Genomic DNA, 57,033 nt, shown 5'->3' with positions numbered 1-57,033 from the left:
CAGGTCGTAGCTGATCGACCGCAGCAGGTCGGCCAGACAGCCCTGCAGCGCCTGCTTCATGTTCCGCCCGTCTTCTTTCAGCACGGCCGGGTTGAACGCGGCGTTGAACAGCTCGTTGAACCGGAAGAAGAGGCGCTGTTTCACATAGTACAGCAGTTCCTCCCGCTCCTTGGCCAGATCCCGTTCCGCCGATGCGGTCGACAGCTCGGCCACCGCCGCCAGCGCCGCACGTTTCGCCTCTTCGGCGGCCTGGCGCCGCGCGAGCCGCTCGCTTTCGTCCGCCTGCGCCATCCGGATGAACTCGGCCAGCGTGTCGTGTGCCCGGCGGATTTCCCCCATCGCCGCATTGACGGCAATGGTCGTCAGCTCTTCCAGGGTAAAGCGGAGGAAATCCCGCTCAAACCCGGCCATGCCGGACAGTTGAAATGCCTGTTCCGCCGAAGGCAGCGGTTCGCCCTCCGCCGTGCCGGTGCGCTGGCGGTACACTTTTTCCGCCGAGGCGGTCAGCTTGCCCGCCTCGTGCATCCGGGCCAGCAGCGCCGTCTGGCTGGAGACGGGATAGATCCGCGGATGGCGGATGCCGCAGGCGAGCAGGTTTTTCTCCACGTGCGCCACCACGCCGTCCAGTTCTTCCCGGGAGGAGGCGAGGTCGGCGGCGTTGACGATGAAGAACATTTTGTCCATCTCGAAGGTGTCCTTCACGCGGCCCATCTGCAGCAAAAACTCCCGGTCCGCCTGGGAAAAGGCGTGGTTGTAGTAGGTGACGAACAGCACCGCGTCGGCGTTTTTCATGTACTCAAAGGCGACGCCGGTATGGCGGGCGTTGATCGAGTCCGCTCCGGGCGTATCGACCAGCACGATGCCCTGCTCGGTCAAGGGACACGCGTAAAAGAGCTCGATGTACTCGGCAAAGCAGGCTTTCTCCTCTTTGGCCACAAAGCCTTTGAACGCCTGCATGTCGACGATCAGCTCGCCCCCCAAATGGGGAGCCATGTCGCCCAGCCCCTTGGTCACCGCTTTCAAAAAGGTGAAATGCGGTTTGGCTGTCGGCGGAATGTGCGCCACGTCGATCTTGTCCAGTTCGGCCAAGGCCTGCTCCAGCCCGTCGGCCGACAGGCCAAAGACGGCCAGCGAGCGCAGCACGTCCTGCTCCACCGCTTCCCGGCTCTTCAGGACCACCCGCACCGTCCCGTGCGGATGGCGGTCGGTCGGCGGCATGATTTTGTTGATCGCCGCCGTCGTCGGATTGGGGGACACCGGCAGAACCAGATCCCCCATCAGCGCGTTGGCAAACGACGACTTGCCGGCGCTGAACGCCCCGAACAAGGCGACCGTAAAGCGGTTGGCGGTCAGCCGGTCGGCACGCTCCCGCATCGCCTCGGCCTGCGCCTGCATCCCCGGCACCGCCGCAATTTCATGGCTTGCCCGCCGCAAGCGCTCCGCCGCGGCGAACAGTTTCTCCCTCAGTTGGTTCATTGTCTCCGTTACGCTCCTTCACGCAAAATCGCTCGCAGCCGCTCTTTGGCCGTCCGCTCGCTCTCTGCCAGCGCGGCCAGCCCGGCGTGGATCTCCACCAGGTCGCGCAGTACGCCCAGCCGCGCTTGCAGCGCTTCGGCCTCCGCCTCCGCCTGCTGCCGCAGCCGCGCCGTCACCTGCTCGATGAACGCCAGTCCTGCGCGGTGGTACTCCGCCTTGATCGCGTTGGAAATGTCGGAACAGTAGTTCATCACGTATTCGCGCGTGCCCGCTCCGTCCTTCACAAGGGCGGCGAGGAACTCGGCCGTCACCTCGATCCGCGTGGCGTGCACGGCGGCGTGGTAGTCTTCGTCGCGGATGCCGTACGACTCCGGCAGCTTGCTCATCAGGTCCTTGAAGTGGAAGTCGAGATTGCCGGCCACCTTTTCGCGGACATCAGCCAAGAGGGCGTCCAGCCGCTTGGCCCGCTCCTCCTCCGTTTTTCTGGCGGCAAAGAACAGGCCCACCTTGAATCCCGGCTTGCGGCTTTCCAGATAGCGCTCCGCCGCTTCGTTGGTGCTGTAGTACGTCAGCCGCGCGTTGTCGAGCAGGGCGGTCAGCTCTTTTTCCATCTGCTTGCGCGCCTCCTCCGCCCGGCTGGCCAGCGCGGACTGTGCCGCTTCCGCCTCCCGGAGCGCCGCTTCCGCCTGGGCGGCGTCGCTCTTGTCCACGCCGTCCACCGCCAGTGCCTCCAGCCTATTTTCCAGCGCTTCGCGAGCCGCCGCGCTGCGCTGCGCGATCCCTTTCATGTGCTCTTCGATCAGGTGCTCCGCCGAGTGGACGACGCTCTCCCCGATCAGCCTCTCCCGCTCGCCGATCAGCGCCAGCAGCTTCTCCCGAAACGCCTCGTACTGGTTTTCCGGGTGGTCCGGCTCCGCCAGCGACGTGTAGAAAATGCCGTCCGGCCGGATGTTCCACGTGGCGAACGCCTCTTCCACGCTCTCCTTGTAGCTGTCGAAATCAAGCTCGAAGTCGATGTGCTTGTCGATCATGTTGACGACCAGGTAGACCGGTTTTCCGCGGTCTTTCAGCGCTTTGGTAAAATTGAAGTTTTCCTCCGCCTGCACGTGGTTGTAGTCCATCATGTAGACGACCACGTCCGCCAGGTGCAGCGCCGATTCGGTCGCGATCTTGTGGGCGGCGTCGGTGGAATCGATCCCCGGCGTATCCAGAAGACTGGAGCGCTCGTCCAGGAACGTCCCCGGATAGGAGACTTCCACCCATTCCACGGTGTCCCCGTCCACGGCAAACTGCTTCAGCTTTTCCATTTCGGTGTCAGGGTCAAAGATCAGAACGCCGCTGCTGCGCGTATAGACGCGGGCCGCCTTTTCCCCGCCGCGGATTTTGACCACGTTGGCGCTGGTGGGAATCGGGTTGGACGGCAGCAGATTGACGCCCAATAGCGTGTTGATCATTGTCGATTTGCCGGCGGAAAAGTGGCCGCAAAACGCGATGTTCAGCTCTGCCCGCCGCGTCTTCTCGGCAAGCTGCGCCATTTTCCCCGGCGTCGTGCCGTCTCCCGTCTCTTCCATCATCGATCCGATCCGTTCCAATGTATCTGCAAGGCGGGCAAAATCCGTATCCCGCTCCATTACCTGTGTGTCAGGCACCCCTACCATCCTCTCGTCTTTCTTCCTCTCCATTCTCCTATTCTACCATGCCGAATGTACCACACCTCCTCCGGTTGTTCAATTCTTTTGCGCGAAAGCGGACATGGAACTTCCATGCAGGGGCGGACAGGCACCGCCGAATCCGCCGGGTTCGCATAATTCCGCTCGTTTCTGGAAAAAATCGCACTAACAGGCTTGCGTTTCCATGACAGGAGGGACCTCCAGGTGTTTCGCAAATACATGAGGCCGACGAAAACGATGGCTTCGCAGTTGAAGCGACGCCCGCAGCAGACGCCCGCCCTGTCCACCCCGCTCTTCGCCCGTCTTGAGGAAAACCTGTCGGCCATCAAGCAGACGTTGGGCAACCCGCAGGATCTGATCGTCAGGCCATTCACGATCGACAATGCCTCGCAGGCGTGCGCCGTGGTCTGCATCGACGGACTGGTGGACTCTGATCTCATCAATGACAAGGTCGTCAAGCACATCCAGTTGATGCTGCCGGCATCGGGAAAGACGCTCCCTCCCCCGGGGGAGGAGATGCTGACGTTCCTCTTGAACGAAGTGCTGTCCACCATCGAGGTAAAACTGGAAACGACGTTTGAAGCCATGTATGACCGGGTTCTCGCGGGAGACACCGCCCTGTTTGTCGACGGCGCGTCCCAAACCATCCTGATCGACAGCCGGGGCTGGGAGACCCGCAGCATCGACGAGCCGGTGTCGGAAGGACTGGTGCGGGGACCGCGGGAAGGGTTTACCGAGAACATCCGCGACAATACGATGCTCGTCCGGCGGCGGGTCAGGGACTGCCAGCTCCGCTTTGACACCATGAACGTGGGACGGCGCAGCAAGACCGATTTGATCATCGCCTACATGCAGGACATCGCCCATCCCGCGATCGTGCAGGAGGTGAAGCGGAGACTGGCCACCATCGACGTCGATGAAGTGGAAGAATCGGGCTTTATCGAGCAGTGGATCGAAGACGACTTTCTTTCGCCGTTTCCGCAGTGCCAGGTGACGGAGCGGCCGGACAAGGTGGCCTCCGCCCTGTTTCAGGGCAGGGTGGCCATTTTGCTGGACGGCACCCCGATGGGCCTGATCGTGCCGGTTACCCTAAGCGTGATGCTTCATTCGCCGGAAGACTTTTACGAGCGCTGGATCGTCGGAACGCTGGCCCGGATGCTTCGCTACATCGCCGCGTTTCTGGCGGTCTTTTCTCCGGCGTTGTACGTCGCGCTCGTCACCTATCATCCCGGACTGATTCCGTCCGATCTGGCCTTTTCCATCGCGGCGACGAGAGAAGGCGTTCCGTTTCCGGCGTTTGTCGAAGCGCTGCTGATGGTGGCGACGATGGAGCTGCTCCAGGAGGCGGGTCTGCGCCTGCCCAAACCGATCGGTCAGACGGTAGGGATCGTCGGCGGGTTGGTGATCGGCGAATCTGCCGTATCAGCCGGCCTCGTCAGCCCGGTCATGGTCATCGTCGTCGCCCTGACGGCGATCGCCTCGTTTGCCATCCCTGCGTACAACCTGGCGCTGACGTTTCGCATGATCCGCTTCGGCGTGATGTTCGCCGCCGCTGTCTTTGGCCTTTACGGGGTGGTGCTCACGTTTATCGCCATCTTTATTCACCTGGCCAATCTGACGAGCCTGGGTGTTCCGTACCTGACGCCGTTTGCGCCCCAACTGCTGCACGACTGGAAGGACCTGGTCCTGCGCGCTCCCGTGACGTTTATGCGAAAACGGCCGGAGACCGCGCAGCCAACGGACGACACTCGCATGAAGACAGGGGATGCGCCATGAACAACGTTTCCTATGCGGATCATAAAATCGGCAGCAGGGAGATGGTGATCATCATCGCCAACGCCGTGATCGGTGTAGGCATCCTCACCTTTCCCCGCTCGATTGCAGATGAGACCGACGCGTTTGACGGATGGATTTCCGTCCTCATCGCCGGCGCCGCCGCCTGTCTCATCGGCTGGCTGTTGGGCAGGCTGGCCAGCCGGTTTCCCAACCACACCTTTTTCGAGTACGTGGCGCTGATCGCCGGACGGCCGTTCGCGTATCTGCTCACCCTGCTTTTCGGCGTGTACAGCACATTGCTGGCCTCCTTTGAAATCCGGGCGGTCGGCAATATCGCCAAGCAGTATCTGTTCACGACCACGCCGGTGGAGATGATCACGCTGGCCTTTTTGCTGATCGTCCAGTACGCCGCGGCAGGATCGCGCATTGCGCTTTTGCGCCTCAACCTGCTGTTTCTGCCGATCGTGCTGCTGGTCATTTTCATGGTCCAGGTGTACACGCTGCGCTTTTTGGAATGGGAAAACGTCCGGCCGTTCTTCTCTTCCGACTGGATGAGCCTGCTCAAAGGCGCGAAAGGAGTGGGCCTGTCCTTGTCCGGCTCGGAAATCGTGCTCTTTTACACGGTCCTGATGAGACGTCCGCAGGATGCCCCCAAATCGGTCATCGCGGGGCTGGCGATTCCCATCCTGCTGTACATGACGATTTACATGCTGGTCATCGGCGTCTTTTCACCGGCGGTTGCCAAAGACCTGACCTATCCCACCATCGAGCTGGCCAAAGGCGTTGAGGTGCCGGGTGGGTTTATCGAGCGGGTCGAATCCCTCTTTTTCACCATCTGGATCATGACCATCTTTAACACCTGCACCATCTGGTTTGATCTGGCCCTTTCCACGCTGCGGTCCATGTTTACCCGGCTTTCGAAATTTGCGTGGCTCCTGATTCTCTCGCCGATCGTCTACCTGATTGCGATGACGCCGCAAAACCTGATCCAGTTTTTTGCCTTTGGCGACCGGCTCAGCTACTTCGGAGCGGTGATCGCCTATGTCATCCCGGTCCTGCTGCTCGCCATCGCCAAACTGCGGGGGGTGAAGGACAGTGGCTGACCGCCGCTTCGTTCGCGCCGCTCTGATCGGGCTGTGCGCCTTCCTGACAGCCGGCTGCTGGGACCAGGTGCAGATCGAGGAACGCGGTTTTGTCATCGGCGTGGCCATCGACTTCCCCCGATCCACGGCGGCGGAGGAAAAGGCGGACAGGGAAGCGCCCGACAAGCCGGAAGGACGGCGCCGGTTTTTGGTCACCCACCAGTTCGTGGTACCCGGCGGGCTGGTTTCCGGCGCGCAGGAAAGAGGCATCCAGAACAGCGCCAACCAGGCGTTTTTGAACCTCGCGTCGGAGGGGGATTCCCTGCTGGAGATCTCCAGTGAGCTGGCGACCCGGAGCAGCCGGATTCCGTTTTACCAGCACCTGAAAGTGGTGATCATCTCCGAAGCGGTGGCCAGGTCCAATTACGCCTTTGCCGACGCGCTCGACTTTTTCCTGCGCGATCCGGAACTGCGCCGGAGCAGCAAGGTGATGATCGCCAAGGGGGACGCCCGGCCTGTCCTGGAAATTTCCCCCCGCAACGAGAAACTGCCGGCCATGTACATCAACTCCGTGGCCGAAAACATCCGCAAAACCGCGCGGATGGTGCCGGAAGTACGGCTCGGCGAAGTCCACGAGAATCTGGTGAACGAGCTCAGCTTTGCGCTCCCCCGCATTACGTCGAACGAAAATGAAGTGAAAGTGGCCGGTGCGGCCGTGTTCCATGGACAATCCAACCGCTTGGTCGGTTTTTTGGGCGAAGAAGAAACGGAAGGCTTGAATTTCCTCACCGACCGCGTGAAGGGGGGCATGCTGAAAACAGCGGTCGGCCGCGACCTGGTGACGTTTAACGTCCAGACGGCCAGTCGGGACATCTGGGCGGATATCCGTCACAAGGAGCGGATGCGATTCGTCTACACCATCACGTGCGAAGGCGTGATCGACGAGTCGTTCAAGCGGTTGAATTACCTGAACGAGAACGCGACAAAAACGCTGCAGGACAACGTGGCCAAAGAAATCGAGCGGCTGGCCCGCGACACGATCAGGAAGGTGCACAAACAGATGAAAACGGACGTTCTCGGGTTGGGCAGCCACTTGAAACAGAAGCATCCCCACCTGTGGAAGCAGATCAAATACGACTGGGACCACGGCAGAAATTACTTTGCGTCGAGCGACATCGACGTCAAGGCAAACGTGTTCATTCGCAACGTGGGCGAAGTAAACATGACTGAAACCCGCGACAGGCTCGAGGTACGTTAGGACGGTGTCGCCATGTGGCAGAAGCTTTTCGGAATGCTCCCCCCGTTCATGACATTCACCGGGGCGGTCCTGTCCGTACTGATTCCGTGGACCGTCCGCAGCATGTTTCGCAAGCTGCGCGCATACGGCGATCCGCCGTGGAAAAACGAAAAGCGGGAATGACCGCAAAAAAATAGACCATCCTCTGCAGCATCTGCAGCAGAGGACAGTCTCTGACGCCACTCTCTCCTCGGTGTCAGCGATTGGCCAACAGATCGGCAAACGCCTTGGCATAGGCGGGCAGATCGGGCGGACGGCGGGAACCGACGATGTGCCCGTCCACGACCACCTCTTCATCCACCCAGATCGCGCCGGCGTTCTCCAGGTCGTCCTTGATGCCGGGCGTGGACGTGGTGGTGACGCCCTGCAAGATTTTCGCCGACGCCAGCACCCAGCCCGCGTGGCAGATGTGGCCGATCGGCTTTTTCGCCTCGTGCATCGCCCGGACAAAGGAGAGCACTTCCGGATAGCGGCGCAGCTTGTCGGGGGCCCAGCCTCCCGGCACCAGTACGCCGTCGTACTCGGCCGGATTCAGCTCGGACAGGGATTTGTCCGTCTGGCAGGGCACGCCGTATTTGCCCAGGTACGTCTGGTTCGCCTGCGGGCCGGCCAGGTGCACCACGGCCCCTTCCTCCCGCAAGCGCATCACCGGGTACCACAGTTCCAAATCCTCGAATTCCTGTTCCACAAAACACACGACCCGTTTTCCTCTCAGTCGCACGGCGATCAGCCTCCTTTTGCTCGTCTCCCCTTCATTCTACCAAGTTCGCGCGGAAAAAGGCAGCAGCGGGCTGCCGCCTAGCCCGCCGCCTGCCCGGCGCGGACCGGGAGCGGACGGGAGCGGTCGGCGGACCGCAGCAGCCGCATGCCGTTGGCGATCACGATCAGGGAGCTTCCCGTGTCGGCCAGCACGGCCATCCACAGCGTGGACCAGCCGAACACGATCATCAGCAGGAAGACCGCCTTCACCAGCAGCGAAAACGCGATGTTCTGCTTGATAATGCGCAGCGTCCGCCGGCTGAGGCTGACGGCGTAGGGCAGTTTGGACAGATCGTCCGCCATCAGGGTGATGTCGGCCGTTTCCAGCGCCGTATCCGATCCGGCACCGCCCATGGCGATGCCCACGGTCGCCGCAGCCAGCGCCGGCGCGTCATTGACGCCGTCTCCCACCATGGCCACGCCGGCGCCAGCAGACTGCCACTCCCGGATGAGGGTGAGCTTGTCTTCCGGGAGCAGTTCGGCATGGCAGTCGATGCCCCCCAACTCGCTGGAGACGGCGCGGGCCGTGCCCCGGTGATCCCCGGTCAGCATGACCACCCGCTCGATCCCCAGGGAGCGCAGTTCCCGAATCGCCGTCCTGCTGGACGGACGGACCGCGTCGGCCAGCGTGATCAGCGCCACCACCTGCTGTTCCGTGCCCAGCACCATCAAGGTGTGGCCGGTCTCGCGAAGCTGCTCGATCCGCTGCTCGACGCGCTCCAGCGAGAGCCCCACGTCGCCGGAGATCCACCGCGGGTTTCCGAGCACGTACGTGATACCGTCCACCCGGGCTTTCACCCCGCCGCCGGGGACGGAGACAAACTGATCGCTTTCGGGGATGGCCACGCCCTCCTGCTTCGCCTTGCGGACGATGGCTGCCGCCAAGGGGTGTTCCGACCGGGCTTCCACGGCGGCGGCGATGGCGAGAACCTCCGCCTCCGTCAGAGCGGACACGGGAATGATCCCGGTCACTTCGGGATGCCCCTGGGTGAGCGTCCCCGTCTTGTCAAAGGCCATCACCGAAACGGCACCGAGCCGTTCCAGATGGACGCCCCCTTTGATCAAAATCCCGCTGCGGGCGGCATTGCCGATGGCGGAGACGATGGAGACGGGGGTGGAAATGACCAGCGCGCAGGGGCACGAGACGACAAGCATCATCAGCGCGCGGTAAAACCAGTCCGCAAACGGCTGCTGGAACAGAAGCGGCGGAACGACGGCAATCGCGACCGCCACGGCGATCACCGCCGGCGTGTAATAGTTGGCGAAGGCGTCGACAAAGCGCTGCGACGGCGCTTTTTGCGCCTGCGCTTCTTCCACGAGATGAACGATCCGGGACAAGGTGTTGTCCTCGGCCCGTCTGGTCACCCTGACCGTCAGCGCCCCCTGCTGGTTGATCGTGCCGGCGAACACCTCGTCTCCGGCCCCCTTTTCCACCGGAACGGACTCGCCGGTGATGGGCGCCTGGTTGACGGACGACCGCCCGTCGGTCACGACGCCGTCCATCGCGATCTTTTCCCCCGGTTTGACCAGAATCGTATCGCCGACGCGGATCTGTTCCACCGGAAGCGTCATCTCCCGACCGTCGCGCAGGACGAGCGCTTCAGCCGGCGCCAGTTCCATCAGGCTGCGCAGCGATCGTCTCGTCCGGTCCATGGTATAGGCTTCCAGCGTTTCCCCCAGCGAAAACAGGCAGACCACCGCCGCTCCCTCCGCCCACTCGCCGATCGCCACCGCCCCGATGACGGCGATCGTCATCAGGAAGTCGATGCCGACCGTGCGCGACTTGAGGCCGTACAGGCCGCTTTTGGCGATGCGAACGCCGCCGGCCAGGATGGACAGCGCGTAGAGCAGCGTGATGAGCGGCTCCGGTGCCGCCGGCGCGAATCCCAGGCTCCAGGCGGCGAGAAACAAGAGGGAGGCGGTCACGGTCGACCAGGCTTTTTTGTTCTGCCGCCAAAAGCCCCGCTCCTCCTCCCGCCTGTTCGCTTCCTGCTCCCGGACGGCTTCGTAGCCCGCCTGGCGGACGGTGTCGATCACGCGGTCAACCGCCGTCCCGTCGTGCTCGACGGTCATGATCGCCGCACCGAAATTGACCTGGACGCGATGCACGGCGGGCAGGGCTCCCACCTTTTTCTCCAGCTTTTGCGCGCAATCGGCGCAGTCCATCCCGCGGATGCGGAAGCGAGCCGTGGCCGTCCCCCGCTGCTGCGGGACGACGTCGTAGCCCAGTTTCCGGATCGTGCCGACAATCTCCTCATGCGTCGTCCGATGCGGATCGTAGCTGACGCTTGCCTTGGCGACGGCGGCGTTCACTTCCGCCCGCGCCATCCCGGGCAGCCGGGCCAGGCTTTTCTCCAGACTTGCCGCGCAGTCGGCACAGTGCAGACCGGTCAGGGACAGCGTTTCGCTGACGGTCTCAACGGCTGTACCGTTCCCGCAGCATCCCGTTTCCGCGTGGGAGGCCGCTTTGCAGCACTCGTCCGTTTTGGCCATTCGTTCCACCCCACTCAAACATATGATTAATTGTTCATGTATTTCATCCTCAAGATCATCATATTTTTTCCGGCTGCAAAACGTCAACACCATTTTCCCCGGGAGGCCAGCCGCGCATGCAGGCCGCAGCGCAAACAAAAAACCCGCCTGCCAAGCAAGCGGGCCTCGGACGATCAGCCGTGTTTCATGTGCTGAAGCGTCTGCACGAATATCTGTTCAATATGATCGTCGTCCAGCGAGTAGAAGACGGTTTTTCCCGCCTTTCGCCGTTTGACGATGCGCAGATTTCGCAGATAACGGAGCTGGTGCGACACCGCCGACTGCCCCATGTCCAGGGCCGTGGAGATGTCGTGGACGCACAGCTCCCTGTGCAGCAGGGCGTAAATGATCTTGACCCGGGTAGGATCGCTCAGCGCGCGAAACAGATCGGCGAGCGCCCCGGCCGTGTCGTCGTCCATCATGGCTTCCTTTATTTCAGCGGCCGTCGGTTCCGACCCCTGACACGTCTCGTCACAGGCATCCTGCATCTCGTTTGATACCATCCAGTCACCACCCCAAAAGAGAACCGTTACGATTTCCATTATAGCAGACAAATGAGCCAAAGTCGTGCCGAATGCCTGCCGCTCTCCATCGGCAGCCAGGAGTGTTGCCCAAAGGACGAAATGTTGCACCGGAGAAACTTTTTGTTTCTAAGAAAAAATAATTGTACTATACTAACAGTAAGAACCTGATCCAACATTGGCACATATTTTGTAAGCAAAAATTTGCCCTCGGCAAACATTTTGTCCCATGCGAAAAGCACAGGGGGTGGCATCACATGGCTTCGACCACAATCCCGCTTTCCGAGGCAAAAACCGGAATGCGGCTTGTTTTAACCGGAATCAACGTGCAGGGGGTCCTGCGGCGAAGACTGCTCGACCTCGGATTCGTCCCGGGAAACGTCATCGAGGTCCTGCAGAAAAGTCCGCTCGGCGATCCGGTCGCGTTTCGCGTGAACAATACGACGATCGCCCTGCGCAGGGAAGAGAGTTCGCAGATATTCGGAAACATCTTGGGAGGTGAATGAACATGCGCATGTACACAATCGCCCTGGCCGGCAACCCCAACACCGGAAAGAGCACGCTGTTCAACACGCTGACCGGCCTCCGCCAGCACACCGGAAACTGGGCGGGAAAAACGGTGCTGACGGCCGCCGGCGAGTTTGTCCACCACGACGTCACCTACCGGGTGATCGACCTGCCCGGCACCTACTCGCTGTATTCCAACTCCGCCGACGAGGAAGTGGCGCGCGATTACATCATTTTTGAACAGCCCGACGTGACCGTCGTCGTCGTGGACGCCACGTCGCTGGAGCGCAACCTGAACCTGGCGCTGCAGGTGCTGGAGATGACCAACCGCGTCGTCCTCTGCGTCAACCTGATGGATGAGGCGAAGCGGTTGGGCGTTCATGTCGACGTAACCAGGATCAGACAAAAGCTGGGCGTGCCGACGGTCGCCATCTCGGCCCGCAACCGGACGGGGATCGACGAGCTTTTGGAACAGGTGGAAAAAGTGGCGTCCGGCAAAATCATCCCGCAGCCCGTGACGATTTCCTACAGCGCGGAAATCGAGCGGAAAATCAAGGAGCTGGAACCGCATATCCTGCGCCTGTTGGGCACGCGTTTTCCGCCCAGATGGATTGCGCTCCGGCTGCTGGACGGCGACGAGAAGCTGCTCGCCTCCCTCAAGGCGCACCTCGACACCGTCGCAGCACCCGGCTTGAAGGAGGTTGTCCCCCATGAACAGATCTCTTGCCACTGAGAGGCCGGACTCGCTCGATTCGCTGTTTGCCCTGGCCCAGAGCATGGCCGGCGGAGACGCGATCCGCGACGGAATCGTCCGCGACATCTACCAGACGTCCCGGAACATCTGCCGGGAGGCCGTCCGCTACGAAGACCCCAAGAAGCTGGAAAGCACGTATCGGCTGGATAAAATCGTCACCTCGCCCATCTGGGGCTTCCCGATCATGCTGGCGATTCTCGGCGTCGTGTTCTGGATCACCATCGCCGGCGCCAACGTCCCGTCCGGGATGCTGGCCGACATGTTCGGCGTTATCGAAGGGTATCTGACGGCCGCGTTTCAGGCCGTTCACGCGCCTGACTGGCTGCACGGCCTGCTCGTGCTCGGGCTGTTCCGCGGGACGGCCTGGGTCGTCAGCGTCATGCTGCCGCCGATGGCGATCTTCTTCCCGATCTTTGCGCTGCTGGAAAACTTCGGCTATCTGCCGCGGGTCGCGTTCAACATGGACCGGTTGTTTAAAAAGGCGGGCGGGCACGGCAAGCAGGCGTTGACCATGTCGATGGGCTTCGGCTGCAACGCGGCGGCGATCATCTCCACCCGGATCATTGAATCGCCGCGGGAGCGGATGATTGCGATCCTGACCAACAACTTCGTCCCCTGTAACGGACGCTGGCCGACGCTGATCCTGCTGGCCTCGCTGTTCGTGGCCGCCGGTGTCGCCAGCCAGTACCACACGCTCGTCACGGCGCTCATCGTCATGGGCATGGTGCTGATCGGCATCGTCGTCACGCTGTCCGTCTCCTGGATTCTGTCCAAAACGGCGCTGCGCGGCGTCCCCACCCACTACACGCTGGAGCTGCCGCCGTACCGGAAGCCGCAGATGCTCAAAACCGTGCTGCTCGCTTCCAAGGACAAATCCCTGAGCGTGTTGACCCGGGCAGTCGTCGTCGCCGCTCCGGCCGGCGTGATTACCTGGATCTTGGGCAACGTGACCGTGGGCGGCAACAGCATTTTGAATCATCTGGCTTCCTTTTTCCAGCCGTTCGCCCACGCGCTCGGACTTGACGGGTACATCCTCATGGCCTTTCTGCTCGGGCTGCCGGCAAATGAAATCGTCCTGCCGATTCTCCTGATGGGGTATCTGTCCTCCGGCGCGATGGTGGACACGGACGGCATGGACAATATCAAGGACATCTTTTTGGCGCACGGCTGGACGTGGCTGACCGCGCTGAACATGATGCTGTTCTCGCTCCTGCACTATCCCTGCGGCACGACCCTGATCAACATTTACAAAGAGACCAAAAGCGTCAAATGGACCGTGCTGTCCGCCCTGATCCCGCTGTCCATCGCGGTTGCCGTGACGTTTGTCATCGCGCAGACAGCGCGGGCATTGGGCTGGGTGGCTTGATTACAGACAGACCGCCGGAGATCACATCCTGGCGGTCTGTTTTGCTGCCTGAAAGCCACTTTCCCTTCACCATACCGGCGTTACGCTTGAATGCCGCATGGATATTCAGCTCAGCGTCTCGCTGCGACGACCGCAGCACAAACGTTTCCGTTTCAAAATGAAGCGTCTGTCCAGATAAAAGGCGACCAGAACCGATACGGCTAAGGTTAGCAGCAGTTCTCCATACGTTTCAAGAGGAAACGGTTTTCCTACAAGCTGGAAATCGTTAGCCCGAAATTCGAGTCGTTTCACCGCATGTTTCGCTGTAAGAAGGTCCTCTTGCTTGGCTAAATCTTCAAGCTGAACTTCGAATATAAACCGATCCGGGGAATCGGCATGAACGAACTGAAGCTCGATGGTATTCCCCTTTTCGTTCCAGCTTTTCAATTCCTCCGTTGCCAATGATCTTGCCTCGATGCCGGGAACGATCATTTTATCCAGTTTTGGGAGATTGGACATCGAATGTCTGGCAATCACATTCAGTCCGTGTTTTGTCACGATGGGCTGCTCCGAACTTGAGACGGATAGGACCCTTGTTGTTCCGGTGTCGGCATAGATATCAAATACGGAAGCCAGTGCCATTTCCTCCACACCGTCATACAGCAGTACACCCGCCTTATTTTTGCTCCACTGAAAAGCGTTGTTCAATACATAGGTTGCATAGCGCAGATCGACGTAAAATGGTTCTACCTTCGGATTTTGAACGAAGTGATAGGAAGGATACTTCAATTCATTCGCTATTTTTGCTGCCATCGGTTCGCCAAGTTGTTGCGAGATAACATAGAGGACGGCATCGATTCCTGACGATATACCTGCTGAGGATATGAGGTTCGGGCCATTAGACACAAAACGTTGATCATTTATCCAGTTCACTTCAGGATATTTCTTGGTAAGGACCGGCATCGTTTGCCAGTGCGTTGCTGCTGATTTGCCATCCAATAACCCGGTAGCGGCAAGATTGTCCGCGCCGGCGCAAATGCTTATTAAAGTGGTTTCCTTGTGCTGCAGTATCCATTTACGGACAGGTTCATAGCTCTTCGGGTCCCTCATCGTCATGTAGGGGATCGCGATAATGTCGGCACTTTTTCCCAACAGTTCATCCATTTCTTTAAAAGAGTAGTGCGGCACCACATCCAAACCGCCTGTCAGTGACCTCACCTGATTGTCCTCGGCAACGGCATATACATTGTATGCGCCGGTCATCGAAAACAATTGGTACGGAATCATGAAATCTAATCCTTCCGTATTTTCATTTCCCAACAAAACAACAACCGTAGGTTTATTGGGATCATGCTGGGGTTTCTGCACTCCTTGCAAAGAAGGAACGGGTTCTTGGCGAACCGAGCCCCAAAACGCTTTCTGAGAACTCAGATATCCGCTGGCTATAACTCCTCCCATCAACACAACGACAACACTTAGATAAACGGCGATTCGTAACAAAAACCTCAACATCCGGATCAATCTCCTTCATATCCAATATTAATTGGATGATTGACTCTTCGATGACTTCTCGTTCCCCCGCCTGGATCCGCTTCACTGCACAGTCGCTTCCGCCCGCCTTAGGGGACATTCACGACGTATGCGACTGTAAACACATGATTGTCTTTTTGAAACTGTCCCCAAATCTTATAGATACCGCTCTTCGGAAACTGCGTCATGAACACGGCATCCGGTCCCGTTCCCTGCCCTTTTACGGCGTGAACGTGCACATACTGTTCTCCATCCTCCGATAGAATGACCACATGGCCGATCGCTCCCAAATAAGGCTGGAGGTCCGTAGCGGGTTGGCCGGTTTTCTCATCCGTGACGGAAAAGGTAAGAGTCGTTTCTTCATTTGCCCCCATCCGGTCGATCGAAAGTCGTACCCGGTTGCCTTCAACGGTTTTGACCCAATTCGCATCGGGTACAATCGGGACCGGAGTTGCAGGTTCACCTCCGAGTTTCACCCATGCCATCTTCGTCATGAAGTCTCCGCCGGTCGGCTTGAAATCGGCAATGAGTCGATATTCACCGCCTGCGGGGAAGACGTTCACTGTCTCAAATACGCCGTTTCCTTTGTATTCGGGATGAATGTGGTTGAAATAGGATAAATCTTTGCTTATCACGATCAAGTGCAGCAGCTTTTCATGGATGGTATCGAACTCCTCGATCGGTTTTCCTTCGTCCCTTTGAATGTCCAGCCGGATGAGTGTCCCCCGCCCGGTTTCGGACGTCTGTCCGTCTTTAATCGTCCATCGCATTTCCACGTTGTCCGCCACAAGCCAATCGCTTGCCACTGCCACCTCCACGTTCTCCCTGGATGGCTGCGAACTGCATGCCGTCAGCAATAAGGACATGAACAGCATGAAGATCATCCGTTTATTCACAACGAAGCGCCTCCCTTTATTCATGATTGGTCTTGCCTCATAAAAGCTCATTCGTTTGTGGCCCTCCTCCTGTTTTGTTAGCGAAATCCTTGTTTGGTACGGAATCATCATAATTCAGGAAGAGACAGGTGAACGCGCAAACAATGCATATCCCCCCGCAAATATTTGCGTCCGCCGCGCAATTTATCATCACGTATTCGTTTCACAAAACGAAAGAGCCGGTATGTCCCGGCTCTTGTAAACAATCCCTAATATAAATCCTCTGTGGGGAGAATCCCCAAACGCTTGGCTTTTTTGATGGCCTCGACCCTCGAACTGACATGAAGCTTTTGGAAGAGCTCCGTCAGGCTATATTCCAGGGAACGTTGGCTAATCATTAACGTTTTTGATATGTCTTTATTGCTTTTTCCTTTCGCCAATTCACGTAGCAGCCTGTCTTCTTCTTGGGTGATCGTTGTTTCTTCGCGCCCCGGTTCCCCTTGCACAACAATTTCCTGACGCCTTAGCTGCTTGAGCAGATGCATGGGAACAATCGCCTCTTTCCTCGAAGCACAGCGTATGGCTTGAATGAGCTGCTCACGGGTGGAGGTTTTGGCAATAAAGCCGGAAACGCCCGATTCCATTAACAAATTGAAATGAGGCGCGATCTCGAACCCTGAATAGATCAGAATTACGGCATCGGGGACAACCTCGAGCACTTTGCGCGCCAAATCGGCGCCGTTTATTTTCGGCATGTATAAATCAAATAAAATGACGTCAAATTTTTTGAGGCGTACCAAGTCGCTGACACAATAAACATCCGTCTCAATCGTAACATTCATGTCCGGCTCGGATTCAATCAGCATTTTCGTTCCCTCAACGACCGAGCGATGATCGTCAACCAATAAGATTTCCATACCGTTCACCTTGCCATCATAGTTTTGGGAAATTGAATCATGACGTGAAACCCTTGCCCGGGAGCGGAATGGAATTGCACGTTACCTTCGAGGCTGAGCACTCTTTTTTCGATTCCTGCAATCCCCATATGCTGAAATGAGCCTTCCAGTGCGGCTATATCCATTCCAATCCCGTCGTCAGAATAAGAAAAAGTAATGTGATCTTCCGTGCCGGTTAGTGCTATCGTCACTTTCGAGGCCTTGGAGTGTTTGGTCGCATTGTGTAACAGCTCCTGAACAATCCGATACACGCCCAGAATCTGCTCTTCGTTTAAAGAAGCGCCCAACTGTTCGGCGAAAAATTCAATTTCATAATTGGAGAACATTCGCGTGTACGAAAAGAGACTTTTCAACGATTCCACCAAACCCATCTTGAGAAGAAACGGCGGACGCAGCTCGTTGCATGTGATTCGGATCTGATGAATGGCATCCAGCAGTCCTTCTTCGATCTGGAGTAATTCCCGCGCCGTATTGTCCTCGAAGACTTTCGAAGATCGTAGCGATTCCAACTTGCGATACCAGATAATCAGATCCTGCAGCACCGAATCGTGCAAGTCACTGGACAGCGCGGCCCTCTCTTTCTCGGACAGTCTAAACAGCAGCCTCAGCATCCATTTGGGCGTTTCATTGTTCGACACCAATTCTTCAAGCCGCTTCATCAGATCTTCGAGAAGGTGAAGGTTATCGTACAGAATCGTAACGTAATGAACAGCCGTTTCAAGCCACTCTTTCTCGATTTTAAGAAATGATTGATCCGTTTCGATCCGGAGGTAGACCGGCTGCCGCTTTTCGCCGATTTTGACCCAGATATCCTGCTCGTTTCTCAGGGCATGCTCCTGCCCCCTCGGCACTTCCTCAATCGATACGTTTGTGACATGAAGTACGGACTTCACTTCGTCGATCAGCCGGTTCTCCAAATCCGATACCTTCATAACGTTTGCAAGGTCTGTAGAGAAACGATTTAAACTCTGCTGGAGCGCTTTGTACCTTTCTTCGCTTTTGATGAGCTCTCTTTCATCATGTTTCCTTTTCGTAATGTCTTTTACAATTCCATGGATGCCGTTTAACTTCCCCGAGAGGAAGATCGGCACGAACGTGATGCTTACAATTTTCTCACCCTGCCTCATGTTTGCAAGGCGGCATTCAATATCCCTCGGTTCACCCTGTTGCATCACTTGGAGAAGCGTTTCATATACGGAAGCATGGTCCTCATCGTAAATTAACCCCAGAAAGCAGCGATCCGATAGTTGATGTAATTGAATCCCGGTGATCGTTTCAAAGGAACGATTGGCATTTACGAAATAGAAACCGTTTAATTCGATCGAAAATACCCCGTCCAAGTTATTTTCAAATAAAGACTTATACCTTTGTTCGCTTTCTTCCAATGCCAGCTCTGAACGTTTTTTTTCCGTGATATCCAAAATAATGCCGTCAAGTCGTTCGATTACGCCGGCATGATCTACATACGGATGGACAATGAGTCTGCCCCACCTGGTTTCTCCCTCGACGTGGATAAAACGAAATTCCTGGCTGACCGGGATTCCCAAATCAAGCTTCGCCTTTACTTCTCCCATGAGAATCGCGTTGTCTTCAGGGTGAATATGATCGTGTAATCGAATCGGATTAAACAGGATTTCCTCCCTCGGTATTCCCGAAATCTTTTCCATACTCTCCGAACAAAACGTGTATTGGTTAAAATCTTTGTCCGTCGACCAAACCGCCGCGTTGACATTATCCAATATATTTTCCAACAGTTCCTCCGTCTTTTTCCGTTTCGTCACGTCTCTCGCTACCGCCACGACATACTTTACATTCCCATCGCAGTCCAGCACAGGTTTTACACGGGCTTCTATGTGAATCACATGGCCTTGGGCGTGATAGACACGATACTCGATGTCCACAGACTCCTTTGTTTGGACAGCCTGATCATGTGCGAAACGGACTCGTTCCCTGTCATCAGGATGGATGATGTCAAAGGCATCCATTCCTTCATACTCTTCGGTACGATAACCCGTGATGAGCTGCAGGGAGGGTGACACATAGCGAACAATTGCTTGATGATCAACCAAAACAATCGTATCAGAAGTATTTTCGGCGATTATTTTGTACCTTTCGTCATGCGCAACCGTAATGTTTTCCTCCGTCGTCTGTGACAAGCGATCTTTCACAATAACCGTGAAGGCAATGGTTTGGCCGTCATCGTTGCGGATGGGAATGGCATGATGATGCGAGCGACGGGCCTCTCTTTCGCGATTTCTGTGATCCACCGCTTGAAATCGCTTTCGAAACGCTTCATTCTCCCAAAGAATTCGTCCATGAAGGTCAATGATACACATGGGGTCCGGCATGTCTTGCAATAACTGCCTAGCGCTTCTGATCAAATCGCGACATGTTTGCATTCTTGTGTTCTCCTTGTTTACGTTCTATCTGGACTAGGTATCATACCAATCTCATGTAAGGTAATTATAGATGTATCTTCTGCCTTTCGCCGCGCAAAAATATAGGGGATGCCCGCAATTTATGTGAAGCTGCCAAACCAGGCTGCATGATTCAAGAGAATAAACAGTGAACCTGCTGTCATTCAGTTTGATAATTCAGTCAATTTTTGCGTTGCCACATCAGCTTCCCCTTTGTTCACACCTTGCGACCATTGCCTGAAGACAGCTTATAGGCCGAGTGTGCTGATTCTGTACCTTTTACCAGCCCCATGTGGGTTGGAAAAAATAAAAAAGCCCATTTGGGCTGGGGTATGCAAGAGATGTATTGGTGCCGGCAGAGGGACTTGAACCCCCACGGTTTCCCTCACGATTTTGAGTCGCGCGCGTCTGCCAATTCCGCCATACCGGCATCCGTCACGTCCGGAAAAATAAAAATGGTCGGGAAGACAGGATTTGAACCTGCGACCTCTTGGTCCCGAACCAAGCGCTCTACCAAGCTGAGCCACTTCCCGACTGGAGGCGAGATGGGCTCTCGCCTTTACCATATGGCGTGCCCTGAGAGATTCGAACTCCCGACCTTTTGATTCGTAGTCAAACGCTCTATCCGGCTGAGCTAAGGGCACGTATCTTTTATTTGTTTCGCACCGTGGCGACAATTCAATACTATACAGGGGAGACAAGAAAAAATCAACCAGAATTTTTTTCCATTCGCTAGTTTTTTTTCGCAAGCTCCCGGGAAAGGTACACGAGCAGCATCCCCGCCAGGTTGACGTACGTGCTGGGGACATCCGCTTCGTCTGCCAATCCGCCGTTTGGCTGCTGCACGGAAAACAAGTAACGCTCCCCGTCCCGCATTCGCTCGGGCCGAACCGGCACGGCCTGGCTGCCCAAGAGAAACGCGAGCGTGGACAGGGTAAACGTCCCTTCCCACTGGCGATACGCGCCGCTGTCATCCATGTGGTCAGCCATCACGGAGAGCGGTTGGGCAAACAGCCAGCGTTCCCGCAGAAGCCAGGCGGACCAGCCGGTGGCAAACCAGCGGGCGTAGGCGGGGCGCATGGCCGTCTCTCCGCGCTCGTCCAGCATGACGGCGATCACGCCTTTTTTCCGGTCGACAAAGCGGGAAAACTGCCGCTTCAGCCGCTCCGCGATCGCATCCGCATGCGGGTCCGCCAGCAGATCGGCGGCCGCCCGCAGCCCGAGATAGGTTTCGGCGTTGTCGGCGGCGTATTTCACCTTGTACAGCCGGTAGCCGGACAAGGGCGTGTCCGCGTTCCCCTCGCGAAGCTGATACGAGCTCCAAAACAGGCCGTCCGTTTCATCCAGATTGTGCCGGACGAGGAAACGGTACGCCCGCTCCGCCGACTGCCGCAGTTTTGCCTTCAGCTCGCGGTTCTTCGTCCGCTTGTCCGCTTCGCCGGCCACGTACAGAAACAGCGCCATGGTGGTGTCGACGCCCCGGATGGCCGCAAACCGGCGGTAGCTGCCCGGCAGCGCAGGCACATAGGCGTCCCCTTCGCGACGGTACGAGAGGTGCCAGTCCCCTTCGGACGTCTGTACGCTCATCAGCCACCACAGACCGCGTTCCACCGCCCGCCAGTAGGCGGACTCCCGGGTCAGGTCGTAGGCCTGGATCAGGCCCATCAAGGCGTAGAGCATGTTGGAATCCGTATTGATGTAGCCCGATTCGTTCATCGCCCCGTGCTCGTCCTGCCGCTCCAGGATAAAGCGGGCGGCCCGCTCCAGGCGCTGAAGCCGCTCGGAGCGGATCGCCCGGCGGTTCGCCTCCTCTGCGGCATCGGCTTTCCGTACCAACGCTTCCCCCGCCCTGCTCCATTCCCCGGCCAGCGCGGCCGTCCCTTGTCCTGACAGCAGCATTCCGCACAGCACCAGCGAAATCAGCCTGCGTGTCTTCACGCCCGTCCCTCCTTCGCACGCCTTAGCGTCCCCCAAAAGGCGCCGATCCAGCCGGAACGTGGGAAAGAAGGGGGAAGAATCCGAGACAGCCGATGTTTGCAAAAAACAACGCCCCGGCGCAACGCCGGAGCGGTCACCAGTTCCATGTCTCGATCCTGCCGAATTGAAAGGAGTGGAACATCTTCTCCTGCCGCAGCCGCTCCAACTCGCGGATTGGTCCGGTCACCACGGCCCCGTACACCGTGATCCCGTTCTTTTTCACGTACGCCAGCCGCTTTTCGTCGTAGTCCCTGCCGTCGTAGCTGCCGTTGGCCAGCAGCCACTCCAGGTCGGCAGGAAGCTGCGCCTTGGCTGCCTCCACCGAATGATTCAGGTCATCCTGGATGGACATTCCCCGTCCCCGATACTGCACAGCCGGCCGCAGCACCAGATGAGGGACAAACGCATACCCGCCCGCGCTCGCGTGGGAAATGGAAAATTCCTGCAGTTCCCCGGCGTACACCGGCATCTGCAGCACCTTCAGGTTGTACGGGCGGAGCAGTTCCAGCAGCTTTTCCGGAGTCATCGGCTCTCGGGTGGAAAACGCCAGTTCCGCGACATGCCCGTCATCAACGTGCTTCCACTGTTCCCACATGTCAGCCGTCTCCTTGCGTTCCGGCAGCGGCTGCCCCAAGAGCTGCGGCGGAACGGCAAATGAGAATCCCCCGTCTTCCTCCAGGTATTTTCGCTGAAAATTCACTTCGTAGCGGACATCGCCAAACAGCCGCTTTGTGGCGTGAACGCTGCCGACGACCACTCCCCACTCCCCGATTTGTTTGTACAGCGTCAGCCTCGTTTCCTGCGTCAACAAGGGGGAGAGCGTCGTGTCGTCATCATCCAGCTTGTCAATCCGGTACCCGGCGTGGTGCGTTTCCACCAGCGTCGTCACGTAGCGGACAAACTGGGTGTCCATACCCATTGTCCCGTACACAACTTGGGTCACCATGGCATACACCGCGTACAGAAAGAACACCACCAGCACCATTTGCAACACGCTGAACCACAACGCGATCCGCGTCTTCCAGACCAGCCGGCGGGCCCGCTTTTCGTCCCAACCGCCGTCCGGTTCCGGCCAATCCCGCAGCACCGGCTTATTGCCCGTTTCGCCCATCCTCTTCGCTCCTTTCCATCCGCGCTTCCACCTCGCGAAATTTCTCCCGCGCCCGATGCAGCGTCACTTTCACCTGATTCATGTTCAGTTCCATGGCGGCAGCCAGCTCGTCATAGGAGAACCCCTCAATCTCCCGCAAATACAGGATCGTCCTCATCCGCTCGGGCAGCTGCCGCATGATCCTCTCCACGGTTTGCGCTGCTTCCTTTTGTTCGTACGCCGTTTCCGGATCGCCCCCGGCATACCCTCGCGCAACGAGTCGACAGATGCTGTCTACCATTTTCCTTTCCGCCGTCTGTCGGCGCAGCCAGTCAATGTAGAGGTGGCGCGCCACCTTGTACAGCAGGCCCGGACTGCCTTGGCATCGCGCAGCGTGAAAGAGAGCATGGCCCGGTAGAACGTCTCCTGCAGCAGTTCTTCCGCCACCTCCCGCGAGCCGCACATGCGGTACAGGTACCGGTACAGGGGATTTTGGTACGCGGCGAACAGATCCGCCCATGTCTCCCGTTTCATCATCCACCTCCGCTCCATTCAAACGAAACAGACGGGAAAATGTTACAACAACCAGAAAAAAAGCCATTCTTTTCCCGCCGCATCCGCGGAAAAAGAACGGCTTCCCTGACAGCAGCGGCCCGCCAGCCGCCCGCCTATTTTTTCAGCCTGGGCAGATAGGTAAGCGTCAGCGCTCCCGCCAGCACCAGGCCCTTGACGATGTCCTGGGCGTAATACGGCACGTTCATCATCGTCAGCCCGTTCATCAATACCCCCATCAGGATGGCGCCGCAAAAGGTGCCGAACGCGTTGGGCTTGCCCTGCCCGAAGATGGAAAACCCGATAAACGCAGCGGCCACGGCGTCCATTAACAGCGGCGATCCCGCCATCACCTGGCCGGTGCCGATCCGCGCCGTCAGCACGATTCCCCCGATGGAGGCGAACAGCGCCGACAGCATGTAGGCCAGCGTGCGGTACTTGTTGACCGGGACGCCGGAGAGGCGGGCCGCTTCCAGATTGCCGCCGGTGACGTACAGCATCCGTCCGAAACGGGTGTAGTTGAGAAACACGTGCACGCCGGCGACGGCCAGCGCCATCAGGATGACAGGGACGGGGATGCCCCACATTTCCCCCTGGCCGATGAAGAGAAACGACGGAATGATGATGCCGGGAGCGGACGTGCCGTCGGCCATCGGCATGTTGTTGTAGATGGAAAAGCCCTGCGTGTAGCTGAGGTGAATGCCTTGAAAGACGTACAGCGACACGAGCGTCGCCAGAATGTCCGGAATCCGCACCTTGACCACCAAAAGCGCGTTGATCAGCCCGATCACCAGACCGGCCAGGAGCGGAACGGCCACCGCCACCAGCAGTTCCTGCCGGTACCACACCATGAGCGAGGCGGAGAGCACCGTCGCCACGCTGACCGTCGAACCGACGGACAGGTCAAAGCCGCCCACGATCAGGGAAAAGGTGACCCCGATCGCCACCAGCGTCACGATGGAAATGGAGCGCAGGATGTCCACCAGATTGGCGTAGCTGAGAAAGTTTTCGTTGACGATGCTGAAAAACGCGATCACGGCCAGAATGGCCAGGAGCGCACCGTACCGCTGCGCCAGCGAACCCCGCGTCTGTTTTGTTTTTTCACCCTGCAGCACTGCTTCCATGATGATTCCCTCCACTCATGTAAAACATCACCGTCTCGGCCGTGATCCGTCCTTCCGTCCATTCGCTCCGGCTCCATTCCGCGGCGGTCCGGCCGTTTTCCAGCACGATCAGGCGATCGGCCAGCGCCAGCGCTTCGTCAATCTCGCTGGAAAAGTACAAGATGCCCCTGCCCTCGTCCGCGAGTTCCCTGATCAAGCGGAAAATCTCCTGCTTGGCGCCGATGTCCACGCCCTTGGTCGGCTCGTCGAAGAGGAAAACGCTGGCCGTGGTCAACAGCCACTTGCCGATCGCCACTTTCTGCTGGTTGCCGCCGGACAGGCTGCCCGTCCGCTGGTCCAGCCCGGCCGTCTTGATGCCCAGCCGCTCCACGAGGGACTGGGCCGCCTCGCGCTCCGCCCTGTCCGAAAGAAAGCCTCCCCGCGCAAACGCCCGCAGGTGGGCCAGCGTCAGGTTGTGCTTCACCGGCTCCTCCACCAGAATGCCCTGCAGCCGCCGCTCTTCGGGAATCAGCGCGATGCCGTTCTGGATCGCCTCACCGGGATGGCGGAGGCGCAGGGTCCGTCCTCGCAGCCGGATCTCGCCGCCGTCCAGCCGGTCAGCGCCGAACAGGGCGCGGGACACCTCCGTCTTGCCGGCGCCCACCAGTCCCACCACGGCGACGATCTCCCCCTGCCGCACCTGGACGTCAAACCGCTTCACCTTGTGGCCGATCCGCAGCTCTCTCGCTTCCAGCAGCACTTCGCCTGCTCGCCCCGTCCGGTCGTCCGCCCGATTGGCTTCGCTTCGGCCCAGCATCGCCGACACCGCTTCTTCCGGACTGGTCTGGTCCGTCCGCTTTTCCCACACCCGACTGCCGTCCCGCAGCACGGTGATGCGGTCGGCGATGGCGAACACCTCCGGCAGCCGGTGGGAGATGTAGACGATCCCCAACCCGGCCGCCTTCAGGCTGGCGATCAGCTCGAACAGCGCCGCCGCTTCCGTCAGGCTGAGCGGCGCGGTCGGCTCGTCAAAGATGACGAAGCGGACGTCCTGGGACACGGCGCGGGCCAGCAGCACCAACTGCTTTTCCGCCAGCGTCAGCTCCTCCGCCTTTGCCTTAAGCGGCAGGGAAAAACCGCACCGGCTGAGAATCTGTCGGGCCCGCTCCACCGTCCGCTTCGGCGAATGCCACCAGCCGCCGGCGGAGACGGATTGGTCCAGGAGAATGTTTTCCGCGACGCTCAGGGAGGGAATCAGCCCCGTGTCCACTTCCTGCTGCACGAGGTGGATGCCGGCCCGCTTGGCATCCCGCGGTTCGGCGACCGCAAGCTCGCGGCCGTCGATCAGAATGCTGCCGGCAGTCGCCTGCTCCGCGCCGGAGAGAATTTTCACCAGCGTGCTTTTGCCCGCCCCGTTGGCCCCGAGGATGGCGTGCACCTCCCCGCCGCGCACGGTGAAATCCACCCCGCGCAGGGCGTACACCCCGCCGTACTGCTTGACGATCCCCTTCATTTCCAAAATGGAGGCCGTCATCTCGCATCCCTCCCTGATCTGTCCGTTCCTGTCACTTGTGCTTAGCCTCCAGCGCGGCCATCCACGGCGAGACGGCGGCGTCGCTACGTCCCCATCCGCTCACGTATTGAGCCAGTTCGGACATGTTGACCGGTTTGTCCGGCAGTTTGTCCTGGCTGACCAGATGCGGATCGAGCGAGAAGTACTTGGGCGTGTGTTCGCCGGCGATCTTTTGGTAGAGGAAGCGGCTCTGCACCCGTCCGATGTCGGCCGGATCGGTCGCCGCCGACGCTTTCCACGGGCTGTCCTTCTCCTGGATGAGCTGCAGGTCTTCGTCGGACAAGTCGATGCCGAACACCTTGATCTCCGTCCGTCCCGCCGCCTTGATCGCCCGCGTAGCCCCTTTGGCGAATTCGTCCCACGGCGCCCACACGGCAGCGATGTCGCCTTTGTTCGGGTACTTTTTCAGGATCGCATCCATCTGCGCCTGGGTGTCCAGCGCCGTGTTCGGGGTGGCCGAACCGAAGCGGGCGATCTCCTTGATGTTGGGGTAGCGCTTGAGAAAAATCTCGTAGACGCGGTTGCGCTTTTCCATCGGCGCAAAACCGCCCACCCAGATGTAGACGATGTTGCCTTTCCCGTCGATGGATTGGGCCAGGTTTTTCAGCCCCTGCCAGGCCAGGCTGTAGTCGTCCTGGTCAATCACGGTGACGCCGTCCACCTGGTCCAGGTCGTTGTCGAACGCGACGACGGGAATCCCCGCCTTGACCGCCCGCTCCACGCCCGGCTGCAGCGCTTCCGCACGGCCGTGGTTGATCAGGATCCCGTCCACTTTTTGGTTGACCGCGGTGTCGAGGTGGGCCGCCATTTTGCCCAGGTCGCCGTCCGCGTTGTAGACGACCAGCTCGCCGCCGAATTTGCTCACCTGCTCTTTGACTCCCTGCAGGTACTGGGCGGAAAACGTCCCGATGGAGAACTCGCTGACCAGAGCGATTTTCAACGGTTTGTCCACTGCCGCCGGAATGGCCGCCGAGGTAGACGCCGCCGGTGATGCGGCTGCCGGCTGCTGCGGCGCGGCCGCCGGCTGGGACGACTGTGACGTGGCGGACTGGGCAGACGGCGCCGGCGGCTGTTCACTGGTGCAGCCCGTCAGCAAAAGGGCCGCGACGAGACTGGCTGTCATCCATTTTTTCATCGTTTTCATCTGGTACATCCCCCCGTATGAGTGCGTGAAAAATGATGGCATGGACGGAAAAACCGGAAAAAACAAACGCCTCTTTCCCTGAGGAAAGAGGCGCGGTTCGCTCGCTCACCTCTCATCTCTCAGGAAACATTCCTGCAGGAGTTAGCACCGTGCCGCAAGAGCCGCATGCTCTTGACAGTCGGTTGCCGGGCGTCATCGGGCCAGTCCCTCAGCCTGCTCTGGATAAGAAGGCATGTGTAATTCCAAGTTTTCCACTATGCTTTTGATGATGAGGACATCATACATCGAAGCCGGCGGCTCCGTCAATCCCGTTTTTGGGAGTTTTTCAGAAATATTCGCGACTGTAAGCAACTTCCAAAAACGGATGGAACGGCATGTGCTCCTTTCATCGAGAATGAAAATCTTTATTGACGCGTACGGGATGCCCCTTTATTATCAGGAGAGGAGATCGTTTTGATAATGATTATCATTATATTAATGATAGAAAGGAGGAGGCTCCGTGCCGCTGCGCCTCTTGCTCGCCCTGTTTCTGGCGCTGCTTCTGCCCGCATCCGCCTTCGCCTATTCCTACGGCGACCCGAACAAGGAAGACCTCGCGGAGAGCTTCAAGGAGATCGCGGCCAAGCTGGAACAGACTCCGGAAGACTGGAACGGCGCCCACCAGGCGTTTCTCAGCCGCAAAAACGAGATCGCCCTGGAGTTTGGCCAACAGACCGCCCAGACGCTGGAAGCGAACTTTTCTCAACAAAACAAGGATCTCGTCCTGCACAACTACAAAGCGCTGCTGGTGAAGAACATCGACCGCCGGTTGACAAACGCCGAGCAGCAGTTTGACGACTACGCCAAGGCAAAGCTGCTTTTGGCAAAAGGCAGAGGGACCCTCAACGTGCTCGCCCCGTACATCAGTGACAGCGCTTCTAAAACGGCGTTCGCCGCTTTCGACAAAGCGCTGGCCGCGCTGGGCAATCCCGGCCTGTTCGGCGTGGGGACCGTGCCTTCCGACAAGAACGAGTTCCTGAAGCAGACCAAACTGATTCGCTCCACGCTCCAGCCGCTGTTTCCGTGGAAAGGGGGAACGGCCTCTCCGGCCGGCACGAAAACGACGGCAGGCGGTTCGTCCCCTGCCGGCCAACAAACGCCGACGTCCGGCAGCCTTCCTGGGCAGTCGGCCGTTTCCCCCGCCGCACAGGCCCCGGAACAATCTCCCGGACAGGGAGAACCGGCCGCACAGTCGTCTGCCCATTCCGCCGGCGGACAGACAGACGGCCCGACCGCGAACCCGGCGCCCGCCGGAGAAGGCGCCAAACCGGCTCCGTCCAAGGTAAATCCGGTGGTCACCGCTTCTCTCATGGGCGGCCTGATCATCGTTTTCGGCAGCTTGTTCTGGCTCGCCAAACGAAAGAAATGGATCTAACCGTCCATATCGAAAAAACGGGAGCGACCTCTTCCGCGCGGGGAGGTCTCTCTCCGTCGTAGAAGGGGGAGGTACCCATGGACATACAGGCGTTTCTCATCACCCTGCGGGAAGCTTTCGAAGCCCTGCTGATCATCGGCATTATCGTCACCTATCTCACCCGCGTCGGCGCCCGCCAGTGGAACAAATGGGTGTGGGCCGGCGCCGGTTTGGCTCTTTTCGCCAGTTTTCTCGTCGCTCTCCTGTTTCAAATCGTGCTTACCGACTTCCGCATGATGGCGAGCGAAAACTACATGCGGATCGGCATGCTGTTCGCTTCCTCCCTGCTGTTGACGCACATGGCGGTGTGGATGTCCGGCCAGCAAAAAGACATGCGAAGCGACATGCACAGCAGGCTGGACAAGATCCTGACGGCGGGCAGCGCAGCCAACCTGATCGTCCACTCCTTTCTCGTGACGCTGAGGGAAGGCGTGGAGACCGTCTTCTTCTTTGCGGCAATCAGCGGCGGGGACATCCAAAAGGCGCTGACAAGCTGGGGAGCGCTGGCCGGATTGGGGCTGGCCTGTGTGCTGTCGTATCTCTTTTTCAACAGCAGCAAAAAATTGCCGCTGCGCACCTTTTTTACCGTCACCAAGGTGATCATCCTGATCATCGCCGCCGGCCTGTTCGCCCAAGGCGTCGGCGTCATGCAGGACCTGGGGCTGATCGGCAGCGTCTACCGCACGCCGGCCGGAGACATCGGGGAAGTGTACAACATCGTCTCCATCCTGCCGGAGCATCCGGTCGACGAACAGCACTACATCCGCGATTACGGAACCGCTCCGCTGCTGAGCGGTCAGGTAGGCATTTTCCTCAAAGCGCTGCTCGGCTATACGCACAATCCGTCGGTGGAGGAGTTCGCCGCGTACTGGCTGTACTACCTCGTCATCGTTTTCCTCATCCGCTGGCGGTCGGTCCGGCAGCAGCGGCAAAAGGAGGACGCAGCCCATCAGCCGCCGGCGGCGTGAGTGGCGGCAGCGATCCGTCGGGACAGCACCCGGCAGCATGCCGCGGATCAAAGCCGCGGCATGTGGCGTTCCGCCACTGAGCAGTACCGAGACCCCAGGCAGAAGGAGGGGGTGTCCGACATGCCGTTTTTTCGAAATGCCATCATCCTGACTTTCTTGACAGCGGCCGTCTGGGCCCTCCGCCTCCCGTTTGCCGGGGTGTACGCGGAAAGCTGGGACGCCGTTGATTTTGCCCTCGCGCTCCAGCGGTACGACATCTTCAACATGCAGCCCCACTTTCCCGGCTATCCGCTGTACATCCTCGCCGGCCATCTGTTCCTGCCGTTCGCGGAAGAGCCGGTTCGCGCGCTGACGCTCTTGTCCGTCTGGTGCGGAGCGCTCTCCCAGATTCCGTTTTACCTGTTGGCCCAAAAACTGCTGCCCGACGCCCGATCCAGATGGACAGCAATGCTCCTGTTCGCGGCCAGTCCGCTGCTGGGGCTCACCGTCGTGCAGCCCATGTCGGACGCGTTGGGCTTGCTGGCGGTCCTGGTGCTGTTGGCCGTCATCGCCGCTACCCTTCACCTGAGCGGACGGCCGCTGTTTCTGCTCACCTGCCTTGCCGCTGTCTGGTTTGCGCTGCTGTTGGGCATTCGCCTGTCGTCCTTTCCGTTCGGCTTTTTGCTCCTTCACCCGCTGTTCCGGCTGTTTCGGGAACGCCGCAGTCTCGGGGGCTTTATCGCCCGTACGGCCGTGGTCGTGCTGCTGTTCTTGGCTGCGCTGGCCGGCTGGCTGCTGCCCACCGCCGCGACCGAAGGCGGGCTTGTCCCGTTTTGGCAGTTGGGGCAGGCGTTTGCCGTCGGCCACTTCACCGATTGGGGCGGCACGTCCTTTTCCTCCGGCGCCTCCTGGGGGGAGCGCCTGTGCGGTTTTCTCTGGGAACGCTTGACGCTGAACGGCCTGATTGGCACATCGGAGGAGGCATTTGCTCAGGGGCTGCCGGGATGGCTCAACATCCTCGTTCTCGCCGTCTTGATCGGCGGCGCGGCGGCAGGGGCCGCCGACCTGCTGCGCCCGCGCCCCCAACCCGCCGTCGTCTGGTTCCTGGCGCTGGCCGCCGGACCTTACGCACTGTGGGCGTTTTTCGGCCAAAACAGCGAAAAGGCCCGGCACATCCTGCCGCTGCTGCCGCTGCTCCTTCTGCTCGTCGCGCACGGTTTTTCCGTGCTGGGAAACCGGCCCCGCCGGTTTGCGGGAAAAGCGGCGGTCTGTTTGTTGTTTGCGGGCGTCCTGGCCGTCCTGACCGTCCGCCAGGCAGCCGTGCTTCAGCGTCATCTGGATCCTCCGCCCGCGCTGCAGTTGGTGCGGTTCGTGGAATCCCGGTATCCCCCGGAGGGCACCCTGCTGTACACCTGGGAGGAAGAGCGTCTGTTTGACTATTACGCCCCCGCCTACGAGACGGAACGCGTCAGACGGTTCGCCTATTTCGCCCAGTCCCTTACGCTTCACGCCTCCACCGTCTCCCGGGTGCTGGTCACCAACGCGGTCCTGGACGGATTTCCGCCGGAGCTGCGGCCGGCGGCGAAGGAAGTGGCGCGCTTTTCAGCCGATCCCTTCCTCTACCCCACGTACCATACGGTGATCCTCTACGAACTGCCGACGCAGGGCGCACAGCAGCCGACAGACGGTTCGCGCCGACGGCCGCCGGCCCTGCCGAACGGATAGTCCAGCGGGTGACGTCCAAAGACAATCCAGCGGCCGTCTGCCTTCCGCCGCAGTTGGTAGACGCGGAAAAACCGGTCGTCCCTGTCAAAGGCAAACCAGACGGCCACGGTCGCGGTCCGCCCGGCTGCCGCCAGCACCCGCGCCTTGACGATCGGCGGCGCGCCGATTCCGTCTCCGACCGGGATCGCCAGACGACCGCGGATGCGCCGCAAATCCAGGCTGCCGATTACCCGTTTGGCCAGACAGGGCGTCATGGTTTTCCGCAGGAACCGTTCGATTTTCGCTTTGCTGGCAAACCGCTTCGGCAGCAGGACGCCCCGCTCGCCCGCCTGTTTCCGTGCGGAAAACACGATCGTCCAGAACGCCTGCTCGACCCGTTCGACCGTCCGAGTCAGCCGTGTTTTCATCCGGCACACCTCCCTCCTGTATGGTATGCCGGTGATCCGGCGAGGGATGGGCTGCCCTGCATACATAATTGCCGCTGCTGCGAGAGATGCTACGAGGTGTGAACCCGATCTTGACGCAGAGGAGGAAGGCACATGCCGGCACAAGTCAACACCGACCAGTTAAAAAAGGCGGAAGCGTGCACAACTCTTGCGAAGAACATGATTACGCAGGCGATCGAACAGTCCGCAGCCAACCCGCAATTGGCGGAAGAAGCGCTGAAGCAGGCGTCCCAGGAGATCGCCCAGGCGCAAACCATGATCTCGCAAGTCCAATCGGCCCTGCAAATGCAGTCCCAACAGCAGCAGGGGCAGGCGTAATCGCCAAGGAAAAAGGCGGACCCCATGATTCGGGTCCGCCTTTTTGCGTGTCCATCAGCCGGCCCGGCAGCGCCGCCGGTTCCCGTCCCGCTCGACGACGGGGAAGCCGGTGAGGCAAGTGACGGCATGGACTGCGGAAAACGGCTCTGTCGCAAGCGACGCGAACAGAGCCGTTTTCGTTAATGTTGTTTACCCTCCGTGTTAATTTGGAAGGTCACGCCAAACTTGTCCGTTACAATCCCGTACGCCGGGCTGAAAAACGTCTCTTGCAGCGGCATGTTCACCTGACCGCCCTGCTTTAAGGCTTCATAGATTCGTTTCGATTTTTCCTTGTCGTTTGTTGAGATACAGATGGTGACCTGACTGCCGCTCTGATGGGGTTGGCCTGGAAACGTATCGGAAAACATGAGGTCCGATTCGCCGACCCTTACCATGGCGTGCGACACGCGGTCCTTTGCCTCTTCCGGCAGGGGAAATTCGGGGTTTTCCGGCATCTCGCCGAACGTTTGGTAAAACAGGATTTTGGCATCCAGTGCTTTTTCGTAAAATTGAATGGCTTCCTTGGCATTTCCGTCCATGACCAGATAGGGGATCAATCGCAGTGTCATCACGAATCAGCTCCTTGGGTCCTCGTTATTTTTTCGTTTTTCCAGTCTCAAAACTCGTACGGGCCACAGTTTGACACGTATCAAAACCAACCACACTCTCCATTATGACCCATCATCCGATTAGAAAACAATTCCGGTATGTAAATAATCGTGTGGTTCCCAGGAAGGAAAAATGAAGCATGGCTTGAAAACAAGATGGATTCTGCTAGATCCCCCAATCTTTTTTCAGCCAATGAATCAGTTCCGTTTCCCGCTCGTCGTTCATCTTTTGTGAAAATTCCGGTGTCCATTGATAAAAACCGTGGCCGTTTTTCTGGCCGTATTTGCCTTCGTCCACCAAACGCCGCATCGTTTCGAGAGAGGCCTGGTCGGTACTCAGGTCGGGAAACAAATAGGCAGAGATGGCATCAAACACATCCAAGCCGCCCATGTCCGCACTCATGAACGGGCCGGTTACCGTGAGACGGCGTCCGATGCTGTAGCGAACGGCATCGTCAATCTCTTCGATGCTCGCAACCCCCTGCTCCAACAGATACTGAGCTTCGCGAAACAGGGCGTACTGCAGGCGATTGCCGATAAACCCGAGCGTTTCCTTCTGCACCAGAATCGGCTTTTTTCTCAACGTCCGCAGCAATTCCAGGGAACGGCGCACCGTGTCGTCCGACGTTTTTTCTCCTCGCACCACTTCCACCAAGGGAATCAGGTGGGCGGGATTCCAGAAATGAGTCACGACCGTCCGCTCCGGATGCGTCGTGAGCGCCGCGATCGCCGTCGGCCTCAGCCCCGAGGTGTTGCTGGCAAACACAACGTCCGGCCCGCAGAGCGTTTCCAATTTATGGAACATCTCCTGTTTCAGCGCGAGGATTTCCGGAATCGCCTCGATGATGAACGTTGCTTCCGACACACATGTCTCCAACGAACCGTCAAACGAAATCCGGGACCGAATGTCGGCTGCCCCCTGCGTGTCAATCACTTCATGGCGTTGCAGCACACGCAGCTTTTCCTCGATGCCGGTTTGTCCGCGGCGGATATCCGCTTCATCGGTTCCCCACACGTTTACCGGACATCCCGCCAACGCCGCCGCCAGCGCGATGGAATGTCCCATGGTGCCTGTTCCCAGAACAGCCAATCGTTCTCTCGTTACGGTCATATCGCAGTCCAGCCTCCATCTACCCGAATGGTCTCCCCGGTGACAAATCGCGCCAAGTCAGACGCCAGGAAAAGTACCGCGCCCGTCACATCCCGTGGGGAAGCCAATCTGCCCAATGGAATGCGCCGGATGACATCCTCATAAAACTGCCGGTCCTCGAACATTTTGGACGTGAGTTCGGTTTCGATAAACGTGGGAGCGACCGCGTTCACCTTGATATTGTATTCCGCCCACTCCACCGCCAATGCCTTGGTGAGCTGGACCATTCCCCCCTTGCTGGAACAATAGGCCGCCCGTTTGTAATACCCGACGAACGCCATCTGGGAAGCGATATTGATGATTCTTCCTCCCTTCCCTTCCGCCATGTATTTCGCAGCCCGCTGCGAACAGAAAAACGCTCCTTTCAGATTGGTATCCAGCACCCGGTCCCAATCGTCTTCCGTTACATCCCATGCCGGTTTGGCAATGTTGGTTCCCGCATTGTTCACCAAAATGTCAATGCCTCCCATTTTATCCGCAGCGTCCTCCACCATGGCCAGAACCTCTTTGGTTTGCTGCATGTCCGCTTGGGCAATGAAACACTCGGGTTGATACGTTTGCAATGCCTGTAACGTCTCGCGGAGTGCCTCTTCTCCTCTTCCTGTAATCGTCACGACAGAACCGGCTTGTGCAAATGCCAGCGCGATGTCTTTCCCGATGCCTTTGCTTCCGCCCGTGACCAACACTCGTTTTCCCTTGAGATCCGCAAACTCGTTCAAACGGTCCCCCTCCTCCCCTAATGAAGCCAGTATGGCTGGATGTTCGCAATTATTCCTGAAACAGTTTGCCGCCGAACGATTCACGGTAAATGGTTTCGATGTCAGCAACCGTCAACCAGCGTGGATTATTGTTCAGCAATCTGTCGATTTTGCTTGCTTCCGCTGCCAAGGCCGGAATGTCTTCTTCTTTCACGCCAACGTCCCTGATGCTGGCGGGAATCCCCACGTCTTGAGACAGTTTGGCGATGGCGTGGACCGCCCGATATGCTGCATCGCGAAGCGACAACCCGTCTACGTTTTCTCCCATCGCCCTGGCCACTTCCGCAAATTTGGGAATATTCGAAACCACGTTGTACTTCATGACGTAGGGGAGCAGCAAGGAGTTTGCCACCCCGTGGGGCACTTTGAATTTGCCTCCCAGCGGATAGGCCAGCGCATGGACGGCTCCTACCCCGGCGTTGCCCAGCGAAATGCCGGCGAGCAGACTTCCCATCGCCATGTCTTCGCGCGCTTTGAGATGATGTCCCTGATACACGGCTTGGCGAAGGGAACGGGAAACCAGTTTGATCGCGTGCAGGGCAATGGCGTCCGTCAGTTCATTCGCCCGAATCGCCGTATAGGACTCCACCGCATGTACAAACGCGTCCATCCCCGTCGCAGCCGTGACGGATGGAGGCACCGTCACCGTTAGTTCCGGATCGACAATGGCAACATCCGGGAGCAGGAATGGCGAGACGATTCCCTTTTTTACCTGGTCGCGCGTGTCCGTAAAAATAGCGTTGCAGGTAACTTCCGACCCGGTTCCGGAAGTGGTCGGCACGAGGATGAAAGGCACGCCCTTGTTCGCCACCTTGTCAATGCCCACCAGGTCGCGCACATCGTCCGTGTTGGTCATCATGATGGACAAGGCCTTGGTCACATCCAGCACGCTCCCGCCACCGATCCCGACGAACACGTCATAACCCTGATCCCTGACCTGGGAGGCAAGATGCTCCAGATTTTCAAACGGTGGCTCCGGTATTACTTCATCAATCACATGGACCGGCAGGCCTGCTTGCGCCAGCGGGGTTACGACCTTGTCGACCAGACCCGTTTGATTCAACACCTTGTCGGTCACCACCAAAACCTTTGTTGCCCCCAGCTTCCTGGCCTTCTCCCCAATGTGTGCAATCGAGCCGATTCCCGTCACGAGTTCATTCGGTGTTCGAAACACGCTAATGCTCATCTTTCATTCCTCTCCCATCCCGCACGTATTTTTCGTCTACAGCAGCTTCACACCGATAAATTTCACTTCGGTCATGTCCTCAACGGCATATTTCACGCCTTCTTTTCCGATCCCGCTACGTTTTACGCCACCGTATGGATAGTTGTCCTGGCGAACGGTTGACACGTCGTTAATCCAGACCCCGCCTGTTTCCAGCTTGTCGGCCAGGCGAAACGCGCGATTGATATCCGACGTGAAAACGCCCGCCTGCAGGCCATAATCGGAAGCGTTCGCGAGTGATACCGCTTCTTCTTCCGTGTCAAACGGGATGACGACAACGAGAGGGCCAAATACTTCCTGACAAACGACTTTCATGTCCGGCTTGACATCCACAAGAACCGTGGGATGGTAAATGGCTCCTTCCCGCTTGCCGCCGGTGAGCACTTTCGCACCGTTTTCTACCGCTTCCTGCACCCATTGTTCCACGCGTACGGCCGCCTCCTCCGTAATCAGCGGACCTACATCCGTTGTTTCCTCGGCCGGATTCCCTACCCGCAGGCTCGCCACCCGCGGCACAAACCGATCGAGGAACGTCTGGTACAGCGTCTTTTGCACATAGATGCGCTGCACCGAGATGCACGCTTGACCGGCATAGGCAAAACCGCCCGTCACGATGCTGGAAATCGCTGCGTCCAGGTTGGCATCCTCGAAGATAAGATTGGGCGCATTCGAGCCCAGCTCCAGGGTTACTTTTTTGCTGCCCGCCAGTTGCTTGATTTTGTAGCCGACCGGCCCGCTTCCCGTGAAGGTCACCTTCTTTACCAGCGGGTGGGTGACAAGCGGTTCCCCCAGATCCGGACCGGTGCCCATCACGACATGCAAAGCCCCTTTCGGCAGCCCTGCCTGAAGCAGCAGCTTGGCGAGTTTCAACGCGGACAGCGGCGTTTTTTCGGCCGGCTTGACGACCACCGTGCAGCCTGCCGCAATGGCCGGAGCCACCTTGTGCAAAACGAGATTCAGCGGGAAATTGAACGGCGTTATGGCGGCGACCACCCCAACCGGATAACGGCGGCCAAATCCGATTCGGTTTTCTCCGCCGACCGCACTGTCCATTTTGATGAGTTCGCCGTCGTTGGCCTTCGCCACGTCGGCAGCGAAACGCAAAACCTGCACCGCACGTCCCACTTCTCCCCGCGCATCGCGGATCGGCTTGCCCGCTTCACGAGACAGGAGGTGAGCAAAGTCCTCCCTTTGAGCCTCGAGGGCATCGGCAGCTTTCCGCAAAATCTCGGACCGCTGGTATGCGGGCATTTTTTTCATGGTTTGCTGAAAGACCCGGTGGGCGGTTTGGATGGCATGTTCCAGATCTTCTTTCGTCGCAAAGTCCACAAGACCGACCAGTTCGCCATTGTACGGACTGCGAACCTCGTGTCGAATCCGGCCGCCCCCGGTAACCTCGTTTCCGTCGATGAGGGAGCCGACGTGCATGACGGTGATCTCACTTTGATTCATCTCCACCACTCCTCCTATGGGTCGTTACATCCCGAAAAACGCTTTTTTGACATGTGCGTTGGCAAACAGTTCCTTCCCCGTTCCTTCCAGTGCGATTGCTCCATTCTCCAGAACTTCAAGCGCATGTAAAAACCTCTTGATCAGATGCTTATTCTTGAATGCGCTTCCAAATGAATACGTATTCAAAAACATCCAAAAGCAGGTGTCCTGGCCATGGCTACTTGCGGCGGGCAGTCGTCTTTCGAACAATCAGCTCGGGCTGCAGCACAATCTGTCGTGGCTGTTTCGGGCGGCCCCCTTGCTGAATCATCTCCATCAGGTTTTCGGCTGCAATCTCCCCCATCTTGAACTTGTGATGACCGATACTTGTCAATTGGATGGCGCGATGGGAGGAAATCTTGATGTCATCAATCCCGACCAGACTTACGTCATCCGGGATGGACAGGCCCATCGACATGATGGTATCCATGCAGGCCAACGCCATGGTATCAGTCGCGCAGATGATCGCCGTGGGCGGTTCATCCAGGTTCATCAGCTTCCAGGTGATTTTTTCCACCTCGGCCACCGTCGTTTTCGTAATAAACACCAGGTGCGGATCGATTTCGATGCCGGCTTCTCTCATCGCTTTTTCAAACCCCGTTTTCCGTTCAAGAAAGGTGGAGATAGTGAGTTCGCCCGTAATGTAGGCGATCCGTTCATGTCCCAGGTCCAACAGGTGTTTGGTAATCATTTCACCTGCCATCGTGTTGTCCAGGACAACGTAATTCCCCCCGTTCCTCGGGCGGCGGTTGAAAAACATGTACGGGATGCCGGACTGCTCGATTTCGTGAAACAGGGGATCGTCCAGCAGGATGGATGACATCAGGATGCCGTCAACCTTGTTTCCCATTACGGTGTCAACAATGTCTTTCAGCTTTGCCTCGCCCTCAAAGTACACCATGGTTTTGTAGCCATGTTTGGTAGCCAGGTTGATAATGGAGTCGGTGGTTTCCACGAAGAATCCGTTTTTGAGCGTACCGGAAATCAAGGCGATGGTTTTCGTACTGTTCGTCACTAGGCTCCTGGCAATGAGATTGGGCTGATAGCGCAGGATTTCCATCGCCTGCAGCACCTTTTTTCGCGTCTCGGGCTTCACGCTTTTCGCGTTGTTCAGTACGCGGGAAACGGTGGCTTGGGACACACCCGCCAATTTTGCAACATCTTTGGAGGAGATCATGGAACGTTACCTCGAATGTATACGTATTCATTGGTAGAAATTAGTATACTGCCTGTTTTGTGATTTGTCTATATTTTTTTATATTTAAGAATTTTGGTATTGCTTTCTCGGCCACTTCCTGCGGATTTTGTGTGTGCTGGTTCGCTTTATCCGCTTTACGCTTGCCAGTTTTTCCTCGTTCACGATCAGTTGAAGCACGTCCGGTCTCGCGTGATGTCCCGCACCGCCACCCCCACATCCACCATCGGGTGATTGGTAAATTGCAGCACCAAAGGATTCTTTATTTTCTGTTGCATATCCAGGCATGGGAATGCTATTCGTTCGGTCTGAACGGCGTAAAGGAATTCACTCCTACATAAAACCAAAAACGGTAGTAAAATGAATAAAGCTAAGTGTATTAAGGGGGCTAACATATGAGCCGAATCAACAGATCAACGTATGAAAAATTAAGTATAAAAAAGCCAGATTGTTACAACCAGACTTCAACCACCCCGAATATAGGGACTGACATAGAAACTGTAGCGGACGAGTATAAACGAATTGTCTCTGACGGGAGTCGTAACATTCTTACTTCATGCAGTTGGCTGCTTGATAAGGATCTCTGGAATCAAGTTGAAACAGGAGCGCTACCAACTGAAATGGAGACGTTGCGACGTGGCAGTCCGTCATCATCTAGAGGTCGATCTTGTTGATCCTGGCGCACATCAAAACGCGATCAGCCAAAAAATTAGAGACACTCTGGCAATCCTTTTATCATAACATAAGCCGAAAGGGGACTGTTTGCACAGTCCCCTTTTAACATATGGACACCGGTAGTGCTGTCGATGCGCTACGAAACTGAGGTAATTCAGTATATGCGGTGTATCTGTAATATTTCCTGAAATCATCCAAAACATGACGGAAAAGACTGGAGACAGGCACAGATTTTAGTCCGTACCTGTCTCTAAAATAAGGTGTCCGACAGCATTTCTGCTGTTAAAGTAAGGTTACCTCTATCCTATACCAAGGCGTTGACTAGAGTCAACGGGTTCTACGAATACGCTGGTAAAAGGTCCATGGACAGGCGGAGGAAGATTCCTTTTTTCCCTACGCCTCTGTAACGGTGCCCGTATGGACCGGCGCAGACCGTTTTTGTGTTTGCCTGCCGTGCACGAGCAGCATGTTCAGCACGACGGCCGTGATGGAACCGGTGACGATGCCGTTTTGCAGGATCATTTTCGCCATCGTCGGCAGTTGATCAAACATCTGCGGGACGGCAGCGGACCCAAGCCCGACAGCGATGCTGCAGGCGGCAATCAGCAGGTTCTCGTTTTGGCGCAGATCGACTTGCGACAGAATGTTGATCCCGGATGCCACCACCATGCCGAACATGGCGATCATCGCGCCCCCCAGCACCGGATTGGGGATGACCGTGGTCAGCGCGGCCAGCTTCGGGAGCAGGCCGAGGACCACGAGAATGCCGCCGGCAGCAACCATTACGTCACGGGTCTTGATTTGCGTCAGGGACACCAAGCCGACGTTCTGCGAAAAGGCGGTGTAGGGGAAGGCGTTGAAAATCCCGCCAAGCATGATCGCGATCCCTTCGCCGCGCAAACCTTTGACGACGTCCTGGCTGCTGACGTCCTTGTCCGTCACTCTGCCGAGAGCAAAATAGACGCCGGTCGACTCCACCATGCTGATGATGTTCACGAGGATCATGGTGAGAATCGCAACGATGTGAAACTCGGGCACCCCGAAATAGAACGGCTGCACGATGCTGACCCAGGATGCCTCTGTCACGGCGTCAAAATGGACCATGCCCATCGCGTACGCCGCTGCCGTTCCGATCACCAGGCCGAGCAGCACCGAGATGGCGCGAATAAAACCGGTAAAAAGGCGATTGATAAGCAAAATGATGACCAATGTTCCGAATGCCAGCAGCAGGTTGCGGGGTTGGCCGAAGTCCGGGCTGCCTGCACCGCCGGCGGCGTTGTTCATGGCGACGGGAATCAGCGACAGCCCGATGATCGTAACCACGGAGCCCTGGACGACGGTCGGGAAAAAGCGCAGCAGTTTGCCGAAGAGCGGCGCGGCCAGCACGACAAACAGACCGGAGACGATGATCGCTCCGTAGGCGGTGGCCAGGTTGCTGCCGGAGGCGATGGCGATAATCGGCCCCACCGCGGTAAACGTACAGCCGAGCACGACCGGCAGTCTGATCCCGGTGTAGCGCGTGCCGATCACCTGCAGCAGGGTGGCCAGTCCGCAGGTGAACAGGTCGGCCGCGATCAGGTAGGCGATCTGGGTGGGCGCCAGTTTCAGCGCGCCGCCGATAATCAGCGGCACGATTACCGCCCCCGCGTACATGGCCAATACGTGCTGCATGCCCAGCGTCAGCAGTTTTTGTTTGGACAGCATGAGTGTTCTCCTCTCTGTGAATGGGATTCCCCGCGTACCCGACTAGACGCGAGCGGACACAGGCTCGATAAACTGGATGGCGCCCGGCTGCATCGATTGGATGCGGGCCAGCGACTCGACGCGGACGCCCATCTGCTCCAACAGACCGCGCCCTTCCTGGAAGCTTTTTTCGATCACCGCGCCGACGCCGACGAGGTGCGCCCCCGCTTCCTTTACGATTGTAGCCAACCCCACCAGCGCCGCCCCGGTGGCGAGAAAGTCGTCGACGATCAGGACCCGGTCATGGGACGACAGGTACTGTTTGGCGATGCTGATTTGGTACGTCTCCTGGCGGGTGAAGGAGTGGACGGGTACCGAATACACCTCATCGCTCAAGGTGACGGCTTTTTTCTTTTTCGCGTAGACAAACGGCACGCCCAGCGCGTACGCTGTCGCCATCGCAAAGTGAATGCCGCTCGCTTCCACCGTCAGCACCCTGCTGACCCGCTCTCCGCGGAAGATCTCGGCGAACGCTTGGCCGATCTTCATCGTCAACTGCGGGTCCACCTGATGATTCAAAAACGCGTCCACCTTCAACACCGTGTCGGACAGCACCTTGCCGTCCCGGACGATTCGCTCCTTCAATTCTTTCACGTTGTTCTCCTCCTCCTATCGGCTGCACGGCCACAAAACAAGAAAACCCAGAGCGGACAGTTCACCGGCTGGCAGGCAGACCAACTCCAAGTGAAACCTGTCCCTCTGGGCTTTTTTCCCTCAGGTGTAGCACGAATGACGTGCCAGCGCCGCTCGGACCGGGCTTTTGCCGGACGGCCGCAACACGGACCGGCGGGCAAAACGGAACCCTAGGCGCTCTTTCACTCGTAGTCAGGCGATTTACGGTCACCTGGTAGAAACTTATGGGCCATATTCCCAAAATTATACGAGCTTGCGTCGATGTTCGGTTGATACTGACAAATCTACCACACTACCTGTCGGCGGGGCAAGCGTAATTTTGCGGCAGCCGGCCAAAAAAAGCGCGAACCCTCGCACTGCGCGAGGGTTCGTCAGGCTGGGATGGCGGGCCGCCTACCGCTTGGGCTTGGCGTGGCGCATCGCCATCGTGATTTTCTTCCACTTGGTTTTTTCGGCCGCCTGCAGTCTGGCGTCATCCTTGCGGGCCAGATGGGCCAGTTCCCGCTGCAGCTTCCGATAGCTGTCAAAGCGGGCCCGCTCCAGCGAACCGTCGGCCAGCGCCGCCTGAACCGCACAGCCGGGCTCCCGTCCGTGGCGGCAGTCGCGAAAGCGGCAGGCTTCCGCCAGTGTTTCAATGTCGTCAAAGGCGTCGCGGAACCCGTCGTCCGCCTCCCACAACTGCAGTTCCCGCATGCCCGGCGTGTCGATCATCAGGCCGCCGGCGGGCAGCCGGAACAGCTCGCGGTGCGTCGTGGTGTGCCGGCCGCGGTCGTCTTTCCTGCGCACGTCGTTGACCCGTTGAAGGTCCATACCGGCCAGCCGGTTGATCAGCGTGGATTTGCCCACCCCGGAGGAGCCCAGCAGCGCGACGGTCTGCCCCTCCCGCAGGTACGGGGCCAGGCTGTCCAGCCCCTCGCCCCGTTCGGCGCTGATCACGTGGATCGGCACCCCGACGGCGACCGACTCCACTTCGGCCACCTTGCGCTCCACATCCTCGCACAAATCGGCCTTGCTCAACACGATGACCGGGTTGGCCCCGCTTTCCCACGCCAAGATTAGATAGCGCTCCATCCGGCGCAGGTTAAAATCGTTGTTCAACGCGTTGACAAGAAACACGGTATCCACGTTGGCGGCGACGATCTGCTCCTCCACCGTCTCGCCCGCCGCCCTGCGGGAAAACTTGCTCATGCGCGGGAGCACGGCGTGGATGGACGCCCGTTTCTCCTCGACGCGGGGGCTGATGACCACCCAATCCCCCACCGCCGGATAGTCCTCCCGTCCGGTGGCCGCATAGCGGAACCTGCCCGTCACTTCCCCCAAGAGCTCGCCGTGTTCCGTCACCACGCGGTACAATCGTTTGTGTTCCAGGACAATGCGCCCCACACTTACATCCTGCTCCGCAAACGGAGCGAAGTGGGCTGCGAAATGGTCGTTCCAGCCCCATGCCTGCAAATCGTTGTTCACGTACGGATTCCTCCTGCAAAAGGTTTTGTCTGGTCCAAACAAACAGGCCCACAACCCGTCACAGGGAATCCTCTGGCAAGAAGAACGGTTACCGTCCGGCTGAAAGGAGGATTCCCGTGACCCCAACAGCTTGAACAATCTCAACAATCGGCGTTTTTACCATATGGACATCTCTCCTTTCAGACCGGCGAACCGGGTCTGGTGATGTGATTACCGCTTATTGTACCACGGTTGAACGGGGAGCAACAGTACGGGATGCCCGTTTTTTGAGCCGGGCTTTCCGCCGCACGCGACGGCGTCAATCGCCGCCACCGCCGCCTCCACCGCCGTCGCCTCCACCGTCGCTTCCTCCTCCGCTGTCTCCGTCTCCCCAGATGCCGTCGGAATCGCGGTCTTTGCCGTCGCTATCGACGTAGAACGGCCCGGGCGACGCACCGTCACCGCCGGACGAGGAGGATCGTCGGATGCCCGCCTTTTTGGCGGTCGACGCGAGCACCAACAGCAGGAAGATCAACAATACGGCAACTACGATGATTGCTTCCATCTTTCTCCACCCCAGGATTTGCAATTTTTGTCTGCCGTTTCATTATACCATGCATCGGCGGCCGGACGGACAGGCCTGCGGCGTCATCTGCTCCTGGCGATGCACGACGAATCCCACTTGTTCCGTCCAGAACTTCAGGGCGGCCTGCTGGTCTTCCACGTAAACGGCTACGGTTGCAATGCGAGTGATCATCGGTATGTACCTCCTTCAGGGGCTGTCCCCGCTGTTTGCCGGGATGATTCTATGGTACGCTTACCTTACATGCTGTGCAGCGGGAGGGGTTTCTCATACATGGATACAGTCACACATGCGCTCATCGGCGCGGTTCTCTACAGGTCCATTCGCACCGAACACCTGCCCAAAGCGGAAAAACGGGCGCTCTTGTTTACCTCGCTGGCCGGCAGCGAGCTGCCCGACATCGACGTCGTCTCCCAATTGTGGGACACAGGCGGTCAATACCTGATGTGGCATCGCGGCATTACCCACTCCGTCTTTCTGGTGCCGGTGTGGGCGGCGCTCTTGACCGCCGCCGCCCGATTGTGGTGGCGGGTCGCAGACAAGCGCATTTTCCCGCTCGCCATGCTCGCCGTCTTTGTCCACATCACCACCGACATTTTCAACCCGTGGGGCACCGGCTACTGGGAGCCGTTTTCCCGGGAGCGCGTCGCCATCGGCACCGTCCCGATCATCGACCTGGTCATGTGGGCGATCATTCTCGCCGGCTATCTCCTCAGCCGGTTCGGCAGATGGCCGCGCCATCTCGTCTTCCGCGCCGCCGCCTGCCTGCTGGTGCTGGAAATCGCCAGCCAGACGGTGCAGGGACTGATCGTCAAGCATTCGTTCGCGGACCGGTACGATCAGGTCGTGCTGGCCGCCGACTTTTTGCCCGGTTCGTACAAGGTGATCGGCAAACAGGGAACCACCGTGGACATTCACCGCGCCTCCGTCTGGTCCCAGCCGGTGCTGCTTCAGCGCCTCACCTCCGCCGAACAGGCCGACCTGACGCCGCTGTTTGCGCAAAATCCGGCCGCCCGCACGCTCTATCAGTGGGCGCCGATGGTGGTCGTCGTCGACACGCCCGAGCGGCTGGCCGTCTACGATCCGCGCTTTTGGGACCGGGGCGGGTCGTTTTTGTACGAGTCCATCGACAAGTAGCTGGGACACGATCACGGCTATCAGCCCGCCGCGTCAGCGGAACGGCGGCCGGAATGTTGGCTGTCTGAAACAACCGAAACGTGCGGCGGGCGAAGCAGTACGCCTGATCTGCATCCCTTTCCCCTATTCCCGTCCGGTTTCGGGAAGAGAGGTGTAGACCGACTTCTCTTCGTCATAGTGATAGACGTGGGTGAGCTGTTTGGTCGAACTTATTCGAGAGATGTCCTCGTTAAAGATGTAGGTAGTCTGCTGATAATAAAGCTTTCTCGTATTATCCTCGGTATAAATTGTGCCGATCGTCTGATGAAACGGAGGAGGGCCGTTCGCCAACAGATCATATGCCAAGCCGCTCCACACTTCCTTGTACCCCTGCTGCGTGTATGAGAGCAGATGGAAATTGTTCTTCTGCACACCCGAACCGCCAACGCCGGATAGAAACGAAATCATTTGATCACCGGCACCGTGAACCTGTACCCCATACACAGGCTCTTGTTTGGCATACACTTCCTTGTACACACCGTTTTCTTCGGCGTACAGCACAAACCAGCCTTCCAAATGGCTCGTAGTCAGAAAGGCGGCGATTTCGGGGGACTTTCTCGTTCGATTCATGCGCAGCGTAACGAGCGTAACATCCTCTTTGTCGATAAGATCCGGTTGACTAAACTTCTGTTTAAATGAATCGAACGGCCATTCGGGGATGGCGGATGAACGCTCGGCCGCTGCATCGGATGGCTGCTGTTCCGCCTGCTGGCCGGACGTTTGTACACAGCCCACCGCCATCCCCGCGATCACGGCGATGATCAGCCATTTTCCTGCTCGCATCATTGCTTTTCGTTCCTTTCTCGCTTTGCAATGATTGGTGCACTCCATGTTGGGCGGTTTGCCTTCCCCCCGTGTCTTCGCTGCGGTTTCCCTTTACTTCCGCCCCAGGAAGTCGAGCACCAGCCGGTTGAACGCCTCCGGCTGATCCATCGGCGGAATGTGGGCCGACGCCTCCAGCACCGCTTTTTCCGCGCCGGGTATGCGTGCCGCCAGCTCGTCGGCGATCTGCAAAAAGTCCTCGTAGTCTCTGCCGCCGGCAATCACCAGCGTCGGTGCCTGGATCTCTTCCAGCCGGTCTTTCGGCAGCGGTGACAGCCACGCGGGCATTTGCGTCACCGGCGGCAGCGAGTAGGCATGCGCGGTCATCAGCCGGAAGCTCTCCCTCGCTTCCCCCGCCTCCGTGTTGACCGGCTGATCCGGCCCGTCAAACCACATCCGCGCCGTCAACTCCACCGCCTCTTCCCGGGTGCCTGATTCGAACTGCTCCGCCAAGCGGCCGGCATCCCGCTGCCGCCGTTCCGATCGCGGATGGCCGAGCAGACCGGAAGAGACGAGTACGAGCCGCTTCACCATCTCCGGCCAGGCCAGGGCAAACTCCTGGGCCACCGTCCCGCCGAATGACAGGCCGACGACATGGGCCCGTTTCACGCCCAATCCCTCCAGCACGGCGCGGGCATCCCCGTACAGCGTATAGGGGCCCTCCCCGATGGGCGTCCGGCCCATGCCGCGCAGATCAAAGCGGATGACGCGATAGGTTTGGGCGAACACCGCCGCCTGTCTCTCCCACATGCGCGTGTCCAGATTGAGTCCGTGAATCAGCAGCAGCGGCTCTCCCGTTCCCTGTGCTTCGTAGTAGAAGCGGGTGCCGTTCGCTTCGATCCATCCGGATTGCGTTACGAGATCGATTTCCATTTTTTATCACCCCGCCACCACTATTGCACACATCACCCGGATGTGTCCAGACAATTCAAACAACACGCGCACCTCCCCGGAGATTCCGGACGTCACGAGCGGATCGCGATGTGCGCCGAAAAAAAAACACCGGCCCGGCACACGGGAGATGTCCCCGCTGCCGGGCCGGATGCACGCGTCCTGCCGCCGCCATGCGTGCGGTGGAACGGGACTGCGCTTATTCACGGCCGCTCTTCAGTTCGGTCCAGTATCGGTCGTACTCCTGCAGCGTGTCGCCCACGTCGACGAGCCATTCGGCCCGGTCGATCTCCGCTTTGTCCAGGAAGATCATCTTGTTGGAGCGGTACGCTTCGCTGTGCAGCGGGTACGCCTTTTCGTTCGGGTTGCTGTAGCCGATGAACTCGTAGTTTTTCACGCTGACTTTCGGGTCCATCAGGTAGTTGATGAACTTCTCCGCCAGTTCCTTGTGCTTGGCTCCTTTGGGAATGGCCAGCGTGTCCGCCCAGATCGTGGCGCCCTCTTTCGGGATGACGTATGCGACGTCCTTGTTTTGGGCGTTGATAAACGACGCGTCGCCGGACCAGACGGTGCCGATCCACGCTTCTTCGGCGATCATTTTCTGCTTGATGTTGTCCGTGTCAAACGCGATCACGCTGGGCAAAAGGCCCTTCAGATCATTAAACGCCTTTTCCAGTTCGCCCTTGTCCTTGGTGCTGTTGGAGAAGCCGTTTTTGATCAGCGCCATGCCCAGGACTTCACGCGGGTCGTTCAGCAGGATGACGCGCCCCTTGTACGCGGGGTTCCACAGGTCCTGCCAGCTCGTGATCGGCTCTTTCACGTACTTCTTGTTGTAGGCGATCCCCGTGATGCCCCAGGTGTACACGATGGAATACTTGCTGCCCGGGTCAAACGGCGGCGTCTGGAACGTGGAGACGATGTTCTTCAGGTTGGGAATGTTCTCCTTGTTCAGCTCTTCCAGCAGGCCGAGCTGGATCATCGTTCCCACCATGTAGTCGGACGGCTGGATCAGGTCGTAGCCGGAAGCGCCCGCCTGGATCTTGGCCAGCATCTCCTCGTTGCTGCCGTACACGTCGTAGTTTACCTTGACGTTGTACTTCTGCTCAAACTCTTTGATCACATCCGGGTTAAAATTGTCGGCCCAACTGTAGATGTTCAGCACCTGCTCCTCCTGCTGCGAAGAGGAGCAGCCGACGGCGGAAAAGGCGAGGGCGGCGGACATCGCGCCGATCAACAGGGACTTCAGCACTTTCATGTGACGATTTCAACCTCCCGTAAACGGATGTTTGGGTCCTGGTTACAACGTAATGGATTTGGAGTCCTTGCGCCGAAGCAGCTCGGCGACGACCACCAGCAGCACCGTGCAGGCGATCAGCAGCGTGGAGAGCGCGTTTACCTCCGGCGACACGCCCCGTTTGACCAGGCCGTAGATGTACAGCGGCAGCGTCGTCGAGTTGGGGCCCGCGACAAAGAACGAAATGATGAAGTCGTCCAGCGAAAGCGTAAAGGACATGAGAAACCCGGCGAGAATGCTGGGCGAGATCAGCGGCAGGGTCACATGGCGCAGCGTCTCCCAGGGCGTGGCGCCCAGATCCTGCGCCGCCTCTTCCAGTTCGCTGCCCATGTCGGCCAGCCGCGCCGCGATGATCACCATCACAAACGGCATGCTGAAGGTGACATGCGCCATCACCAGCGTCGCTTTGCCCAGCTCGATGTGCAGTTGGCTGAACAGCACCAGCAGCGACAGCCCCATCATGATTTCCGGGATGACGATCGGCAGGTAGATCAGGGCATGGACGATGCTGCGCCAGCGGAGCGAGAAATGCTTCATCGCCAGCGCCGCCGCCGTGCCCAGGAGCGTTGCCAGCACGCTGCTGATCAGCGCGATGGTCACGCTGTTGCCCAGGGCCTCCATCACCTGCCGGTTTTCAAACAAAGAGACGTACCATTTCCACGTGAACCCGCTCCAGACGGCGTTGATGCGCGACTGGTTGAACGAATACAGCATCAGGATGGCGATCGGCAGGTACAAAAAGACCAGCATCGCCCAGGAATAACCGGAAAGCGCTCGGCGCCGCCAGGTGTTCATGCCGCTCCCTCCTTCGCCCCGGCCGCATTGGCGGCCCGGTAGTAGAGGAAGATCAAAAGCATCGACAAAAGCATCAGGACGATCGAGAGCGCCGAGCCAAACGGCCAGTCGCGGGCGGAGAGGAACTGGTTCTGGATGACGTTGCCGATCAGGGCCGATTTCGCTCCGCCCATCACGTCAGGCACGACGAACATTCCGATGGACGACACGAAGACCAGAATGGAACCGGTGACCACGCCCGACTTGGTCATCGGCAGGGTGACGTGCCAAAAGGCTTTCCACGGCGTCGCGCCCAGGTCGTACGCCGCCTCCAGCTTGCGCCGGTCCATCTGCTCCAGCGAGACGTAGATCGGCAGCACCATGAACGGCAGCAGGGTGTAGACCATCCCCAGCAGCACCGAGCCGGAGTTGTACAAGAGCGGCAGCGGTTCGTCGATCAGGCCGAGCGACTGCAGCACGGTGTTGACCACGCCCTGCGAGCGCAGGATGATCACCCAGGCGTACGAGCGAACGAGAAAATTGATCCAAAACGGAATCATGACCAAGAGCAGCCAGACCTGCTGGGCCGACCGCCGCATGCGCGAGATGTGGTACGCCAGCGGGTAGCCGCAGACGAGCGAGATGAACGTCGTCAGCACGGAAACGGCCAGCGTGTCCAGGAAGATGTCTCCGTACAGCGGATCGATGATGCGGGCGTAGTTGTCCAGCGTCCCCTGATACACGATCTGGCCGTAAGTGCCGCGCTTCAAAAAGGAAAGAGCGGCGATCATCAGCAGCGGCAGGACGAAGAGCGCCCCCAGCCACATGAGGGCCGGCAGCGCCAAGAGCTTGAGCCGTTTGGTGGTCAGCACCAGAGCGTCACCTCGTCCTCGGGCGCCCATCCGATCGCCACTTGATCGCCCGCTCGCCAGCCGCGGCTGTCGCCGGCGTATTCGTGGGCCAGCACGGTCATGTCCTCATCGTACAGCCGAATGTACAGCTTGCGCAGGTTGCCGAGAAACACCATGTCAATGATCCGGCCGGTCATGCGGTGCTTGTCCGGCTCCACTTCAAGCGGATACAGCCTGATTTTCTCCGGCCGGACGGCAATGCTGGCGTCGCCGCTGCGGAAGATGTTGTTTTCGCCGATAAACGTGGCGACAAACAGGGTGCGCGGATGGTTGTAAATCTCGGCCGGCGTGGCGATCTGCTCGATCCGCCCCTTGTTCATGACCGCGATCCGGTCGGACATGGCCATCGCCTCTTCCTGGTCGTGCGTCACGTAGACAAAGGTAATGCCTAAATTTTTCTGCAAATTTTTCAATTCCAACTGCAGGCTTTTGCGCAGTTGATAGTCCAGCGCCCCCAACGGCTCGTCCAAAAGCAGCACCTTCGGGTTGTTGACGATCGCCCGGGCGATGGCCACCCGCTGCTGCTGCCCGCCGGACAACTGCTTCGGCGTCCGCTTGCGCAGCTCGGCGAGATGCGTGTACTGCAGGACTTCTTCCAGCCGCCGCTGCTGTTCCGCCGCAGGCACTTTCTTCATTTTCAAGCCGAACAGGATGTTCTCTTCCACCGTCATGTGCGGAAACAGGGCGTACTGCTGGAACACCATGTTCATGTCGCGCCTGTAGGGGGGAACGTTGGTCAACGGCTTCCCGTCCAGAAAGATCTCCCCGGCCGTCGGCTCCTCAAAACCGGCGATCATGCGCAGCAGTGTCGTTTTGCCGCAGCCGCTCGGCCCCAGCAGCGTCAGAAATTCCCCTTCAGCGATGGAAAGGGACAGGGGAGGAATCACCACGGAACCGGAAAAGTGCTTTTCAATTGACTCCAGGGCAATGATCGTTTTCATCTGGTCATCTTCTCACCATATGTCAAAATACTCATAACCAATCTAGGTAAATATATCGTGGATGACACGTTTTGTAAACAGGTGGAGACTCCTGTCGATCAAATTTTTCCGAGCGGGTTATGCGGGTTTCGGCGCGATGGCGGCCGGGGCCGGGCGGGGAGCTGTGCGATGCGCGTCCGGCCGCTTTTTCCGCCGCTGTCGACCAAACAGGCTTGGACAACCGTGCGGCGCTGCCTGTATGCTACAAGGAGAATCCAGACCGATGATCAGGGGGGCTTTTATACATGTTGGAAGCGTTCAAGCTGTTCGTCACCGTCTACGAACAAAAAAGCTTTTCCCGTGCAGCCGCGCTGCTTCACCTCTCCCAGCCCGGCGTCAGCGTGCACGTGCAGCACATCGAAGCGGAGCTGGGCGCGAAGCTGTTTCACCGCACCCCCAAACAGGTAAAGCCCACCCAGGCGGGTGAGCTGTTTTACCGCAAGGCCAAGCAGATTCTCTCGCTCTACCAGGAGGCGCAGCAGGAGATCCAGCAGCTTCAGGGGACCGTCAGCGGCCGGTTGAAGATCGGCGCAAGCTTTACCATCGGCGAGTACCTGCTGCCCAAACTGCTGGCGGAATACGCCGCCCGCTATCCGTCGGTGGCGGCGGAAGTGACCATCGCCAACACGGAGCAGATCAACCAGGCCGTCCGCGCCAACGAACTGGACGTGGGGCTGGTGGAAGGGGACGTGCCGCCATCCGATCTGCACGTGGAGCCGTTTTACAAGGACGAACTGGTACTGGTCGCCGCCGTCGATCACCCGCTGACCCGGCTGAAAAGCGTGTCCGTCGACCACCTGCACGACCAGGTGTGGATCTTCCGGGAGAGCGGTTCCGGGACGCGCGCCTACAGCGACAGGCTGATCCGGCAGTGGGAGCTGCGGGTCGCCCATTCGTACGTGTTCAGCAGCAGCCAGGGTGTAAAGGAGGCGGTGGCGGCCGGACTGGGGATCGCCCTGCTCTCCCGGCTGATCGTCGGCAAGGAGCTGGCCAGCGGCGAACTGGCCGTGATTCCCATGGCCAAACAGCGTTTTTCCCGTGACTTCTGCGTGCTGAAGCCAGCCGGCGAACCGGCCAGCAGGGCGCTGCAGGTGTTTCTCGACAGGGTAAAAACGCTGTAGCCCGATTCTTAATGAATGTATGCCAACAGCCGGACCAGCCCGTAACCGAACAGGGAGAGCAGCGCGGAGCCGGCCAGTCCGGCGGTCAGGGCCCTGGTCCCGTGACGGCGGAAGGCACCCGGATCCGCATTCAGTCCCAGTCCGGCCATTGCCATTGCCATCAACAGGTACGCCAGCCGCACGAGCCGATCCGCCCAGTCGGCGGGCACAATGCCCAGCGAATGGACGCCGCTTGCCGCCAGGAACCCAAAGAGAAACCAGGGCAGCGTCACCTTTTTCCACTCTTCGCCCTGCTCCCCCCGCTCCTGCCGGGCGGCCCACCAGCCGATCAACAGCGCGACGGGAACGAGCAGCGCCACCCGCGTCAGCTTGGCGACAACGGCCACATCGAGCGCAGCGCTGCCCGCCGGGGCTGCCGCCGCCAGCACGTGCGCGATTTCATGCAGCGTCGCCCCGGAAAACAGCCCGTACAATTCGCTGCTCAAGCCCAAAAACGGGTAGACCAGCGTGTAGACGACCGTAAAGCCCGTTCCCAACAGGGCGACAATCCCCGTACTGACGGCCACTTCTTCCTCCCTGGCGTTAATCTGCGAACCGATCGCCCCGACAGCGGCCGCCCCGCAGATGGCCGTGCCGCAGGCGGTCAGCATGCCGATCCGCGCCTCCACTCCCAGCCAGCGGCACAAGCCGTAGACGACCAGCAGTCCGAAGACGATGTCGGCCAGCGCAATGGCCACACTGCCGGCGCCCGCCTGGACGATGTCCCCCAGGTGGAGGCGCATCCCCAAGAGCACAATCCCCGTCCGCAGCAGGATCCTGCCGGAAAAATCGATGCCTGGGACGGCGCCCGCTGTTACTCCCCGCGCCGCGCGCCACGCCATGCCCAACAGGATGGCGATCACCAGCGGGCCGACGATGGAGAGAACGGGCACGCGGGCCAGCACCTGCGCCGTCAGGGCAAGCCCCAGCGTGAGCAGCAGCCCGTGTACGTACTTCCTCATGTTGATCGGTCCTCTCTCGGTATGATCTCCTTCTCTACTCTACCGTCGGATGCCGGAAAGGAAAAATACGAATGGTTGATGGCCGCGATTACGTTCGGTTATGGCGGCGGGCGACCGGGTCGAGTTGAAACCGCTTCCATCTCTACCTATAATAGTCTCAAGCTCAACAATGTCAGGAGGCAACGACGTGAATACGCTTGCGTACGGACTGCTCGGGCTGGTGGCGCGCACGCCCAGCTCCGGTTATGACTTGATGCTGCAGCTTCAACCGTTTTGGCAGGCCAAGCACAGCCAGATCTACCCCCTGCTGGCCAAAATGGAGCAGGAGGGGTATGTGGAATTTACCCGCGTGCACCAGACGGACCGGCCGGACAAAAAAGTGTATTCGATTACCGAAAAGGGACGCACGGCTCTGCGGGAGTGGCTGGCGGAACCGACTTCGGAGCCGGTGCTCCGCGACGAGCTGTTTCTCAAGTCGTACTGCCTCTGGCTGACAGACGCGGAGTCGGCCCGGCACCTGTTTGCCGAGCGGGAAGCGCACTGCCGGGAGCAGATGCAGATGTTCGAGACCTTTTTAAAAGAGCTGGAGCTGGCCTGCGACGGCCTGCCGCAAGATCCCCGCACTCCCTTCTTTGGCGATTACATTCTGCTCAGCCGCGGCATCAGCAGCATGCGCGAGGAAATGGAGTGGTGCCGCTGGGTGATGGACCTTTTGGACAAACCCCGGACCTAACCCACATATGCGCAAAAAACCTCCCGCCGCACAGGCAGGAGGCTCATTCTTGGGTGTTACTTTTTCGTCACCAGTTCCAGATCGACCGGGATGAAGCTGTCCACGTTTTCCCCTTTGGCCACTTTAATTGCCGTTTGCACGGCCGTCTCCCCGATGGCAGCCGGCTTTTGCGCCACGGTTGCCGCCATTTTGCCCTCGTTTACCGCCTTGACGGCGTCGTCGGTGGCGTCGAAGCCGACCACCAGGATCTGTTTGCCCGCCGCTTCGATCGCCTGCAGCGCGCCCAGCGCCATCTCGTCGTTGTGGGCGAAGACGGCCTGGATGTCCTTGTTGCCCTGCAGAATGTTTTCCATGACGCTCAACCCTTTGGCGCGGTCAAAGTCAGCCGGCTGCTGGGCCACCACTTTTACGCCGTCCTTGTTGTCGACGGCTTCGTGGAACCCTTTGCCGCGGTCGCGGGCCGCGGAGGTGCCGGCGATGCCCTGCAGCTCGACGATGTTGCCCTTGCCGCCCAGCTTCTCCAGAATGAACTCGCCCGCCATTCTGCCCCCTTTTTCGTTGTCGGAGGCGATGTGGGACACGACCTTTCCGCCTTCCGCCGCGCGGTCGACGGTGATCACCGGAATGTTGGCCTTGTTGGCCGCTTCCACTGCTGTTGTGATGGCGGCGCTGTCCGTCGGGTTGATCAGGATGACGTCCACTTTTTTCTGGATCAGGTCTTCCACGCCGCTGATCTGCTTGGCGGTGTCATCCTGCGCGTCGACGACGATCAGTTGGGCGCCTGCCTCGTCTGCCGCCTTTTCCGCCCCTTCCTTGAGCGTGACAAAGAACGGGTTGTTCAGCGTGGACACGGCCAGACCGATGGTGACCTTGCCGTCTGCCGCAGCGCCGGAGCCGCCTTGGGACGACTGTTCCGGCGCCTTGTTTTCCAGACTGGACGACGTGGAGCAGCCGGCCAGCGCCGCCAGCACCAGAGAAGAAGCCAACGCCATCTTCAGAAACGTTTTCATGGGTACCTTCCTCCTAAACGGTAGTTATTTATGGGATTTAGACCGGTCGAGCAATACTGCCACGAGAATGACCGCCCCTTTGACCACCGACTGGTAGAAAGAGGAGACATTGAGCAGATTGAGACCGTTGTCCAACACACCGATGATCATCGCCCCGATCAGGGTGCCGACGATCCAGCCGCGGCCGCCGGCCAGACTGGTTCCGCCCAGCACAACGGCGGCAATCGCATCCAGTTCGTACGCGGTCCCCGCCGTCGGCTGCGCCGAGTTGAGGCGGGAGGCCAGGATGATTCCGCTCAGGGCGGCAAACAGGCCGCTGATCGTGTAGACCCATACCTTCACCCGGGTCGTGCTGATGCCGGACAGCCTTGTCGCTTCCTCGTTGCTGCCGAGCGCGTAGACGTGACGCCCGAACGTCGTGTGGCGCAGGATGAAGTACAGCACGGCAAAGGAGATCAGCATCCAGATGACCGGCATCGGAATCTCCAGGAAAAAGCCTTTCCCCAGCATGGCAAAATCGGGATGCAGGCCGGTGATCGGCTTTCCTTCCGTATAGACCAGCGTCAGCCCGCGAAACACGGTCATCGTCGCCAGCGTGGCGATAAACGGGGCGACTCTTCCCTTGGCGATGATGAGGCCGTTGACGGCTCCCATCGCCATGCCGGCCAGCAGGCCGATCAGGACCGCCAGCGTCGTGTCCATCCCGCCGGCCATCAAGCCGGCCGTAATGGCGCTGGAGAGCGCCAGAATGGAGCCAACGGACAGGTCGATGCCGCCCGTCAGGATGACAAAGGTCATCCCGAACGCGATCAGGGCGTTGATGGAGATCTGCCGCAGCACGTTGAAGATGTTGCTGACGGTCAAAAAGTCGTCGCTGATCACGGACAGTACGATGACAATCAAGGCCAGCCCGAGGAGCGGGCCCATTCGCTGCAATAGGTTAAACCGCATGGGTGTTCGTCCCTCCCGTCGCCGCATGCATGATCAATTCCTGTGTCGCTTCCGCCCGCGAAAACGATCCGGTGATGCGCCCCTCGTGCATGACCAGCACCCGGTCGCTCATCCCCAGCACCTCCGGCAGTTCGGAGGAAATCATCAGGATGGCCACGCCTTCCTGGGCCAGGCGGTTCATGATGTCGTAAATCTCTTTTTTCGCCCCGATGTCGACGCCGCGGGTCGGTTCGTCCAGGATCAAAATCTTCGGCTGGGTGGCCAGCCATTTGCCGATCACCACTTTTTGCTGATTGCCGCCGGAGAGCGAGCCGGCCGCCTGTTCCCCGCCGGCTGTCTTGATCAGCAGCCGCCGAATCGTCTCGTCGCTCAACGCCTGCTCCGCCCGCCGGTTCATCACGCCCAGCGACGAGAGCTTCGCCAGATTGGGCAGCGCGATGTTTTCCCGCACCGAGAGCGGCAGTACCAGCCCCTCTTCTTTGCGGTCCTCCGTCACCAGCGCAATCCCCGCCCGGATGGCGTCGATCGGCTGGCTGATGCGGACCGGCTTGCCGTCGACGAAAATTGCGCCGCCGTCCATCTTTTCCGCGCCGAACAGCGCCTTGGCCATCTCGGTGCGGCCCGCGCCCATCAAGCCGGCCACGCCGACAATCTCGCCGCTTCTCACGGAAAAGGAGATGCCGGACAGCTTGCCGCGGACGGTGAGGTTCTCCACGCGGAGCCGTTCCTCGCCCGGCTTCACTTCCACCTTCGGGAAGCGATCCGTGATTTCCCGGCCGACCATCATTTTCACCAGCTCATCCAGGCTGGTCTCGGCTGTCCTCACCGTTCCCACGTACCTGCCGTCCCGCAGCACCGTGATCCGGTCGCTGATCTGGAAAATCTCCTCCATGCGGTGGGAAATGTAGATCATGCCCACACCTTTCCGTTTGAGGGCGGCAATCACGTCAAAGAGGGCGTCGATCTCCCGGTTGGTCAGCGCCGCCGTCGGTTCGTCCAGCACCAGGATGTCCGCCTGCATCGAAAGCGCTTTGGCGATTTCGATCATCTGCTGCTGCCCGACGGACAGTTCACCCACCGGCGTCGCCGGGTCCAGGTCGATCGCCAACTGCTCCAGCCAGCGCTTCGCTTCCGTCCGCATCCGGGACCAGTTGACGAACCCGCTTTTGCCGTAGGTAAACTCGCGGCCGAGAAAGATGTTTTCCATGACGGACAGGTGCGGGATCAGGTTCAGCTCCTGGTGGATGATGGCGATGCCCCGTTTGGCGGCGATGTCGGGGGTCATGTTCTCCTGCGTCTGCCCCTTGACGACAATCGTGCCGCCGTCCCGCTGGTAGATGCCGCCGAGAATTTTCATCAGGGTGGATTTGCCCGCCCCGTTTTCGCCCATCAGCGCCAGCACTTCGCCGCGTTTCAGGTTGAGCTGAACGCCGTCCAGCACCTTTACCCCGGGGAACGACTTGCTGATCTCCTTCATCTCCAACAAGTAGTCACTCATGCGCTCTCCCTCCCTTCGCCTCGCGCTTTAGAAGATGACGCCTGCCTGCAGGATCACGTTGGCGTACGGCGTGCACTCGCCCGTACGGATCACCGCCCTGGCTTCCCTGGTCAACTGCTTGAACGCTTCGTGGCTGACGATGTCCCGTTCGGCGCCGGGCAGTTCCGCTTCCAGCCGCTGGACGGCCTGCGGGTTGACCCGCTGCCATTCCTCCGCGTAGATCACCCGCTCCACCTGCATTTCGAGCAGGACCGCCTTCAGCACGTCAAAGAACGACGGCAGTCCCGGCACCACGGCCAGATCAATGCGCGGAACGAATTCCGGGATCGGCAGGCCGGCGTCGCAGATGACGATCCGGTCCGTGTGTCCCAGCCTGCTGATCAGCGCCGATAGTTCACTGTTGAGAATCCCCTGTTTTTTCATCGCGTCCTCCTACTCTGCGGCAAATTCCCGCACCTGCGCGAGCGTCGGCATGCCTGCATGCGCCCCCAGCCTGGTGACGG

53 protein-coding genes, 3 tRNA genes, 1 pseudogene and 2 riboswitches (2 of these 59 cut by a window edge) are annotated in these 57,033 nt (G+C 59.0%); of the genes and pseudogenes, 14 read left to right on the top strand and 43 right to left on the bottom strand.

All coding sequences use genetic code 11. From position 1 onward, the window contains the following. Both FOI68_RS05505 and FOI68_RS05500 read right to left on the bottom strand, forming a co-directional pair. A protein-coding gene (locus FOI68_RS05505; protein WP_143862567.1) for a dynamin family protein crosses the window boundary here: on the bottom strand, positions 1-1,476 show its 5' portion. It extends 492 nt beyond the left edge of the window; the window shows 1,476 of its 1,968 coding nt (coding positions 1-1,476); it begins with the start codon at positions 1,474-1,476; its stop codon lies off the left edge, out of view. Between the two features lie 8 nt (positions 1,477-1,484). Continuing rightward, positions 1,485-3,134, bottom strand: coding sequence for a dynamin family protein (locus FOI68_RS05500; protein WP_143862657.1), 1,650 nt, complete (start codon positions 3,132-3,134; stop codon positions 1,485-1,487). 216 nt (positions 3,135-3,350) lie between these two features. Here FOI68_RS05500 and FOI68_RS05495 point away from each other — a divergent pair, with 216 nt between their 5' ends. The 4 genes from FOI68_RS05495 to FOI68_RS23300 are packed head-to-tail and all read left to right on the top strand — an operon-like array spanning position 3,351 to position 7,424. Further along, entirely contained in the window at positions 3,351-4,922 is a 1,572-nt protein-coding gene (locus FOI68_RS05495) for a spore germination protein (RefSeq protein WP_255433375.1), read from the top strand. Then, positions 4,919-6,025, top strand: coding sequence for a GerAB/ArcD/ProY family transporter (locus FOI68_RS05490; protein WP_143862566.1), 1,107 nt, complete (start codon positions 4,919-4,921; stop codon positions 6,023-6,025). Before FOI68_RS05495 ends, FOI68_RS05490 begins: the two co-directional genes overlap by 4 nt. Continuing rightward, positions 6,018-7,262 (top strand): Ger(x)C family spore germination protein, encoded by a 1,245-nt coding sequence (locus FOI68_RS05485; protein WP_185973878.1) that lies wholly within the window; start codon positions 6,018-6,020, stop codon positions 7,260-7,262. The genes FOI68_RS05490 and FOI68_RS05485 overlap by 8 nt, the downstream gene beginning before the upstream one ends. Positions 7,263-7,274: 12 nt before the next feature. Continuing rightward, positions 7,275-7,424, top strand: coding sequence for a hypothetical protein (locus FOI68_RS23300; protein ID WP_185973877.1), 150 nt, complete (start codon positions 7,275-7,277; stop codon positions 7,422-7,424). Positions 7,425-7,497: 73 nt separating this feature from the next. Here FOI68_RS23300 and FOI68_RS05480 read toward each other — a convergent pair whose 3' ends face one another. From FOI68_RS05480 to FOI68_RS05470, 3 genes are all read right to left on the bottom strand, one after another. Next, the gene (locus FOI68_RS05480; protein ID WP_029098562.1) at positions 7,498-8,022 is read right to left on the bottom strand and encodes a type 1 glutamine amidotransferase domain-containing protein; all 525 of its coding nucleotides are present in this window, start codon (positions 8,020-8,022) and stop codon (positions 7,498-7,500) included. A gap of 77 nt (positions 8,023-8,099) precedes the next feature. After that, positions 8,100-10,553 (bottom strand): heavy metal translocating P-type ATPase, encoded by a 2,454-nt coding sequence (locus tag FOI68_RS05475; protein ID WP_143862565.1) that lies wholly within the window; start codon positions 10,551-10,553, stop codon positions 8,100-8,102. Between the two features lie 173 nt (positions 10,554-10,726). Then, positions 10,727-11,095: an ArsR/SmtB family transcription factor gene (locus FOI68_RS05470; RefSeq protein WP_029098561.1), complete on the bottom strand. Its 369-nt coding sequence runs from the start codon at positions 11,093-11,095 to the stop codon at positions 10,727-10,729. A 275-nt stretch (positions 11,096-11,370) separates the two neighbouring features. On the opposite strand from FOI68_RS05470, the gene FOI68_RS05465 reads away from it, so the two are divergent. The 3 genes from FOI68_RS05465 to FOI68_RS05455 are packed head-to-tail and all read left to right on the top strand — an operon-like array spanning position 11,371 to position 13,740. Then, complete coding sequence (locus FOI68_RS05465; protein ID WP_029098560.1) at positions 11,371-11,619, top strand: FeoA family protein; 249 nt, start codon at positions 11,371-11,373, stop codon at positions 11,617-11,619. 2 nt (positions 11,620-11,621) lie between these two features. Further along, positions 11,622-12,353: a FeoB small GTPase domain-containing protein gene (locus FOI68_RS05460; protein WP_143862564.1), complete on the top strand. Its 732-nt coding sequence runs from the start codon at positions 11,622-11,624 to the stop codon at positions 12,351-12,353. After that, complete coding sequence (locus tag FOI68_RS05455) at positions 12,331-13,740, top strand: nucleoside recognition domain-containing protein (protein ID WP_143862563.1); 1,410 nt, start codon at positions 12,331-12,333, stop codon at positions 13,738-13,740. Before FOI68_RS05460 ends, FOI68_RS05455 begins: the two co-directional genes overlap by 23 nt. Positions 13,741-13,845: 105 nt before the next feature. Here the strand turns inward: FOI68_RS05455 and FOI68_RS05450 are convergent, their stop codons facing one another. The 14 genes from FOI68_RS05450 to FOI68_RS05390 all read right to left on the bottom strand — a co-directional run bounded on the left by FOI68_RS05450 (position 13,846) and on the right by FOI68_RS05390 (position 26,927). Continuing rightward, positions 13,846-15,231, bottom strand: a complete 1,386-nt coding sequence (locus FOI68_RS05450) for a DJ-1/PfpI family protein (protein WP_143862562.1) — start codon at positions 15,229-15,231, stop codon at positions 13,846-13,848. Between the two features lie 107 nt (positions 15,232-15,338). Beyond that, the gene (locus tag FOI68_RS05445) at positions 15,339-16,145 is read right to left on the bottom strand and encodes a hypothetical protein (protein ID WP_143862561.1); all 807 of its coding nucleotides are present in this window, start codon (positions 16,143-16,145) and stop codon (positions 15,339-15,341) included. A 248-nt stretch (positions 16,146-16,393) separates the two neighbouring features. Next, positions 16,394-17,041, bottom strand: coding sequence for a response regulator transcription factor (locus FOI68_RS05440; RefSeq protein ID WP_143862560.1), 648 nt, complete (start codon positions 17,039-17,041; stop codon positions 16,394-16,396). 5 nt (positions 17,042-17,046) lie between these two features. Continuing rightward, a complete protein-coding gene (locus tag FOI68_RS05435) occupies positions 17,047-19,479 on the bottom strand; it encodes a sensor histidine kinase (RefSeq protein WP_143862559.1) in 2,433 nt (810 codons plus the stop codon). A 365-nt stretch (positions 19,480-19,844) separates the two neighbouring features. Next, positions 19,845-19,927 (bottom strand) — tRNA-Leu (locus FOI68_RS05430). A 26-nt stretch (positions 19,928-19,953) separates the two neighbouring features. Then, a tRNA-Pro gene (locus FOI68_RS05425) sits at positions 19,954-20,030 on the bottom strand. A 34-nt stretch (positions 20,031-20,064) separates the two neighbouring features. Further along, positions 20,065-20,141 (bottom strand) — tRNA-Arg (locus tag FOI68_RS05420). Between the two features lie 88 nt (positions 20,142-20,229). Next, positions 20,230-21,435, bottom strand: a complete 1,206-nt coding sequence (locus tag FOI68_RS05415; protein WP_143862558.1) for a prenyltransferase/squalene oxidase repeat-containing protein — start codon at positions 21,433-21,435, stop codon at positions 20,230-20,232. 133 nt (positions 21,436-21,568) lie between these two features. Next, positions 21,569-22,585 (bottom strand): anti sigma factor C-terminal domain-containing protein, encoded by a 1,017-nt coding sequence (locus tag FOI68_RS05410; protein ID WP_143862557.1) that lies wholly within the window; start codon positions 22,583-22,585, stop codon positions 21,569-21,571. Then, the gene (locus tag FOI68_RS05405; RefSeq protein WP_255433374.1) at positions 22,566-22,919 is read right to left on the bottom strand and encodes an RNA polymerase sigma factor; all 354 of its coding nucleotides are present in this window, start codon (positions 22,917-22,919) and stop codon (positions 22,566-22,568) included. Before FOI68_RS05405 ends, FOI68_RS05410 begins: the two co-directional genes overlap by 20 nt. Beyond that, entirely contained in the window at positions 22,859-23,101 is a 243-nt protein-coding gene (locus FOI68_RS23900; protein ID WP_255433373.1) for an RNA polymerase sigma factor, read from the bottom strand. The genes FOI68_RS05405 and FOI68_RS23900 overlap by 61 nt, the downstream gene beginning before the upstream one ends. Before the next feature lie 131 nt (positions 23,102-23,232). After that, positions 23,233-24,240, bottom strand: a complete 1,008-nt coding sequence (locus tag FOI68_RS05400) for an ABC transporter permease (RefSeq protein ID WP_051188132.1) — start codon at positions 24,238-24,240, stop codon at positions 23,233-23,235. Continuing rightward, positions 24,218-25,753: a sugar ABC transporter ATP-binding protein gene (locus FOI68_RS05395; RefSeq protein WP_143862556.1), complete on the bottom strand. Its 1,536-nt coding sequence runs from the start codon at positions 25,751-25,753 to the stop codon at positions 24,218-24,220. The genes FOI68_RS05400 and FOI68_RS05395 overlap by 23 nt, the downstream gene beginning before the upstream one ends. A gap of 31 nt (positions 25,754-25,784) precedes the next feature. Continuing rightward, positions 25,785-26,927, bottom strand: coding sequence for a sugar ABC transporter substrate-binding protein (locus FOI68_RS05390; RefSeq protein ID WP_044897306.1), 1,143 nt, complete (start codon positions 26,925-26,927; stop codon positions 25,785-25,787). 118 nt (positions 26,928-27,045) lie between these two features. After that, a riboswitch (SAM riboswitch) is annotated at positions 27,046-27,165 on the bottom strand. Between the two features lie 270 nt (positions 27,166-27,435). On the opposite strand from FOI68_RS05390, the gene FOI68_RS05385 reads away from it, so the two are divergent. The 3 genes from FOI68_RS05385 (at position 27,436) to FOI68_RS05375 (ending at position 31,061) form a co-directional block, all read left to right on the top strand. Further along, positions 27,436-28,350 (top strand): hypothetical protein, encoded by a 915-nt coding sequence (locus FOI68_RS05385; protein ID WP_143862555.1) that lies wholly within the window; start codon positions 27,436-27,438, stop codon positions 28,348-28,350. A 77-nt stretch (positions 28,351-28,427) separates the two neighbouring features. Further along, a complete protein-coding gene (locus FOI68_RS05380; protein ID WP_143862554.1) occupies positions 28,428-29,357 on the top strand; it encodes an FTR1 family iron permease in 930 nt (309 codons plus the stop codon). Positions 29,358-29,477: 120 nt separating this feature from the next. Beyond that, the gene (locus FOI68_RS05375; RefSeq protein WP_185973876.1) at positions 29,478-31,061 is read left to right on the top strand and encodes a DUF2723 domain-containing protein; all 1,584 of its coding nucleotides are present in this window, start codon (positions 29,478-29,480) and stop codon (positions 31,059-31,061) included. Here FOI68_RS05375 and FOI68_RS05370 read toward each other — a convergent pair. After that, on the bottom strand, positions 30,983-31,468 hold the full coding sequence (locus tag FOI68_RS05370) for a hypothetical protein (RefSeq protein WP_029098547.1): 486 nt from the start codon (positions 31,466-31,468) through the stop codon (positions 30,983-30,985). The two genes, FOI68_RS05375 and FOI68_RS05370, sit on opposite strands and share 79 nt — an antisense overlap. A gap of 132 nt (positions 31,469-31,600) precedes the next feature. On the opposite strand from FOI68_RS05370, the gene FOI68_RS05365 reads away from it, so the two are divergent. Continuing rightward, positions 31,601-31,825 carry a hypothetical protein gene (locus FOI68_RS05365; protein WP_029098546.1) on the top strand — a complete coding sequence of 75 codons (225 nt, stop codon included), beginning with the start codon at positions 31,601-31,603 and terminating at the stop codon, positions 31,823-31,825. Between the two features lie 179 nt (positions 31,826-32,004). On the opposite strand, the gene FOI68_RS05360 is transcribed toward FOI68_RS05365, so the two are convergent. From FOI68_RS05360 to FOI68_RS05310, 11 genes and pseudogenes are all read right to left on the bottom strand, one after another. Next, a complete protein-coding gene (locus FOI68_RS05360) occupies positions 32,005-32,433 on the bottom strand; it encodes a VOC family protein (RefSeq protein WP_044897294.1) in 429 nt (142 codons plus the stop codon). Positions 32,434-32,638: 205 nt separating this feature from the next. Then, positions 32,639-33,583, bottom strand: a complete 945-nt coding sequence (locus tag FOI68_RS05355; protein WP_143862552.1) for a 3-hydroxyacyl-CoA dehydrogenase family protein — start codon at positions 33,581-33,583, stop codon at positions 32,639-32,641. Further along, positions 33,580-34,341, bottom strand: coding sequence for an SDR family NAD(P)-dependent oxidoreductase (locus FOI68_RS05350; RefSeq protein ID WP_065067098.1), 762 nt, complete (start codon positions 34,339-34,341; stop codon positions 33,580-33,582). Before FOI68_RS05350 ends, FOI68_RS05355 begins: the two co-directional genes overlap by 4 nt. Positions 34,342-34,390: 49 nt before the next feature. Further along, positions 34,391-35,566 carry an iron-containing alcohol dehydrogenase gene (locus tag FOI68_RS05345; RefSeq protein WP_143862551.1) on the bottom strand — a complete coding sequence of 392 codons (1,176 nt, stop codon included), beginning with the start codon at positions 35,564-35,566 and terminating at the stop codon, positions 34,391-34,393. 36 nt (positions 35,567-35,602) lie between these two features. Continuing rightward, on the bottom strand, positions 35,603-37,057 hold the full coding sequence (locus tag FOI68_RS05340; protein WP_143862550.1) for an aldehyde dehydrogenase family protein: 1,455 nt from the start codon (positions 37,055-37,057) through the stop codon (positions 35,603-35,605). A gap of 217 nt (positions 37,058-37,274) precedes the next feature. Beyond that, positions 37,275-38,273, bottom strand: coding sequence for a LacI family DNA-binding transcriptional regulator (locus FOI68_RS05335; protein ID WP_143862549.1), 999 nt, complete (start codon positions 38,271-38,273; stop codon positions 37,275-37,277). 1,086 nt (positions 38,274-39,359) lie between these two features. Then, positions 39,360-40,670 carry a nucleobase:cation symporter-2 family protein gene (locus FOI68_RS05330; RefSeq protein ID WP_035299710.1) on the bottom strand — a complete coding sequence of 437 codons (1,311 nt, stop codon included), beginning with the start codon at positions 40,668-40,670 and terminating at the stop codon, positions 39,360-39,362. 42 nt (positions 40,671-40,712) lie between these two features. Further along, positions 40,713-41,303 carry a xanthine phosphoribosyltransferase gene (locus tag FOI68_RS05325; RefSeq protein ID WP_044897300.1) on the bottom strand — a complete coding sequence of 197 codons (591 nt, stop codon included), beginning with the start codon at positions 41,301-41,303 and terminating at the stop codon, positions 40,713-40,715. Between the two features lie 208 nt (positions 41,304-41,511). Further along, positions 41,512-41,613: riboswitch (purine riboswitch) on the bottom strand. Positions 41,614-41,735: 122 nt separating this feature from the next. Then, on the bottom strand, positions 41,736-42,806 hold the full coding sequence (gene rsgA, locus FOI68_RS05320) for a ribosome small subunit-dependent GTPase A (RefSeq protein WP_143862548.1): 1,071 nt from the start codon (positions 42,804-42,806) through the stop codon (positions 41,736-41,738). A 298-nt stretch (positions 42,807-43,104) separates the two neighbouring features. Then, the gene (locus FOI68_RS05315; protein WP_044897301.1) at positions 43,105-43,350 is read right to left on the bottom strand and encodes a hypothetical protein; all 246 of its coding nucleotides are present in this window, start codon (positions 43,348-43,350) and stop codon (positions 43,105-43,107) included. 72 nt (positions 43,351-43,422) lie between these two features. Beyond that, positions 43,423-43,542 (bottom strand): annotated as a pseudogene (locus FOI68_RS05310) (VOC family protein); the annotation flags it as partial. Positions 43,543-43,641: 99 nt separating this feature from the next. Here FOI68_RS05310 and FOI68_RS05305 point away from each other — a divergent pair. Next, a complete protein-coding gene (locus tag FOI68_RS05305) occupies positions 43,642-44,505 on the top strand; it encodes a metal-dependent hydrolase (protein ID WP_143862547.1) in 864 nt (287 codons plus the stop codon). Between the two features lie 123 nt (positions 44,506-44,628). Here the strand turns inward: FOI68_RS05305 and FOI68_RS05300 are convergent, their stop codons facing one another. From FOI68_RS05300 to FOI68_RS05275, 6 genes are all read right to left on the bottom strand, one after another. Then, complete coding sequence (locus tag FOI68_RS05300) at positions 44,629-45,330, bottom strand: hypothetical protein (protein ID WP_143862546.1); 702 nt, start codon at positions 45,328-45,330, stop codon at positions 44,629-44,631. A gap of 90 nt (positions 45,331-45,420) precedes the next feature. After that, a complete protein-coding gene (locus tag FOI68_RS05295; protein WP_143862545.1) occupies positions 45,421-46,239 on the bottom strand; it encodes an alpha/beta fold hydrolase in 819 nt (272 codons plus the stop codon). A 217-nt stretch (positions 46,240-46,456) separates the two neighbouring features. Then, entirely contained in the window at positions 46,457-47,512 is a 1,056-nt protein-coding gene (locus FOI68_RS05290; RefSeq protein WP_143862544.1) for an ABC transporter substrate-binding protein, read from the bottom strand. A 42-nt stretch (positions 47,513-47,554) separates the two neighbouring features. Further along, entirely contained in the window at positions 47,555-48,346 is a 792-nt protein-coding gene (locus FOI68_RS05285; RefSeq protein ID WP_065067107.1) for an ABC transporter permease, read from the bottom strand. Continuing rightward, entirely contained in the window at positions 48,343-49,152 is an 810-nt protein-coding gene (locus tag FOI68_RS05280) for an ABC transporter permease (protein ID WP_370512104.1), read from the bottom strand. Before FOI68_RS05280 ends, FOI68_RS05285 begins: the two co-directional genes overlap by 4 nt. A gap of 38 nt (positions 49,153-49,190) precedes the next feature. Then, complete coding sequence (locus FOI68_RS05275; RefSeq protein WP_143862542.1) at positions 49,191-50,177, bottom strand: ABC transporter ATP-binding protein; 987 nt, start codon at positions 50,175-50,177, stop codon at positions 49,191-49,193. A gap of 284 nt (positions 50,178-50,461) precedes the next feature. Between FOI68_RS05275 and FOI68_RS05270 the strand changes: the two genes are divergently transcribed. After that, positions 50,462-51,337, top strand: a complete 876-nt coding sequence (locus FOI68_RS05270) for a LysR family transcriptional regulator (protein ID WP_143862541.1) — start codon at positions 50,462-50,464, stop codon at positions 51,335-51,337. Positions 51,338-51,345: 8 nt separating this feature from the next. Here the strand turns inward: FOI68_RS05270 and FOI68_RS05265 are convergent, their stop codons facing one another. Next, complete coding sequence (locus FOI68_RS05265) at positions 51,346-52,338, bottom strand: YeiH family protein (protein WP_143862540.1); 993 nt, start codon at positions 52,336-52,338, stop codon at positions 51,346-51,348. A gap of 187 nt (positions 52,339-52,525) precedes the next feature. Here FOI68_RS05265 and FOI68_RS05260 point away from each other — a divergent pair, with 187 nt between their 5' ends. Further along, the gene (locus tag FOI68_RS05260) at positions 52,526-53,071 is read left to right on the top strand and encodes a PadR family transcriptional regulator (RefSeq protein ID WP_044897314.1); all 546 of its coding nucleotides are present in this window, start codon (positions 52,526-52,528) and stop codon (positions 53,069-53,071) included. A 56-nt stretch (positions 53,072-53,127) separates the two neighbouring features. Here FOI68_RS05260 and rbsB read toward each other — a convergent pair whose 3' ends face one another. The 5 genes in view from rbsB to rbsK are tightly spaced (at most 27 nt apart) and all read right to left on the bottom strand, a layout consistent with a single transcriptional unit that may run on beyond the window. Then, entirely contained in the window at positions 53,128-54,081 is a 954-nt protein-coding gene (gene rbsB, locus FOI68_RS05255; RefSeq protein ID WP_143862539.1) for a ribose ABC transporter substrate-binding protein RbsB, read from the bottom strand. Positions 54,082-54,105: 24 nt separating this feature from the next. Next, positions 54,106-55,032 (bottom strand): ABC transporter permease, encoded by a 927-nt coding sequence (locus FOI68_RS05250; protein WP_029098525.1) that lies wholly within the window; start codon positions 55,030-55,032, stop codon positions 54,106-54,108. Beyond that, positions 55,022-56,530 carry a sugar ABC transporter ATP-binding protein gene (locus FOI68_RS05245; protein WP_143862538.1) on the bottom strand — a complete coding sequence of 503 codons (1,509 nt, stop codon included), beginning with the start codon at positions 56,528-56,530 and terminating at the stop codon, positions 55,022-55,024. The genes FOI68_RS05250 and FOI68_RS05245 overlap by 11 nt, the downstream gene beginning before the upstream one ends. A 27-nt stretch (positions 56,531-56,557) precedes the next feature. Beyond that, complete coding sequence (gene rbsD / locus FOI68_RS05240; RefSeq protein ID WP_044897317.1) at positions 56,558-56,953, bottom strand: D-ribose pyranase; 396 nt, start codon at positions 56,951-56,953, stop codon at positions 56,558-56,560. 9 nt (positions 56,954-56,962) lie between these two features. Continuing rightward, positions 56,963-57,033 carry the 3' portion of a ribokinase gene (rbsK, locus tag FOI68_RS05235; RefSeq protein ID WP_143862537.1) on the bottom strand. Its footprint extends 847 nt past the window's final position, so the window shows 71 of its 918 coding nt (coding positions 848-918); the start codon falls outside the window, past its right edge — the gene reads right to left on this strand; it ends in the stop codon at positions 56,963-56,965.

This window comes from Brevibacillus sp. LEMMJ03 (assembly GCF_007197875.1).
GTDB lineage: Bacteria > Bacillota > Bacilli > Brevibacillales > Brevibacillaceae > Brevibacillus > Brevibacillus thermoruber.
The sequence above is the reverse complement of the archived record's forward strand: the minus strand, read 5'-3'. Positions and strand labels throughout refer to the sequence as shown.

Coding starts and splice junctions, on each gene's coding strand:
- FOI68_RS05500 (WP_143862657.1), bottom strand. CDS start 3,134: ATGGTAGGGGTGCCTGACACACAGGTAATGGAGCGGGATACGGATTTT.
- FOI68_RS05490 (WP_143862566.1), top strand. CDS start 4,919: ATGAACAACGTTTCCTATGCGGATCATAAAATCGGCAGCAGGGAGATG.
- FOI68_RS23300 (WP_185973877.1), top strand. CDS start 7,275: ATGTGGCAGAAGCTTTTCGGAATGCTCCCCCCGTTCATGACATTCACC.
- FOI68_RS05475 (WP_143862565.1), bottom strand. CDS start 10,553: ATGGCCAAAACGGACGAGTGCTGCAAAGCGGCCTCCCACGCGGAAACG.
- FOI68_RS05470 (WP_029098561.1), bottom strand. CDS start 11,095: ATGGTATCAAACGAGATGCAGGATGCCTGTGACGAGACGTGTCAGGGG.
- FOI68_RS05465 (WP_029098560.1), top strand. CDS start 11,371: ATGGCTTCGACCACAATCCCGCTTTCCGAGGCAAAAACCGGAATGCGG.
- FOI68_RS05460 (WP_143862564.1), top strand. CDS start 11,622: ATGCGCATGTACACAATCGCCCTGGCCGGCAACCCCAACACCGGAAAG.
- FOI68_RS05455 (WP_143862563.1), top strand. CDS start 12,331: ATGAACAGATCTCTTGCCACTGAGAGGCCGGACTCGCTCGATTCGCTG.
- FOI68_RS05450 (WP_143862562.1), bottom strand. CDS start 15,231: ATGTTGAGGTTTTTGTTACGAATCGCCGTTTATCTAAGTGTTGTCGTT.
- FOI68_RS05440 (WP_143862560.1), bottom strand. CDS start 17,041: ATGGAAATCTTATTGGTTGACGATCATCGCTCGGTCGTTGAGGGAACG.
- FOI68_RS05435 (WP_143862559.1), bottom strand. CDS start 19,479: ATGCAAACATGTCGCGATTTGATCAGAAGCGCTAGGCAGTTATTGCAA.
- FOI68_RS05410 (WP_143862557.1), bottom strand. CDS start 22,585: ATGGGCGAAACGGGCAATAAGCCGGTGCTGCGGGATTGGCCGGAACCG.
- FOI68_RS23900 (WP_255433373.1), bottom strand. CDS start 23,101: ATGATGAAACGGGAGACATGGGCGGATCTGTTCGCCGCGTACCAAAAT.
- FOI68_RS05400 (WP_051188132.1), bottom strand. CDS start 24,240: ATGGAAGCAGTGCTGCAGGGTGAAAAAACAAAACAGACGCGGGGTTCG.
- FOI68_RS05395 (WP_143862556.1), bottom strand. CDS start 25,753: ATGACGGCCTCCATTTTGGAAATGAAGGGGATCGTCAAGCAGTACGGC.
- FOI68_RS05390 (WP_044897306.1), bottom strand. CDS start 26,927: ATGAAAAAATGGATGACAGCCAGTCTCGTCGCGGCCCTTTTGCTGACG.
- FOI68_RS05380 (WP_143862554.1), top strand. CDS start 28,428: ATGGACATACAGGCGTTTCTCATCACCCTGCGGGAAGCTTTCGAAGCC.
- FOI68_RS05375 (WP_185973876.1), top strand. CDS start 29,478: ATGCCGTTTTTTCGAAATGCCATCATCCTGACTTTCTTGACAGCGGCC.
- FOI68_RS05370 (WP_029098547.1), bottom strand. CDS start 31,468: ATGAAAACACGGCTGACTCGGACGGTCGAACGGGTCGAGCAGGCGTTC.
- FOI68_RS05365 (WP_029098546.1), top strand. CDS start 31,601: ATGCCGGCACAAGTCAACACCGACCAGTTAAAAAAGGCGGAAGCGTGC.
- FOI68_RS05360 (WP_044897294.1), bottom strand. CDS start 32,433: ATGACACTGCGATTGATCCCCTATCTGGTCATGGACGGAAATGCCAAG.
- FOI68_RS05355 (WP_143862552.1), bottom strand. CDS start 33,583: ATGACCGTAACGAGAGAACGATTGGCTGTTCTGGGAACAGGCACCATG.
- FOI68_RS05345 (WP_143862551.1), bottom strand. CDS start 35,566: ATGAGCATTAGCGTGTTTCGAACACCGAATGAACTCGTGACGGGAATC.
- FOI68_RS05340 (WP_143862550.1), bottom strand. CDS start 37,057: ATGAATCAAAGTGAGATCACCGTCATGCACGTCGGCTCCCTCATCGAC.
- FOI68_RS05335 (WP_143862549.1), bottom strand. CDS start 38,273: ATGATCTCCTCCAAAGATGTTGCAAAATTGGCGGGTGTGTCCCAAGCC.
- FOI68_RS05330 (WP_035299710.1), bottom strand. CDS start 40,670: ATGCTGTCCAAACAAAAACTGCTGACGCTGGGCATGCAGCACGTATTG.
- FOI68_RS05315 (WP_044897301.1), bottom strand. CDS start 43,350: ATGGAAGCAATCATCGTAGTTGCCGTATTGTTGATCTTCCTGCTGTTG.
- FOI68_RS05305 (WP_143862547.1), top strand. CDS start 43,642: ATGGATACAGTCACACATGCGCTCATCGGCGCGGTTCTCTACAGGTCC.
- FOI68_RS05300 (WP_143862546.1), bottom strand. CDS start 45,330: ATGATGCGAGCAGGAAAATGGCTGATCATCGCCGTGATCGCGGGGATG.
- FOI68_RS05295 (WP_143862545.1), bottom strand. CDS start 46,239: ATGGAAATCGATCTCGTAACGCAATCCGGATGGATCGAAGCGAACGGC.
- FOI68_RS05290 (WP_143862544.1), bottom strand. CDS start 47,512: ATGAAAGTGCTGAAGTCCCTGTTGATCGGCGCGATGTCCGCCGCCCTC.
- FOI68_RS05285 (WP_065067107.1), bottom strand. CDS start 48,346: ATGAACACCTGGCGGCGCCGAGCGCTTTCCGGTTATTCCTGGGCGATG.
- FOI68_RS05280 (WP_370512104.1), bottom strand. CDS start 49,152: ATGTGGCTGGGGGCGCTCTTCGTCCTGCCGCTGCTGATGATCGCCGCT.
- FOI68_RS05275 (WP_143862542.1), bottom strand. CDS start 50,177: ATGAAAACGATCATTGCCCTGGAGTCAATTGAAAAGCACTTTTCCGGT.
- FOI68_RS05270 (WP_143862541.1), top strand. CDS start 50,462: ATGTTGGAAGCGTTCAAGCTGTTCGTCACCGTCTACGAACAAAAAAGC.
- FOI68_RS05265 (WP_143862540.1), bottom strand. CDS start 52,338: ATGAGGAAGTACGTACACGGGCTGCTGCTCACGCTGGGGCTTGCCCTG.
- rbsB (WP_143862539.1), bottom strand. CDS start 54,081: ATGAAAACGTTTCTGAAGATGGCGTTGGCTTCTTCTCTGGTGCTGGCG.
- FOI68_RS05250 (WP_029098525.1), bottom strand. CDS start 55,032: ATGCGGTTTAACCTATTGCAGCGAATGGGCCCGCTCCTCGGGCTGGCC.
- FOI68_RS05245 (WP_143862538.1), bottom strand. CDS start 56,530: ATGAGTGACTACTTGTTGGAGATGAAGGAGATCAGCAAGTCGTTCCCC.
- rbsD (WP_044897317.1), bottom strand. CDS start 56,953: ATGAAAAAACAGGGGATTCTCAACAGTGAACTATCGGCGCTGATCAGC.